The sequence below is a fragment of the Klebsiella sp. JN_Kp121 genome (genome assembly GCF_040062145.1).
GTDB classification, from domain to species: domain Bacteria; phylum Pseudomonadota; class Gammaproteobacteria; order Enterobacterales; family Enterobacteriaceae; genus Klebsiella; species Klebsiella aerogenes.
On record NZ_JBEAHX010000031.1, the window covers coordinates 1 to 57,671 of the forward strand.

Genomic DNA, 57,671 nt, shown 5'->3' on the forward strand with positions numbered 1-57,671 from the left:
CTGCCTGTCACGCAGGGGGTCGCGGGTTCGAGTCCCGTCCGTTCCGCCACTTATTTATATTAAGCCTGCTATATTAGCGGGCTTAATAGCGAGAAAGATTTAGGGGCGTAGCTCAGTTGGTAGAGCACCGGTCTCCAAAACCGGGTGTCGCGAGTTCGAGTCTCTCCGCCCCTGCCATATATAATCCTTTGCTTCGGCAAAGGATTTTTTTTGTCTTTAATTTCTCCCATCACTCTGCCTTTCCAGTTTTTTAGCCACTCCATCCATGGAGTCAGATCGCTATTCCAGGATGCTGCTTTTCAGGATCTCGCGAATATGTGCCTGCTTATCGCTATTTTGTAGCCAAATGGCATACAGAGGACGTGAAAGGGTCGCGCTATCGGTCACCGTGTGCAGGCCAGTTTTCTGCTGTGCCCAACTAACGGGTAACCAGGTACAACCATTCAAGGTAGTGAGCTGTTGATAAGCCAGTTCTGCGGAGCTCGTCGTCAGCAGCGGTACATCATCGCTGCCGATCAAACCCACTTCGTTTTGCTGGAAGTCCGGTCCCCATTCCAGCCGCAGGTAGTTCAAATCATTCTTATTTTTTCCCGGCGCGGCACAATAGAGCGCCAGGGTGAAATGACCCAATAACTGGCTGCTTAATTCATCCATCTTCGGTGATTCTGTGGTGATCAGGAGATCGAGCTGGCGTTCATGCAACTGCTTCACTAATGACTGGCGTTGAGCTATCCGCGCCTCAAATTGCAGATTATAGGGATCTTTGTAGAGCGTCCCCAGCCAACCGTTCAATAGGCATTCCCATAGCGACGCGCTGGCACCGATCGAAAACTCATTATGGCGAGAAGAGTGGGCGACCTCCTTACGCGCGGCCTGCCAGGTATTCATCAACGTTTCGGCATAGGGCAACAGTTTCTCACCGGCTGACGTCAGGCGAATATTGTTACGATGGCGGGTGAATAAATTTACGCCCAGCTGGTTCTCCAACTGACGAATGCGGAAGCTAACCGCTGATTGTGTTAAATAAAGCGCTTCCGCTGCCCGCCCAAAGTGGCGAGTTCTGCTCACTTCAAGGAAAGTTTTGAGCAATTCCGTGTCCACACTCTTCTCCGCAAAATTATTTGTCGTGATGATTTAAATGTTTTGTTTGACGCTCTGTCAAGCGTAACTAATACTCCGCGCCATAAATAGCTCGGCCAAAGAATCAGGAGCGTGTAGGATGGCGGAAAGCTTTACGACGACTAATCGTTTTTTCGACAATAAAAATTATCCACGCGGGTTCTCCCGTCACGGTGATTTCACCATCAAAGAGGCGCAACTGCTTGAACGTCATGGTTACGCCTTTAATGAGCTGGAATTGGGCAAACGCGAGCCTGTTACCGAAGATGAAAAACAATTCGTTGCGGTATGCCACGGCGAACGTGAGCCGGTGACCGAAGCGGAACGCGTTTGGATTAAGTATATGGCGCGAATCAAACGTCCGAAGCGTTTTCACACCTTATCTGGCGGTAAGCCGCAGGTTGAAGGCGCTGAAGACTACACTGAAAGCGACGATTAAAAAAAAGGGCGAAAGCCCTTTTTTTATGCCATCAGCGTCTGCAGGTGATTTAACATACGGTCGATAGCCCGGTAGCTTAGCGCCTCCTGCAAATGATGACGTTCGATATCCCTATCCTCATTAAGATCGGCGATAGTACGCGCAACTTTCAGTAAACGTTGCCATGCGCGGATTGAAAGCCCTAATAGTGAGAGCGTCTGTTCCAGCCATATCGCGTCGTCTTCTTTCAGCTTGCACCAGACTTTTATCTCCCCGCTGTCCAGTTGTGCATTAAGTTTATTCTGCCGTGCGAGCTGTCTGTCGCGCGCCGCGAATACCCGTAGACGAATGGTGGCGCTTCGCTCTTCGCCAACGCCACCCCGGCTTAATACGCCCGGTGGAGGGAGTGGAATCTCAAGCGAGAGATCGAAGCGGTCGAGAAATGGCCCTGACAATCGGCCCAGATAGCGCAGGGTCTGTTCCGGTGTGGCCCGATTATGCTGACCCTGGTAATGTCCTGTTGGGCTGGGATTCATGGCGGCAATCAACTGAAATCGCGCAGGATAGTCAATCTTAGCCCGAGTGCGGGAAAGATGAATTTTTCCTGATTCAATGGGCTCTCGTAGTGCATCCAGAACCCGACGCTCGAATTCAGGTAGTTCATCAAGAAACAGAATACCGTTATGCGCCAGGGAGATCTCCCCAGGGGCAGGGATTGAGCCGCCGCCGACCATCGCCGTTAGCGAAGCGCTGTGGTGAGGGGCACGAAAAGGCCGCCGACGCCACTGACGCGTAACGTAATGAGCATTGACGAGGCTGAGGATAGCAGCGCTTTCCAGCGCTTCCTGGTTGCTTAGTGGCGGTAAAAGCCCCGGCAAACGGCTGGCGAGCATCGTCTTCCCTGTACCCGGTGGACCCATCAAGAGTAAATTGTGACCGCCAGCTGCGACTATCTCCAGCGCGCGTTTTCCCTGCTGTTGGCCAATGACATCGCCGAGATCGTCATAATCGTCCTCTCCCGCAGTTATTTCACCAGTCGGCGGCTGCAGAGTATGTTTCCCTTCCAGAAACGCACAGACTTCCTGCAGGTGGCCTGCTATAAGGCACTCATTGCCGTTAATCAAGCCGACCTCTTCGGCGTTATCTCCAGCAACGACAATCTGCCTCCCGACTTTTATCGCTTCCATAGCGCTGGATATTGCCCCAGGAACGCCGCGTAACGCGCCTGTAAGCGCTAATTCGCCAATAAACTCATACTGATTAAGTTTCGGGGCGGCAAGCTGCTGCGAAGCGACCAGGAGCGCGAGAGCGATAGGTAAATCATATCTCCCGCCCTCTTTCGGCAGATCGGCTGGGGCAAGGTTTATGGTTATCTTCTTTGCCGGAAAGCTGTAGCCGCTGTTAATAATGGCGCTACGTACCCGATCGCGGGCTTCCTTTACCGTGGTTTCCGGCAGACCGACCATCGTCAAACCGGGTAGTCCGTTGCTGATATGGACTTCGACGGTAATTAGCGGCGCGCTGACCCCGAGCGCCGCGCGGGTATAGACAATTGCGAGTGACATAACGCCTCCTGAGCGGAATGATTATGTCTATTCATAGAGTTTCATGAACCTGGGAATATTTAACTTTACGACGCCTGTTCCAGACAATTGTCTGCAAAGTTTTGCATTTTTATTATTTGGGGAGGGCATACGCAAATCCGTCATGACGCCGTTTTAATGCCGTAAAACACGGATGCAAACGCGAGAATAAGCTGAATTTTTTTCATTTTATTTTTTTCTTTTTAAAAACAACTGGTTTAATAAAAATCGTTAGCAAGATCAGAAAATGGAACATAAAAAAATCTTGTGCTTAATGTGATGTCTGTGGTAACTCTTTAGGTATTCCTTCGAACAAGAAGCCAGAAAGAACAGAAAATGACAGCCCTTCTACGAGTGATTAGCCTGGTCGTGATTAGCGTGGTGGTGATTATTATCCCACCGTGCGGGGCTGCACTTGGACGAGGAAAGGCTTAGAAATCAAGCCTTAACGAACTAAGACCCCCGCACCGAAAGGTCCGGGGGTTTTTTTATAACTTAAAAAACATAAGCGAGGAGCAGAAGATGAGTTTTAGCATAAAATTCTGTTTCTCCCGATCTATGGCGGGGAAGTAACTATGAACGGGGCGCAGTGGGTGGTACATGCTTTGCGAACACAGGGGGTCGACACGGTATTTGGCTATCCGGGTGGCGCGATTATGCCGGTTTACGATGCTTTGTATGACGGCGGCGTGGAACACCTGCTGTGTCGGCACGAGCAAGGCGCCGCAATGGCCGCCATCGGTTATGCCCGCGCGACCGGCAAAACTGGTGTTTGCATCGCCACTTCCGGCCCTGGCGCCACCAACCTGATCACCGGTTTGGCTGACGCGTTACTTGATTCTGTACCTGTTGTCGCCATCACCGGTCAAGTGGCGGCGCCGTTTATCGGCACTGACGCTTTTCAGGAAGTGGACGTTCTCGGTTTGTCGCTGGCCTGCACCAAACACAGTTTCCTCGTGCAGTCGTTGGAAGAGCTGCCGCGCGTCATTGCGGAAGCTTTCCAGGTGGCAAACTCAGGCCGTCCTGGCCCGGTACTGGTTGATATTCCAAAAGATATCCAGTTGGCTAAAGGCGAATTAGATCCGCATTTCTCCACCGTTCCTGACGATGTTGAGTTCCCGCACACACAAGTCGAGCAGGCGTTAGCGATGCTTGCGCAGTCCCACAAGCCAATGCTGTACGTGGGCGGCGGTGTTGGAATGGCACAGGCGGTACCGGCCGTGCGCGAATTTCTGGCGGTGACGCAGATGCCGGTAACCTGCACCCTGAAAGGGTTGGGCGCCGTCGCCGCGGATTATCCGTATTACCTTGGCATGCTGGGTATGCACGGAACCAAGGCAGCAAACCTGGCGGTGCAGGAGTGCGATTTATTAATCGCCGTCGGCGCCCGTTTTGATGACCGGGTTACCGGCAAGCTGAATACCTTTGCCCCGCACGCCAAAGTAATCCATATGGATATTGACCCGGCCGAGCTGAACAAACTGCGCCAGGCGCACGTCGCCTTAACCGGAGATTTAAACGCCATGCTGCCGGCGTTGCAGCAGCCGTTGGCCATCGATGCGTGGCGCGAGCACAACGCGCAGCTGCGCGCGGAGCACGCCTGGCGTTACGATCATCCCGGCGAGGCAATCTACGCGCCGCTGTTGCTCAAGCAGCTTTCCGATCGCAAACCGGCGGATTGCGTCGTGACGACCGATGTCGGCCAGCACCAAATGTGGTCGGCCCAGCACATGACCTATACCCGCCCGGAAAACTTCATCACTTCCAGCGGCCTCGGCACCATGGGTTTTGGTCTGCCGGCAGCCGTTGGCGCGCAGGTGGCTCGCCCGGACGATACGGTTATCTGTATCTCCGGCGATGGCTCTTTCATGATGAACGTGCAGGAGCTGGGCACCGTTAAGCGCAAGCAATTACCGTTGAAAATCGTGCTGCTGGATAACCAACGTTTAGGCATGGTTCGCCAGTGGCAGCAGCTGTTTTTCCAGGAGCGTTACAGCGAAACCACGCTTACCGATAATCCTGATTTTCTTACGCTGGCCAGCGCTTTTGGCATTCCAGGCCAGCACATCACCCGTAAAGACCAGGTTGAAGCGGCACTCGACACCATGCTTTCGAGCCAGGGGCCATACCTGCTTCATGTCTCAATCGATGAACTTGAGAATGTCTGGCCGTTGGTGCCGCCCGGCGCCAGTAATGCAGAAATGCTGGAGAAATTATCATGATGCAACATCAGGTCGCTTTACAGGCTCGCTTCAACCCCGAAACCTTAGAACGCGTGCTGCGCGTGGTGCGCCATCGCGGTTTTCAAATTTGCTCAATGAATATGGAAACCGCGTCGGATGCGCAAAACATAAATATCGAGCTGACCGTTGCCAGCCAGCGGCCCGTCGAATTACTGTTTAGTCAGTTACGCAAACTGGTCGACGTCGCCTGCGTCGAGATCCAGCAACCCACATCACAACAAATCCGCGCCTGAGCGCAGAGGAATAAAAACAATGACGACGAAGAAAGCTGATTACATTTGGTTCAATGGCGAGATGACCCCATGGGGCGAGGCGAAAGTACACGTCATGTCCCACGCGTTGCACTACGGGACTTCGGTATTCGAAGGTATCCGCTGCTACGATTCTCACAAAGGGCCAGTGGTGTTCCGCCATCGTGAACACATGCAGCGTCTGCATGATTCAGCAAAAATCTACCGTTTCCCGGTTTCTCAGAGCGTTGACGAGCTGATGGAAGCCTGCCGCGAAGTTATCCGTACCAATAAACTGACCAGCGCTTATATCCGTCCGCTGGTGTTTGTTGGCGATGTTGGCATGGGCGTTAACCCGCCGGACGGCTATAAAACCGACGTTATCATCGCGGCGTTCCCGTGGGGTGCATACCTTGGCGCAGAAGCGCTGGAGCAGGGGATCGATGCGATGGTTTCTTCCTGGAACCGCGCGGCGCCAAACACCATCCCAACCGCAGCGAAAGCGGGCGGCAACTATCTCTCCTCTCTGCTGGTCGGCAGCGAAGCGCGTCGTCACGGTTATCAGGAAGGTATCGCGCTGGACGTTAACGGCTATATCTCCGAAGGCGCAGGCGAAAACCTGTTTGAGGTGAAAGATGGCGTGCTGTTTACTCCGCCGTTTACCTCTTCCGCGCTGCCGGGTATCACCCGCGACGCCATCATCAAACTGGCGAAAGATCTCGGTATCGAAGTCCGCGAGCAGGTGCTGTCCCGCGAATCTCTGTACCTGGCGGATGAAGTGTTCATGTCCGGTACCGCTGCGGAAATCACGCCGGTACGCAGCGTTGACGGTATCCAGGTTGGCGCAGGCCGCCGTGGCCCGGTGACCAAACGCATTCAGGAAGCCTTCTTTGGCCTCTTCACCGGTGAAACGGAAGATAAATGGGGCTGGCTGGATCCGGTAAGTAAGTGATTAAAAATGGGACGGCACGCACCGTCCCATTGCATAAACAGAGATGGGAGTAAAAAGAGCATGCCTAAGTACCGTTCCGCCACCACCACACATGGCCGCAATATGGCGGGCGCCCGCGCGCTGTGGCGCGCAACCGGGATGACCGATGCCGATTTCGGCAAACCGATCATCGCCGTTGTTAACTCCTTTACCCAGTTTGTACCAGGGCACGTGCATCTGCGCGATCTCGGCAAACTGGTTGCCGAGCAAATTGAAGCTGCTGGCGGCGTTGCTAAAGAATTCAACACCATCGCGGTGGATGATGGGATCGCCATGGGGCACGGGGGTATGCTCTATTCACTGCCATCCCGCGAGCTCATCGCCGATTCAGTCGAGTACATGGTTAACGCCCACTGCGCCGATGCTATGGTCTGTATCTCTAACTGCGACAAAATCACCCCGGGGATGCTGATGGCCTCCCTGCGTTTGAATATTCCGGTGATCTTTGTCTCCGGCGGTCCGATGGAAGCCGGGAAAACCAAGCTGTCTGACAAAATCATCAAGTTGGATCTGGTTGATGCCATGATCCAGGGGGCAGACCCGAAAGTCTCTGACGATCAGAGCGAACAGGTGGAGCGTTCCGCCTGTCCGACCTGCGGTTCGTGCTCGGGGATGTTCACCGCGAACTCAATGAACTGCCTGACCGAAGCATTAGGCCTGTCGCAGCCGGGTAATGGTTCTCTGCTGGCGACCCATGCCGACCGTAAAGCGCTGTTTCTCAACGCCGGTAAACGTATCGTTGAACTGACCAAACGCTACTACGAGCAGGACGACGCTTCCGCGCTACCGCGCAATATCGCCAGCAAGGCGGCATTTGAAAACGCCATGACTCTCGATATCGCAATGGGCGGCTCAACCAATACCGTACTGCACCTGCTGGCGGCGGCGCAGGAAGCCGAAATCGACTTCACCATGAGTGATATCGACAAGCTGTCCCGCAAAGTGCCGCAGCTGTGTAAGGTGGCGCCGAGTACGCAAAAATACCATATGGAAGACGTGCACCGCGCCGGTGGCGTGCTGGGTATCCTCGGCGAGCTGGATCGCGCGGGGTTACTCAACCGCGATGTTAAAAACGTCCTTGGCCTGACGCTGCCGCAGACCCTGGAACAGTACGATGTGATGGTGACCCAGGACGACGCGGTGAAAAAAATGTTCCGCGCCGGTCCGGCGGGGATCCGTACTACCCAGGCGTTCTCGCAGGATTGCCGCTGGGATACGCTGGATGACGATCGCGCTGAGGGATGTATCCGTTCTCTGGAACATGCCTACAGTAAAGACGGTGGCCTGGCAGTACTGTACGGTAACTTTGCCGAAAACGGCTGTATCGTCAAAACCGCTGGCGTCGACGATAGCATCCTGAAATTTACCGGCCCGGCGAAAGTTTATGAAAGCCAGGACGAAGCGGTTGAGGCTATCCTCGGCGGCAAAGTCGTGGAAGGCGACGTCGTGGTTATTCGCTATGAAGGGCCGAAAGGCGGGCCGGGAATGCAGGAGATGCTCTATCCGACCACTTTCCTGAAGTCCATGGGGCTTGGCAAAGCGTGCGCGTTGATCACCGATGGCCGCTTCTCCGGCGGCACCTCCGGGCTTTCCATCGGCCACGTATCGCCGGAAGCCGCGAGCGGCGGCAACATCGCTATCATCGAAGATGGCGACATGATTGCTATCGATATTCCGAACCGCGGTATTCAGCTGCAGCTCAGCGATGCCGAAATCGCTGCCCGTCGCGAAGCGCAAGAAGCGCGTGGCGATAAGGCGTGGACGCCGAAAGACCGCGAGCGCCAGGTCTCCTTCGCGCTGCGCGCTTACGCCAGCCTCGCGACCAGTGCCGACAAGGGCGCCGTGCGCGATAAATCAAAACTTGGGGGTTAATCATGGCCGAGTCGCAACCCCTATCCGCCGCCCCTGAGGGGGCGGAGTATCTCCGGGCGGTACTGCGCGCGCCGGTTTATGAAGCGGTGCAGAAAACCCCGCTGCAAAAAATGGACAAGCTCTCTTCGCGGCTGGATAACGTTATCCTGGTGAAACGCGAAGATCGCCAGCCGGTGCATAGCTTTAAGCTGCGCGGCGCCTACGCGATGATGTCCGGCCTGACGGCGGAACAAAAATCAAATGGCGTGATCACCGCTTCGGCGGGTAATCATGCGCAAGGCGTGGCGTTTTCTGCCTCCCGGCTGGGTGTTAAGGCGCTGATCGTGATGCCGGTAGCGACCGCCGATATCAAAGTCGATGCCGTTCGCGGCTTTGGCGGCGAAGTGCTACTGCACGGCGCCAACTTTGACGAAGCGAAAGCCCGCGCGATCGAGCTGGCGCAGCAGCAGGGGTTTACCTGGGTGCCGCCGTTCGATCACCCGATGGTCATCGCCGGTCAGGGAACGCTGGCGCTGGAGCTGCTGCAGCAGGATGCCCACATTGACCGCGTATTCGTCCCGGTTGGCGGTGGTGGTCTGGCGGCAGGCGTGGCGGTGCTTATCAAGCAGCTGATGCCGCAGATTAAAGTGATAGCGGTCGAAGCGGAAGATTCGGCGTGTCTGAAAGCGGCGCTGGATGCCGGTCACCCGGTGGATCTGCCGCGCGTCGGTTTGTTCGCTGAAGGCGTGGCGGTGAAGCGCATCGGCGATGAAACGTTCCGTGTATGCCAGGAGTATCTGGACGACATCATCACCGTCGATAGCGATGCTATCTGCGCGGCGATGAAAGATCTGTTCGAAGATGTGCGGGCGGTAGCGGAGCCCTCCGGCGCGCTGGCGCTGGCGGGGATGAAAAAGTATATCGCCCAGCATAACATCCGCGGCGAGCGTCTGGCTCACATCCTGTCCGGCGCCAACGTCAACTTCCACGGACTACGCTACGTTTCTGAGCGTTGCGAGCTCGGGGAGCAGCGCGAAGCGCTGCTGGCGGTGACGATACCGGAAGAGAAGGGTAGTTTTCTTAAGTTCTGCCAGCTACTGGGCGGCCGTTCGGTTACCGAGTTCAACTACCGTTTTGCCGATGCCAAAGATGCCTGTATTTTCGTTGGCGTGCGGCTGAGCCGCGGGCTGGATGAGCGTAAAGAGATCCTCGATTTACTGAGCGAAGGCGGCTACAGCGTGGTCGATCTTTCCGATGACGAAATGGCGAAACTACACGTGCGCTATATGGTCGGCGGACGGCCGTCTAAACCGCTGCAGGAGCGCCTGTTTAGCTTCGAGTTCCCGGAATCACCAGGCGCGCTGCTCAAGTTTCTGCACACGCTCGGCACCCACTGGAATATTTCGCTGTTCCACTATCGTAGCCACGGCACCGATTTTGGCCGCGTTCTGGCGGCGTTTGAGCTTGGCGAGCATGAGCCGGACTTCGAAACCCGTCTTAATGAACTGGGCTACGAGTGTCATGACGAAACCCATAACCCGGCGTTCCGCTTTTTCCTCGCGGGCTAGTGGTTAGGCAGGATTTTCCAGAACGCATCAATAAGCGGCTCGTACAGCCGCTTTTTTTGTGCGCAGACGCCCAGCTCAAATGGCGTCTTCTCATCGCTGCGATCGAGGATCATCACGCGATTGCGGACCGGCTCGGGGCTGTTTTCCAGCACCACTTCCGGCAGTAGCGCCACGCCGCAGCCGAGGGCGACCATAGATACCATGGCTTCATGGCCGCCGACGGTGGCGTAAATGGATGGATTGCTGATTTTATGGCGACGGAACCACAGCTCGATGCGGCGGCGCACCGGGCCCTGATCGGCCATGATAAACGGCACCGTTGCCCAGTCGGGATGCTCGACCGTGACCTGATTGCGCACCGGGCAGGGCAACGCCGGGGCAATCAGCACTACCGCAAGATTTTCCAGCATCGAAAACGCCACCGAGCCCGGCAGCGTCTCCGGCTTACCGGCAATGGCCAGATCGGCTTCTCCAGTGACCACTTTTTCCATCGCATCAGCGGCGTCGCCGGTCGATAACTTTATCTCTACTGAGGGATGCGCGGCGCGAAAGCGATCGAGAATCGGCGGCAAGTGACTGTAAGCGGCGGTCACGGAGCAGAAAATATGTAGCTCGCCGGAGAGCGACGGCCCCTGCTGGTCGATGGCGTGGCGCAGTTGCTGATACTGCAATAAAGTCTGCTGGGCAAAGGTGCGGAGTTCTTCGCCGGCCTCGGTTAGGGTTACGGTGCGATTATCGCGAACGAACAGCGGCTGGCCGAGGTCCTCTTCCAGGCGTTGAATCTGCCGCGAAAGCGTGGAGGGACTGACGTGCATAGCCCGCGCGCTGCGGCCAAAATGGCGGCTTTCCGCCAGATGCAGAAAGGTTTTCAGATCGCGTAAATCCATGGCTCAATCCCCTGAGAATAACGTTGCAGTTATTGCAATGTGATGTTGTGAATATATCAATTTTCGCAACGAAATTCCTGTCATATAGTGGGTTCATTCTCGCAAAACGCGAACCGAACAATAAGCACGACAACACAACATCACGAGGTATCACCATGGCTAACTACTTCAACACACTGAATCTGCGCCAGCAGCTGGCTCAGCTGGGCAAATGCCGCTTTATGGGGCGCGATGAATTTGCCGATGGCGCAAGCTATCTTCAGGGTAAAAAAGTAGTCATCGTCGGCTGTGGCGCGCAGGGCCTGAACCAGGGGCTGAACATGCGTGACTCCGGCCTGGATATCTCCTATGCGCTGCGTAAAGAAGCGATCGCCGAGAAGCGCGCATCCTGGCGTAAAGCGACCGAAAACGGCTTCAAAGTGGGTACCTATGAAGAGCTGATCCCGCAGGCTGACCTGGTCGTCAACCTGACTCCGGACAAACAGCACTCTGACGTTGTGCGTTCCGTACAGCCGCTGATGAAAGACGGCGCGGCGCTGGGTTACTCCCACGGCTTCAACATTGTTGAAGTGGGCGAGCAGATCCGCAAAGACATCACCGTGGTGATGGTGGCGCCGAAGTGCCCGGGTACCGAAGTTCGTGAAGAGTACAAACGCGGTTTCGGCGTGCCGACGCTTATCGCCGTACACCCGGAAAACGATCCGAAAGGCGAAGGTATGGCCATTGCTAAAGCGTGGGCAGCGGCGACCGGCGGCCATCGTGCGGGTGTTCTGGAATCCTCCTTCGTGGCGGAAGTGAAATCTGACCTGATGGGTGAGCAGACTATCCTCTGCGGCATGCTGCAGGCGGGTTCTCTGCTGTGCTTCGATAAGCTGGTGGCTGAAGGTACCGATCCGGCGTATGCGGAAAAACTGATTCAGTTCGGTTGGGAAACCATCACCGAAGCGCTGAAGCAAGGCGGCATCACCCTGATGATGGATCGCCTGTCTAATCCGGCGAAACTGCGTGCTTACGCGCTGTCAGAACAGCTGAAAGAGATCATGGCGCCGCTGTTCCAGAAACATATGGATGACATCATCTCCGGCGAATTCTCTTCCGGCATGATGGCTGACTGGGCGAACGACGACAAAAAACTGCTGACCTGGCGTGAAGAGACCGGTAAAACCGCGTTCGAAACCGCGCCACAGTATGAAGGTAAAATCGGCGAGCAGGAGTACTTCGATAAAGGCGTTCTGATGATTGCAATGGTGAAAGCGGGCGTTGAACTGGCCTTCGAAACCATGGTTGATTCCGGCATCATCGAAGAGTCCGCTTACTACGAATCGCTGCACGAGCTGCCGCTTATCGCCAACACAATCGCCCGTAAGCGCCTGTATGAAATGAACGTGGTTATCTCCGATACCGCGGAGTACGGTAACTACCTGTTCTCTTATGCTTGCGTACCGCTGCTGAAAGAGTTCATGACCACTCTGCAGACCGGCGACCTGGGCAAAGCGATTGCCGAAGGTGCGGTGGATAACGCTCAGCTGCGTGACGTGAACGAAGCGATTCGCAGCCACGCTATCGAAGCGGTGGGTAAAAAACTGCGCGGTTATATGACCGATATGAAGCGTATCGCGGTTGCCGGCTGATTCCTCGTCGTCTTTCGACTTGCCGCCTTCCGGCAAGCCGAAATCCATAGAGGAATGGATTTGTTTAGTAGGCCTGATAAGCGAAGCGCCATCAGGCAAAAACCCGGAGATTAAGATCCCCGGGTTTTTTATTATTTCCGGTACAGCACTTTGATGATGTGGTAACCGAACTGGGTATGCAGCGGGCCGGTTGGCTCCAGTTCCGGGCAGGAGAAAACCACTTTATCGAATGCCGGAACCATCTGGCCCTGGCGGAATTCGCCCAGATCGCCGCCGCGTTTTCCTGACGGGCAGATAGAGTGTTTTTTCGCCAGCTTGCCGAAGTCGGCGCCGTTTTTGAGCTGCTCAAGCAGATCGAGAGCCAGTTTCTCTTCTTTTACCAGGATATGCAGTGCTGCCGCTGTTTTAGCCATGATTGCGCCTTGATTGAGTTGGGATAAATCAGGGCGCCATAGTAACACGCGCTAGCGGCGATACAGCACCTTGATGATATGGTAGCCAAATTTGGTTTGTACCGGGCCATAGGGTTTGAGCAGCGGACAGCTGAACACGGCTTTATCAAACGGAGCGACCATTGCGCCCTGCTGGAACTCCCCCAGATCGCCGCCATGGCGTCCGGACGGGCATTTTGAGTAGCGCTTTGCCAGATGATCGAAGCTGACGCCCCGTTCCAGCTTGGCGAGGATCTCGTGTGCCAGTTTTTCTTCTTTGACCAGAATATGCAGGGCCGCTGCGCTTTTTGCCATTACCGGAGCCTCAGGATGAATTGCGTGGCTGACACTTTACCATCAGCCGGTAAATCTCGGCCTCGCTTTCTGCTACAATCCACACCCCGTTCGAAGATTGAGCAATATTCCCATGCGTTTAAACCCTGGCCAACAACAAGCCGTCGAATTCGTTACCGGACCGTGCCTGGTGCTGGCGGGCGCCGGTTCCGGTAAGACCCGCGTTATTACGAATAAAATCGCCCACCTGATCCGCGGCTGCGGTTATCAGGCGCGCCATATCGCGGCCGTCACCTTTACTAACAAGGCCGCCCGCGAAATGAAAGAGCGCGTCGGGCAAACGCTGGGGCGAAAAGAGGCGCGCGGGCTGATGATTTCCACCTTCCACACCCTGGGGCTGGATATCATCAAACGTGAATACGCCGCGCTGGGAATGAAATCCAACTTTTCCTTGTTCGATGATACCGACCAGGTCGCGCTGCTCAAAGAGCTCACCGAAGGGTTGATCGAAGATGACAAAGTGGTGTTGCAGCAGCTTATCTCGACGATCTCCAACTGGAAAAACGATCTGAAAACGCCGGCGCAGGCGGCGGCTGGCGCGAAAGGCGAACGGGACCGCATCTTCGCCCACTGCTATGGGCTCTATGATGCGCATATGAAGGCCTGCAACGTCCTCGATTTTGACGATCTTATTCTACTGCCGACGCTTCTGTTGCAGCGCAATGAAGAGGTGCGCGAACGTTGGCAGAACAAGATCCGTTACCTGCTGGTGGATGAGTATCAGGATACCAACACCAGCCAGTATGAGCTGGTGAAGCTGCTGGTGGGGCAGCGCGCGCGCTTTACCGTGGTGGGTGATGATGACCAGTCGATCTACTCGTGGCGCGGCGCGCGGCCGCAGAACCTGGTGCTGTTAAGCCAGGATTTTCCGGCGCTGCAGGTGATCAAACTTGAACAGAACTACCGTTCATCAGGGCGTATTCTGAAGGCTGCCAACATTTTGATCGCCAATAACCCGCACGTGTTTGAAAAGCGGCTGTTCTCAGAACTTGGCTACGGTACCGAGCTGAAAGTGCTCTCCGCCAATAACGAAGATCATGAAGCGGAGCGCGTCGCTGGCGAACTGATTGCCCACCACTTTATTAATAAAACAAACTACAAAGATTACGCCATCCTTTATCGCGGCAATCACCAGTCGCGGGTCTTTGAAAAGATGCTGATGCAGAACCGCATCCCGTACAAAATCTCGGGCGGCACCTCGTTCTTCTCGCGTCCGGAAATTAAAGATCTGCTGGCCTATCTGCGCGTACTCACCAACCCGGATGACGACAGCGCCTTCCTGCGTATCGTCAATACGCCGAAGCGAGAGATTGGTCCGGCGACCTTGCAAAAACTGGGCGAATGGGCGATGAGCCGCAATAAAGGCTTATTCACCGCCAGCTTTGATATGGGGTTAAGCCAGACGCTGACCGGGCGCGGGTATGAATCCCTCACTCGTTTCACCCACTGGCTGCGGGAAATTCAGCAACTGGCCGAGCGTGAACCAGTCAATGCCGTGCGGGATTTAATTCGCGGGATTGATTATGAGTCCTGGCTATATGAAACCTCGCCGAGCCCGAAAGCCGCGGAAATGCGGATGAAAAACGTCAACCAGCTGTTCACCTGGATGACCGAAATGCTGGAAGGCAGCGAGATAGATGAGCCGATGACGCTGACGCAGGTGGTTACCCGCTTTACCCTGCGCGATATGATGGAACGCGGCGAATCGGATGAAGAGCTGGATCAGGTGCAGTTGATGACCCTGCATGCCTCAAAAGGGCTGGAGTTCCCGTATGTTTACCTGGTGGGAATGGAAGAGGGATTGCTGCCGCATCAGAGCAGTATCGATGAAGATAATGTTGATGAAGAACGGCGTCTGGCCTATGTAGGTATCACGCGCGCGCAGAAAGAGTTGACCTTTACGCTCTGTAAGGAGCGTCGTCAGTATGGCGAGCTGGTACGCCCGGAGCCGAGCCGTTTTCTGCTTGAGCTCCCGCAAGACGATCTGATTTGGGAGCAGGAGCGGAAAGTCATCTCTGCGGAAGAACGTATGCATAAAGGCCAGGCCAACGTTGCGAATATCAAGGCGATGCTGGCGAAGGCGAAAAAGGGCTAACGTTTCAGGCGACAAACTGCTGCCAGGCGGTGGAAAATGGCATCACCAGCAGCAGTGACGGCAGCATGTTGGCGGTGGGGAAATGGCGAATACCGCAAAGCCGAAAACCGGTCGCCAGCATAATAATACCGCCGCAGGCAGTAAAATCAGCGATCATCGATGGGCTTATCAACGTCATAATAAACGTGGCGGCGAAGAACAGAATCACGAAGATGATCAGCTGGGGAATAAAAATCGCGGTGATAATGTAGCCCAGCGTCGAAGCGAAAATGGCGGCGGTGAAAAAGTCGAGTATCGACTTGGTCAGCAGAATGGTCGGGTCGCCGGTCATCCCTTCGGTTAGGGCGCCAAAAATACCGGTACCGCTGGCGCAGAACAGGATCAGCACCGCGATAAACTGGTTCATAAAATCCTCCGCTTCTACGCCTGCGTTGTTTTGGCCTGGAAAAATGCGCTCGATGGGCGTTCGCAGCTGTGTTCCCGCCCGCTCAATCCACTTCTCAATATTCAACAGGCCGCCAATAATCGTGCCGATGATAACGGCCAGCGCAATGGGTGGCAGATTGATGAGTTTGTTAAGGAAGAACACGCCCATACTGATAGAGATTAACCCGGAAATAAGCGGTAGCGTTTTCTTAAAGTGATCCGGGATAAATCGGTTGAGTGAGGCGCCTGCAATCGCGCCGACGAGTAATGAACCGCTGCAAACAAAAATACCTACCGGCATAGTATATTCTCCCTGTAATAAAACCAGGGCCTGAGAACAGGCCCTGTCGATTTATTTTTTATTATTTGATATTAAATACGCGGCTGGCATTGCCCCAGGCTATTTTTTCTTTCAGCCCTTCATCCATTTCTAACGGATCAAACCAGTCGCAGGCCTGATGAATATCTTCATAAGGGTAATCAACGGAGAACATCACGCGATCGGCACCCATTACTTCAATCGCATTATTTAGCGAGTGAGTATTAAAATGACCGCTGGTGGTGACAATAAAGTTATTTTGCAGATAGTGCATTAACGGTTTTTCCGCCTTGCCCAAACCGCAGCCGAAACGCTGACGATAGAGGCGATGTTGAGTGCGCGGCAGCATGTGTACCAGCCCTTCACCGAGGTGTCCCAGCACCAGGTTAAGATTCGGATAACGGTCGAACAGGCCGCTCATCATCAGGCGAATAGCGTGAACGGCGGTTTCCTGCGCAAAGCCCCAGGCGGAACCGATTAGGCTTTCGTAACCGGTATAAATCCCGCGCGCCGGGCCTTCCAGCGGTTCACGCGGATGCAGGTACACCGGCACGTTTAGCTCGTTGACTTTATCCCAGAATACCAGCATGGATTCATCATCAAGATACAGGCCATGTTCGCTGTCTTTGACGTTGGTGTAGCCGTTAATCAGCGCGCCTTTCATGCCCAGTTTTTTCACCGCGCGCTCCAGCTCTTCCGCCGCAGCTTCCGGGTTTTGTAACGCCAGCGTGGCGAACGCGCTAAATTTATCCGGATTCGGTTTTACATAATTATCAACGATAAAGTCGTTAGTGTCGCGAGCGAAAGAGACCGCTTTGGCTTTATCTAAAATAGATTGCGCGCCGGGTGAAGTCAGAGAAAGAATAACGTGGTCAATATTACGTTGCGCCATTTCTTCGAGTTGAATGCTGCGGTCAAGCAGGCGGCGCTCTACGTCTTGCATATATTCGCTACCGTTACGGTTAGCTTCGCCGGTCGAATCCCATAAACGGTTATTTTCAGGAGTAGATACATGTTCTTCTAAAGCGATTTTTCCGCGCATGATAGGTTCCTTTATTTATTCGGTCGATATGAACTGATGCGGGGAGATTAAAATGTTTGACGTATTGACAGCAATAAACCAAATAGAATATAGCGTATCAGAAATCCTAATACAGCCGCTTATTTTATGATTTAAATGCTAATAGAACCGCCTGAGGCGGCAAGATCTACAATCTGCTTGCGCAGCCAGATATGCCCAGGATCGCGGTGCAGACGCTGGTGCCAGACCTGGCGAATCGCGATGTTAGCCAGTGAGAAAGGTAGCGGCCAGCTGCGGCAGGAGTAACGCCTGGTGATGTGGCGCGCCAGCTGCTCCGGCACCACCGCGATCATCTCGCTGCCGGCAACCAGCTCGCCCGCGCCTAAAAAGCTGGGCAGCGTCAATGCGATACGCCGCGGCATACTGTGTTCCGCCAGCAGTTTATCAATGTCGCCGTGGGCGGTGCCGTTGACGCGAACCGCAAGGTGCTTTTCCTGACGCCAGTCTTCGGCGCTGAACCGATGACGAATGCGCGGGTGATTGTCCGCTGCCAGACAAACATACGACTGATCGAACAGATGCTGCTGATAGACGCTCTCCGGCAGTTGGGTAAGATAGCCGATCGCCAAATCACATTTCCCTGATTCCAGCGCGCTAAGCGTCTGATCGTCAATATTCAGCACCGTAAAGGTGATGCCGCTGGCGTCCAGCCGCTGGAGCTGGCTTTGCAGCAAAGGAAGAAGCGTCATCTGGCTGATATCGGTCATGCCGATGGTGAAGTTACGGTTGCTCTCCTGCGGGATAAATTCCGGCTTAGCCGCCAGATCGGTATCGGCCAGTTGCAAAAGAGTAAAAATGGTGGGGGCGATAGCGTCCGCGCGCGGCGTTGGCGCCATGCGTTGTCCAACGCGCACAAACAGCGGGTCGTCAAAGTGCTCGCGTAGCTTTTTTAGCAGCAGGCTACCGGTTGGCTGACTGATATCGAGTGCTTCCGCCGCCGGAGAAACATTCCCCAAACGGTAGAGCGCGGAGAAAAAGCGTAGTGATTTGAAATCCAGTTCTTCCCGCATGCGCCCTCCTGGCTGGAAATTACCTCGCCGTGTCGTCGTTGATCAACAGCGCCCAGTGGACATAGCTTTGCCACTGACACTCTTGCTCGACCATTTCCCGGCCCAGCGGATGTTCCTTCAGCCAGTCATCCGGCAGCGTCAGCGTCAGTTTTTCGTCGTCGGCGGCAAGTTGAATGGCTGGCAGGAGATCGTCGCGCCGGCGGCTGGCAAACAGAATCGCCAGTCGCAGCAGGCGACACAAATGTTCGGCAACGCGCGGCGGTACCGCGTTTTGCTGATGGAGCGAAGAAAGATCGATGGCGTTAGTCTGGTTGAGCAGCAGCGTGGCGATGAGCTTCTTCTGCGCCGGGGTAAAACCGGGCAGGTCGAGGTTATTGACCAGATAGGCGGCGTGCTGCGGCGCGCGTTTGAAATCGACGCTCAGGCCAATTTCATGAAGCGCGCAGGCGCTGACGAGCAAATCACGGCTTAGCGGATCCAGTTCCCAGCCGCTGTCCAGTTGATCAACCAGATGGGTGGCCAGATTAGCCACCCGTTGCGCCTGTTCAGTATCGATCATAAAGCGCCGCTGAATATTACGCAGCGTGCGGCTACGAATATCCTGATCGACAGAAAGGTGCAACATGCCGTAGACCAGGCCTTCGCGTAATGCGCCGCCAGCCAGCGTCATGCACTGAATATTCAGTTCGCTAAAGATAGCAATCAGAATGGCAAGGCCGCTCGGAAAAACCAGTGCGCGTTCGAGCGTCAGCCCTTCGATTTCCAGCTCTTCGAGTCGGCCGCACTGGATGGCGCGCTGCTTAAGCTGCTGTAGCTTGCTGAGGGTGATGCGCTCATCCATTCCCTGCGCCATCATAATTTCCTGCAGCGCCTGCACGGTGCCTGAAGCGCCGACGCACACTTTCCAGCCGTGGTAACGCAGGACATCAGCGATTGGAAGCAGCACATCGCGCGCCGCCGCTTCCGCGAGATCGAAGTTTTCTTTCGTCAGGCTACGGTCGGCAAAGTAGCGTTCAAGCCAGGTGACGCAGCCCATCGACAGGCTGAACAGCGAGGTCGTTTGCGCGCCGGTGCCGGTCACCAGTTCAGTGCTGGCGCCGCCGATATCCACCACCAGACGCTGATCGGCGCCGCCGGTGGTATGGGCTACGCCCTGGTAGATCAGGCGGGCTTCTTCCTCACCGCTAATCACCTGGACGGGGCAACCGAGGATTTCCTGCGCTTTCGCCAGAAATTCGCCGGCGTTGACCGCCAGACGCAGGGTGGCGGTGGCGACGACGCGAATTTGTGCCGAAGGAATATCCTGCAGACGTTCGGCAAACAGGCGTAAGCACTGCCAGCCGCGCTCCATCGCTTCTGCGGAGAGCGCATTGTCGCTATTCAGGCCGGCAGCCAGACGCACCTTGCGCTTAATGCGGCTCAGGGTCTGAATACTGCCCGCCACCTCGCGCACCACCAACATATGAAAACTATTGGAGCCAAGGTCGATGGCGGCATACAGCGAGGTGGAACTCATACTCTTCATCTTTCAGGCAGCTCCTGTGTCGACTGGGCTTCGTTGCCCGGGATAATCTCCGTGGCGCATCCTGAAAAATTTCGTGTATGGCATAGATATTAACCTGAGCGACGACGATTACGAGGCGGGCCATTACGGCGCGGGCCATTACCGGGGCGGGTGCGCGTTAAACGCAGCGGCTTCGGTAAATCGGTCATCAGCGCGTCCGGATTGTACTTGCTGACCGGGATCGAATGGCCGATATAGGTTTCGATTGCCGGCAGGTTCAGCGCGTATTCTTCACAGGCCAGGCTGATGGAGTGCCCGCTGGCGCCCGCGCGGCCGGTACGGCCGATACGGTGGACATAGTCTTCGCAGTCATCCGGCAGGTCATAGTTAAAGACATGGGTGACGGCTGGGATATGCAGGCCGCGAGCGGCTACGTCTGTCGCAACCAGAATATCGAGATCGCCGCGGGTGAACTCTTCGAGAATACGCAGGCGTTTTTTCTGTGCCACGTCGCCGGTCAGCAGGCCGACGCGATGTCCATCTGCCGCCAGATGGCCCCAGATATCTTCACAACGATGCTTGGTGTTGGCGAAAACAATAGCGCGGTCGGGCCACTCTTCTTCCAGCAGCGTCTGCAGCAGGCGCATTTTTTCGTCGTTGGAAGGATAGAACAACTCTTCTTTAATGCGGTGGCCGGTTTTCTGTTCCGGTTCGACTTCAACGTACTCGGCGTTGTTCATCTGTTCGAATGCCAGTTCGCGTACGCGATAAGACAGCGTGGCGGAGAACAGCATGTTCAGGCGCTGAGTGGCCGGCGGCATGCGGCGGAATAGCCAGCGGATATCTTTAATAAAGCCGAGATCGTACATGCGATCGGCTTCGTCGAGCACGACAACCTGAATGGCGCCGAGATTAATGTGGTTTTGTTTGGCGTAATCGATCAGACGACCGGTGGTGCCGATCAGAATATCAACGCCGCTTTCCAGTACTTTCAGCTGCTTATCGTAGCCGTCGCCGCCGTAAGCCAGACCGAGCTTCAGACCGGTGGCCTGCGCCAGCGGTTCGGCGTCAGCGTGAATCTGTACCGCCAGCTCGCGCGTTGGCGCCATGATCAGCGCGCGCGGTTGGTTAACCTGGCGGTCTGCGATGGCCGGGTGAGAGAGAAGATAATGAAACGTTGACGTCAGAAACGCCATCGTTTTACCGGTACCGGTTTGCGCCTGCCCGGCGACATCGCGGCCTTCCAGCGTGAGCGGAAGGGCGAGAGCCTGAATGGGTGTGCAATTATGAAACCCTTTTTTTTCAAGGGCTTCGACAACTGCCGGGTGCAGGGCGAAGTCGGAAAACTTCTGTTCTGTCAAATGTGTTTTGCTCATAGTGTGGTAGAATATCAGCTAACTATTGCATTAAGAAAGCGTATCCGGTGAAATAACGTCAACCTTTCGTTGGCGATATACGAAATTATTCAAGGTGCGTCTCCGGCTACTGAATGGATCCCGGAAAGCTTAGACTACTAAGCGCAACGGGGGCGGTAAATCTGCCGCAGGTAGATTTGCAGACAGTGCGCTTAAGCATCGGCGGTGGTGGTCCATGGTGGATCCATTCCCGCAGGTAGCTTATAAAAGAGGCATCCTGAAGAATAGCGTGCATAACGTAGCATCAACACGTCGTTGATGACTGCGACACCAACACACCAGGCTTATTCCTGTGGAGTTATATATGAGCGATAAAATTATTCACCTGACTGACGACAGTTTTGACACGGACGTACTCAAGGCTGACGGGCTGACCCTCGTCGATTTCTGGGCAGAGTGGTGTGGTCCGTGCAAAATGATCGCCCCGATTCTGGATGAGATCGCTGAAGAGTATCAAGGCAAACTGACCGTGGCTAAACTGAACATCGATCAGAACCCGGGCACGGCGCCGAAGTACGGCATCCGCGGCATCCCGACGCTGCTGCTGTTCAAAAACGGCGAAGTCGCGGCGACTAAAGTCGGCGCGCTGTCCAAAGGCCAACTGAAAGAGTTCCTCGACGCCAACCTGGCGTAATCGGTTTGCCATTCCGGCGTCCGGATTCCTATTTTTTGTGGAACTCTGGACGCCCGGCCTGAGTCGTGCTAAGTTAATTCCAGACTTCGTTTTAAACATACCTATTGTTTGAATCTTGTTTTACCCAAAGCGTCCCGCAGACTATGCGCGTGAGGCTAATAATTCCGGGCTTATCACTCATTCCGTCTTGTCGTTTCAGTTCTGCGTTCTTTCCTGTGACCAGGCAACGTACAGACACGAGATGAAGCCGCTAACAGGCATGGATGTTCCTGCCATACCATTCACAACATTAAGTTCGAGATTTACCCCGAGTTTAAGAACCCACACCACTATGAATCTTACCGAATTAAAGAATACGCCGGTTTCTGAGCTGATTACTCTCGGCGAAAATATGGGGCTGGAAAACCTGGCTCGTATGCGTAAGCAGGATATTATTTTTGCCATCCTCAAGCAGCATTCAAAGAGTGGCGAAGATATCTTTGGCGATGGCGTACTGGAGATACTGCAGGATGGATTTGGATTCCTCCGCTCAGCAGACAGCTCCTACCTCGCCGGTCCAGACGACATCTACGTATCCCCCAGCCAAATCCGCCGCTTCAACCTCCGCACTGGTGACACCATTTCCGGTAAGATTCGTCCTCCTAAAGAGGGTGAACGTTACTTCGCGCTGCTGAAAGTTAACGAAGTTAACTACGACAAGCCGGAAAACGCGCGTAACAAGATTCTGTTCGAGAACTTAACGCCGCTGCACGCGAATTCACGCCTGCGTATGGAGCGTGGTAATGGTTCTACCGAAGACTTAACCGCTCGCGTACTGGATCTGGCATCGCCGATTGGCCGCGGCCAGCGTGGTCTGATCGTCGCGCCGCCGAAAGCCGGTAAAACCATGCTGCTGCAGAACATCGCGCAGAGCATCGCGTACAACCATCCTGACTGCGTGCTGATGGTGTTGCTTATCGACGAACGTCCGGAAGAAGTGACCGAGATGCAGCGTTTGGTTAAAGGTGAAGTTGTCGCTTCTACCTTCGACGAACCGGCATCTCGTCACGTGCAAGTTGCCGAAATGGTTATCGAGAAAGCGAAACGTCTGGTTGAGCATAAAAAAGACGTTATTATCCTGCTCGACTCCATCACCCGTCTGGCCCGTGCCTACAACACCGTGGTTCCGGCTTCCGGTAAAGTGCTGACCGGCGGTGTGGACGCTAACGCCCTGCATCGTCCGAAGCGTTTCTTCGGTGCGGCACGTAACGTGGAAGAGGGCGGCAGCCTGACCATCATCGCTACCGCGCTTATCGATACCGGCTCTAAAATGGATGAAGTTATCTACGAAGAGTTTAAAGGCACCGGTAACATGGAACTGCACCTCTCCCGTAAGATTGCGGAAAAACGCGTCTTCCCGGCTATCGACTACAACCGTTCCGGTACCCGTAAAGAAGAGCTGCTGACCACCCAGGAAGAACTGCAGAAAATGTGGATCCTGCGCAAAATCATCCATCCAATGGGTGAAATCGACGCAATGGAGTTCCTCATTAACAAGCTGGCGATGACCAAAACTAACGACGACTTCTTCGATATGATGAAGCGTTCGTAGGACGGAATACGCCGAAAAAACGCCACGCGATTGCGTGGCGTTTTGTTTTGTAGCTTTGTATGATCCAGGCGGGAAAAGCACCGCCAGCGTTGACGTATGATATGCGCGGCGGGTTAAGCAGAAAGGACTTTAACAGTCTAAAATATATACAATAAATTTGTAATGTTCTGCTTTTCCCCTTCAGGAGTGGAGACATCATCGTTATACTCCCCGGATTAACTATGCTGAGAGCACATGTGTTGTGAATTTACTCACTGCTATTACTGAATTAATCAGTGTTTTCTTATTCACGACCCTGTTTATATTTGTTGCCCGTAAAGCAGCGAAAAAAATTGGGTTAGTGGATAAGCCAAACTATCGGAAACGGCATCAAGGTTTGATTCCGTTAGTTGGTGGTATCTCAGTTTATGCCGGTATTTGTTTTACCTTTGCGATTGCCGATTATTATATCCCTCATGCCACGCTGTATCTGGCCTGCGCGGGGGTGCTGGTGTTGGTCGGCGCGTTGGATGACCGATTTGATATCAGCGTAAAAATTCGTGCGGTTATTCAGGCCGCGATAGCCGTTATCATGATGACGGCGGGTAATCTGCATCTCAGCAGCCTCGGCTATATTTTCGGTTCGTGGGAGTTAGTCCTCGGCCCCTTTGGTTTTTTCCTCACGCTTTTCGCCGTTTGGGCGGCAATCAACGCCTTCAATATGGTGGATGGCATTGACGGGTTGCTCGGCGGGCTTTCGTCCGTCTCCTTCGCGGCAACCGGCATCATCTTATGGTTTGATGGCCAGTACAGCCTGGCGATGTGGTGTTTTGCGATGATCGCCGCCATTCTGCCCTATATTTTACTTAATCTTGGCGCGCTTGGACGTCGCTATAAAGTGTTTATGGGTGATGCCGGCAGTACCATGATTGGCTTCACCATTATCTGGATCCTGCTGGAGACGACGCAGGGCAAAACGCATCCCATCAGCCCGGTGACGGCGCTGTGGATTATTGCGATTCCACTGATGGATATGGTGGCGATTATGTATCGCCGCCTGCGAAAGGGGATGAGCCCGTTCTCGCCAGATCGTCAGCATATTCATCATTTGATCATGCGTGCCGGGTTTACTTCCCGGCAGGCCTTTGTCCTGATTACGCTGGCTGCCGCTTTACTGGCGCTGGTCGGCGTAGTGGCGGAATACACCCGTATTGTTCCTGAATGGGTGATGTTAATACTCTTTTTGTTTGCTTTTTTACTTTATGGCTACTGCATTAAGCGCGCATGGAAAGTGGCGCGTCTGGTTAAGCGCATTAGACGCAGAATTCGGCGACACAGCGGCAATAATCCAAATTTAACAAAGTAAAACTGGGGAAGTGATGACTCAACCATTACCGGGAGCACAAGCAGTGAACGTTGAGAACGAACTGGATATTCGCGGGCTGTTTCGCGCCTTATGGGCAGGAAAAGGCTGGATAGTCGGCATCGCCGTGCTGTTCGCGCTGATCGTTCTTATTTATTCCTTTTTTGCTCGCCAGGAGTGGAGCGCGACGGCAATTACCGACCGGCCGACCGTCAATATGCTGGGCGGATACTATTCGCAACAGCAGTTCTTACGTAACCTGGATATCAAAGCCGATCTGGCTTCGGTAGACCAACCTTCCGCCATGGATGAGGCATACAAAGAGTTTATTATGCAACAGGCGTCATGGGATACCCGCCGTGACTTCTGGCTGCAGACCGATTACTACAAGCAGCGCCAGTCAGGCAACTCACGCGCGGATGCCGCGATGCTTGACGATCTGATTAACGATATTCAGTTTATCCCCGGCGACCCGCTGAAAAGCGTCAATGACAGCATCAAGCTGACGGCGGAGACCGCGCCAGATGCCAATAATCTGCTGCGTCAGTATGTCGCTTTCGCCAGCCAACGCGCCGCTGGTCATCTTAATGATGAGCTGAAGGGCGCCTGGGCGGCGCGTACGGTACAGATGAAAGCGCAGGTGAAGCGTCAGGAAGAGGTGGCAAGCGAGATCTACAACCGCCGCGTGCAGAGCGTCGAGCAGGCGTTGAAAATCGCCCAGCAACATAACATTTCCCGCAGCGAGACCGATGTTCCGGCGGAACAGCTGCCGGCCTCCGAACTCTTCTTACTTGGCCGGCCGATGCTGCAGGCGCGCCTCGAAAATCTGCAGGCCGTAGGGCCGGAATACGATCTCGACTATGACCAGAACCGCGCCATGCTGAACACGCTAAACGTTGGCCCGACGCTGGATCCACGTTTTCAGACTTACAGATATTTGCGTACGCCGGAAGAACCTGTAAAACGCGATAGCCCGCGGCGTGTATTTCTGATGATCATGTGGGGGATTGTGGGCGCGCTCATCGGCGCAGGCGTGGCGTTAGCACGTCGTCGTGTCCAGTGAATGGGGCCTGTGATGAAGGCTCCTCGCCATCATCACCTAATCGAAGAGAATCGATGTGAAAGTACTAACTGTATTTGGCACGAGACCAGAAGCCATCAAGATGGCGCCGCTGGTCCATGCGCTGGCAAAGGATCCTCATTTTGAGGCAAAGGTTTGCGTAACCGCGCAGCATCGGGAGATGCTCGATCAGGTGTTGAAACTGTTTTCGATTACGCCGGACTACGATCTGAACATTATGCAGCCGGGTCAGGGATTAACCGAGATCACCTGCCGCATTCTGCAAGGTTTAAAGCCGGTACTGGAGTCGTTTAAGCCGGACGTGGTGCTGGTACATGGCGATACCACGACGACGATGGCGGCCAGCCTGGCGGCGTTTTATCAGCGCATCCCGGTGGGCCACGTGGAAGCGGGCCTGCGTACCGGCGACCTGAACTCGCCGTGGCCGGAAGAGGGTAACCGCACGCTGACCGGGCGTCTGGCAATGTACCATTTCGCCCCGACCGCCACCTCGCGCGATAACCTGCTGCGGGAAAATATTAACGAAGAACGCATTACCGTCACCGGCAATACGGTGATCGATGCGTTGTTCTGGGTTCGCGATCGTGTCCTTGGTGACGAGGCGCTGCGCAATGAACTGATGCAGCGCTACCCGTTCCTCGAAGAGGATAAGAAATTAATTCTGGTGACCGGCCACCGCCGCGAGAGCTTTGGTCTCGGCTTTGAGCACATTTGCCATGCGCTGGCGGATATCGCCAGCCATCACCCTGATGTACAGATTGTTTATCCGGTTCACCTGAACCCGAACGTCAGCGAGCCGGTTAACCGTATTCTCGGCCATGTCGCTAACGTGAAATTAATTGATCCGCAGGATTACCTGCCGTTCGTCTGGCTGATGAATCGCGCGTGGCTGATTCTGACCGATTCCGGCGGGATTCAGGAAGAAGCGCCGTCGCTTGGGAAACCGGTACTGGTGATGCGCGAAATGACGGAGCGCCCGGAGGCGGTCGCCGCAGGCACCGTACGTCTGGTCGGCACCGACAGGCAGCGTATCGTCGATGAAGTCACCCGTCTGCTGCAGGATGATGCCGCCTGGCAGGCAATGAGTCGGGCCCATAACCCTTACGGCGATGGTCAGGCATGCGATCGTATTTTATCCGCTCTTAAAAATAATCAGGTAACGCTATGAGTTTTTCTACCATTTCAGTGATTGGCCTTGGGTACATTGGTCTGCCAACCGCTGCCGCATTTGCTTCCCGGCAACGGCGGGTGGTTGGCGTGGACATCAATCAACACGCCGTTGAGACCATTAACCGTGGTGAGATTCATATCGTCGAGCCGGATTTAGCGAGCGTCGTAAAAACGGCGGTTGAACAGGGATATTTAAGCGCCACCACCGTGCCGGTGGAGTCTGACGCCTACCTGATTGCCGTCCCGACGCCGTTTAAAGGCGGGCATGAGCCAGATATGGCCTTTGTTGAATCCGCCGCTAAATCTATTGCCCCGACCCTGAAGAAAGGGGCGTTAGTGATCCTGGAATCCACCTCGCCGGTCGGTTCGACTGAACAGATGGCCGAGTGGCTGGCGGCGATGCGCCCCGATCTCAGCTTCCCACAGCAGGTGGGCGAGGCGGCTGACGTTAATGTCGCCTACTGTCCGGAGCGCGTACTGCCGGGGCAGGTGATGGTCGAGCTCATCAAAAATGACCGCGTTATTGGTGGTATGTCGCCGGTCTGCTCGGCGCGTGCCAGTGAGCTGTATAAAATTTTCCTTGAAGGCGAATGCGTAGTGACTAACTCGCGCACTGCGGAAATGTGCAAGCTGACGGAAAACAGCTTCCGCGACGTCAACATCGCCTTTGCTAACGAACTATCGCTGATTTGCGCCGACCAGGGGATCAACGTCTGGGAACTGATCCGCCTGGCGAACCGCCATCCGCGCGTCAATATTCTGCAGCCGGGTCCGGGCGTCGGTGGCCACTGTATCGCCGTCGACCCGTGGTTTATCGTGGCGCAAAACCCGCAACAGGCGCGTCTGATTCGCACCGCGCGCGAGGTTAACGACCACAAGCCGGAATGGGTTATCGAACGGGTGAAAGCACAGGTTGCCGAGTGCCTGAATGCCAGCAATAAACGCGCCAGTGAACTGACTATTGCCTGCTTCGGCCTGGCCTTTAAGCCTAACATTGATGATCTACGTGAAAGCCCGGCGATGGAAATTGCCGCGCAGATCGCCCGCTGGCACAGCGGCGTGACGCAGGTGGTTGAGCCCAACATTCACACGCTGCCGAAGAAGCTTGATGGCCTGTGTACGCTGGCGACCCTTGATAATGCGCTGGCGAGCGCCGATGTGCTGGTGATGCTGGTCGATCACAACGAGTTTAAAGCCGTTAGCGGCGATAGCGTTACCCAGGCCTATATCATCGACACCAAAGGAGTGTGGCGGTGAGAACGATTCTGGTCACCGGCGGTGCGGGCTTTATTGGCTCCGCGGTAGTGCGTGAAATCATCCAGCACACCGCCGATCGCATCGTGGTCGTGGATAAGCTGACCTATGCCGGCAATTTGATGTCGCTGGCGCCGGTGGCGCAGGATGCGCGTTTTGCCTTTGAACAGGTGGATATCTGTAACCGAGCCGAGCTGGATCGCATCTTCCAACAGCATCAACCCGATACGGTGATGCATCTGGCGGCGGAAAGCCATGTCGATCGTTCTATTGATGGCCCGGCGGCGTTCATTGAGACCAATATCGTCGGTACCTATACGCTGCTGGAAGCCGCGCGCAGCTGGTGGAATACGCTGGCGGTGGAGCAAAAATCGGCGTTTCGCTTTCATCATATCTCGACGGACGAAGTGTATGGCGATCTGCATGGCAGCGATGATTTCTTTACCGAGACCACGCCTTATGCCCCAAGCAGCCCTTATTCGGCCTCGAAAGCCAGCAGCGACCATCTGGTGCGCGCCTGGCAGCGTACCTACGGCCTGCCGACGCTTATCACTAATTGCTCGAATAACTACGGCCCGTATCACTTCCCGGAGAAGCTGATCCCGTTGATTATTCTCAACGCGCTGGCGGGAAAACCGCTACCGGTTTACGGTAATGGCCAACAAATTCGCGACTGGCTGTACGTCGAGGATCACGCCAGAGCGCTGTATCTGGTAGCGACCCGCGGCGAGCCGGGCGAAACTTACAATATCGGCGGTCATAACGAGCGTAAAAACATCGAGGTGGTGGAAACCATTTGCGAACTGCTCGAAGAGCTGGCGCCGCATAAGCCGCAGGGCGTGGCGCATTATCGCGATCTGATTACCTTCGTCGCTGACCGGCCAGGCCACGATCTGCGTTATGCGATTGACGCGGCGAAGATTGCACGCGAGCTGGGCTGGGCGCCGGATGAGACCTTTACTTCCGGCATGCGCAAAACCGTCCAGTGGTATCTGGCAAATGAGGCATGGTGGCGACAGGTTCAGGACGGTAGCTATCAGGGCGAGCGTCTTGGGCTGCACGGCTAACTGGCCCAGGGGGGCATGATGAAAGGTATTATTCTGGCAGGCGGTTCCGGTACGCGCCTGCATCCCATCACGCGCGGCGTGTCGAAACAGCTATTGCCGATTTACGACAAGCCGATGATTTACTACCCGCTGTCGGTCCTAATGCTGGCCGGGATCCGTGAAATCCTTATCATCACCACGCCGGAAGATCAGCGCGATTTCCAACGCCTGCTCGGCGATGGTTCCGAGTTTGGTATCCAATTGCACTATGCCGTTCAGCCGACGCCGGATGGTTTAGCCCAGGCGTTTATCATCGGGGAAGCGTTTCTCAACGGCGAACCGGCGTGCCTGGTGTTGGGCGATAATATCTTCTTTGGCCAGAGCTTTAGCCCTAAGCTGCGTAGCGTCGCAACCCGCACCGAAGGGGCGACGGTATTTGGCTATCAGGTGATGGATCCTGAGCGCTTCGGCGTGGTGGAGTTTGATGACAACTTCCGCGCCTTGTCGCTGGAGGAAAAGCCGAAACAACCGAAGTCGAACTGGGCGGTCACCGGGCTTTATTTCTACGATGGAAAAGTGGCCGAGTACGCTAAACGGGTCAAACCGTCCGAGCGCGGCGAGCTGGAAATTACCTCCATCAACCAGATGTATCTTGAGGATGGCGCGTTAACCGTCGAGCTGCTTGGGCGCGGCTTTGCGTGGCTGGATACCGGCACGCACGATAGTCTGATTGAAGCCAGCATGTTTGTGCAGACGGTAGAAAAGCGGCAGGGCTTTAAAATCGCCTGTCTGGAAGAAATTGCCTGGCGTAACGGCTGGCTTGACGATGACGGCGTCAAACGCGCCGCGAAGCGGCTGGAAAAAACCGGCTATGGCCAATACTTGCTGGATCTCCTCCGTGCCCGCCCGCGCCAGTATTGAAGCGCTGGAGTGGGAAAACCGCTTCTTCGCCGTTAATAGCGGTATCGTTCGCTTTGACGAGCGCGCGCCGCAGCTCACCGCTGAAACCCTGGCGGGATGGTCGCGAGTGCAGGCGAAAGTCGCTGCCAGCGACACCGCCCGGCTGGATGCGCTACAGGAGATCGGTTTTCAACTGGTGGAAGGCGAGGTCGATCTGGCGTTGCCGGTAGGCGAGCCGGCTGATGCCGGCGCCGAATGGGCCGTTGAAGGCGATATTGCGCGACTGCGCGAACTGGCGGCGCAGGCCTTTGCTATGAGCCGTTTTCGCGCTCCCTGGTACGCCGCTGATGCCAGCGGCCGATTCTACGCGCAATGGATTGAAAACGCGGTGCTGGGGACCTTTGACCACCAGTGTCTGCTATTTCGCGCGTCCGATGGCGACATCCGCGCATTTGTTTCTTTGCGTCAGCTCAACGACACCGACGCGCGTATCGGCCTGCTGGCCGGGCGCGGCGCTGGCGCCGAGCTTATGCAGGCGGCGCGCCACTGGGCGGCGCAACGCGGGCTTTCTACACTGCGGGTGGCGACCCAGATGGGCAACACCGCCGCGCTTAAACGTTATATTCTCAGCGGTGCGAATGTGGAAAGCACCGCGTACTGGTTATACAGGTGACACGATGATTCCATTTAACGCACCGCCGGTGGTGGGGACTGAGCTCGATTACATGCAATCGGCGATGAACAGCGGCAAGCTTTGCGGTGACGGCGGTTTTACCCGTCGCTGCCAGCAGTGGTTTGAACAGCGCTTCGGCACCGCCAAAGCGCTGCTGACGCCATCCTGCACCGCGTCGCTGGAGATGGCGGCGCTGCTGCTGGATATTCAGCCTGGCGATGAAGTCATCATGCCCAGCTATACCTTTGTTTCCACCGCCAATGCCTTTGTGCTGCGCGGGGCGAAAATCGTCTTCGTCGATATCCGTCGCGATACGATGAATATTGATGAATCGCTGATAGAAGCCGCAATCACTGATAAAACCCGGGCGATCGTGCCGGTGCATTATGCGGGCGTGGCCTGTGAAATGGACACCATCATGGCGCTCGCCGCCAAATATAATCTGTACGTGGTGGAAGACGCCGCGCAGGGCGTGATGTCCACCTATAAGGGGCGCGCGCTGGGCACCATCGGCCATATTGGCTGCTTTAGCTTCCATGAGACGAAAAACTACACCGCCGGTGGTGAAGGCGGTGCAACGCTTATCAACGATCGTAAACTGGTGGAACGCGCGGAAATCATTCGCGAAAAGGGCACTAACCGTAGCCAGTTCTTCCGCGGTCTGGTGGATAAGTACACCTGGCGCGATATCGGTTCCAGCTATTTGATGTCCGATCTGCAGGCCGCCTATCTTTGGGCGCAGCTGGAAGCCGCTGAGCGGATTAACCAACAGCGCCTGACGCTGTGGCAAACTTATTATGACGCGCTGCTGCCGCTGGCGCGCGCGGGCCGGATCGATCTGCCGGCGGTGCCGGCGGATTGCGGGCAAAACGCGCATATGTTTTACATTAAGCTGCGGGATAACGATGACCGCGCGGCGCTGATTAACTGGCTGAAAGAGGCAGAAATTCTGGCGGTGTTCCACTATATTCCGCTCCATAGCTGCCCGGCTGGCGAACAGTTCGGCGAGTTCTGCGGCGAAGATCGTTATACCACCCAGGAGAGCGAACGCCTGCTGCGTTTGCCGCTGTTCTACAACCTGTCTGCGGTAAACCAACGGACGGTGATTAATTCACTGCTGAGCTACTTCTCCTGATATGTCGTTGGCAAAAGCATCACTGTGGACCGCGGCGTCCACCTTAGTCAAAATAGGCGCCGGTCTGCTGGTGGTAAAGCTGCTGGCGGTCTCATTTGGCCCGGCGGGCGTAGGCCAGGCCGGTAACTTCCGGCAACTGGTCACCGTTCTGGGCGTCCTGGCGGGCGCCGGGATTTTTAATGGTGTCACTAAGCTGGTTGCCCAACATCACGACGATCCGCTACGCCTGAAGCAGGTGGTTGGAACCTCGTCATCAATGGTGCTCGGTTTTTCCACCCTGCTGGCGCTGGTCTTTTTGCTGGCGGCGGCGCCCATAAGCCAGGCGCTGTTCGGCCATTCGCACTATCAGAATCTGGTACGTCTGGTGGCGCTGGTGCAGATGGGAATTGCGTGGGCCAACTATCTGCTGGCGCTGATGAAAGGTTTTCGTGATGCGGCGGGTAACGCTTTTTCGCTGATTGCCGGGAGTCTGATTGGCGTGGCGGCCTACTACGCCTGTTACTACTTCGGTGGTTATCAGGGGGCGCTGTTAGGGCTGGCCTTAGTTCCCGCGCTGGTGGTGGTTCCGGCCGCCATTATGCTTTGGCGGCGCGGCGCGATCCCGCTGAACGCGCTACGTCCGCGTTGGGATAACGGGCTTGCGGGGCAGCTATCGAAATTTACCCTGATGGCGTTGATTACCTCGGTGACGCTGCCGGTGGCCTATGTGATGATGCGTAATCTGCTGGCGGCGCATTACGGCTGGGAGGCGGTCGGCATCTGGCAGGGGGTGAGCAGTATCTCGGATGCCTACCTGCAGTTTATTACCGCTTCCTTTAGCGTGTATCTGCTGCCGACGTTGTCGCGGTTGAGCGCCAAAACGGACATCACGCGTGAGATAGTGAAGTCGTTGAAATTCGTCCTGCCGGCGGTGGCGGCGGCAAGCCTGACGGTCTGGCTGCTGCGCGATTTTGCTATCTGGTTACTGTTTTCCGCGCGCTTCACCGCGATGCGCGACCTGTTCGCCTGGCAGTTGGTGGGCGATGTTTTAAAAGTTGGCGCTTACGTCTACGGCTATCTGGTGATCGCCAAAGCGTCATTGCGCTTTTATATTCTGACGGAAATCAGCCAGTTCACGCTGCTGACCGCATTTTCACACTGGCTTATTCCGGCGCACGGCGCACTTGGCGCGGCGCAGGCGTATATGGCCACTTATATTGTTTATTTCGCCCTTTGTAGTGGCGTGTTTTTACTCTGGCGTAAACGGGCATGACAGCACTGATACACGTACTGGGATCGGATATCCCGCACCACAACCAGACCGTATTGCGGTTCTTTAACGACGAACTGGCCGCCGACGCGCGGGCCAGGACGTTTATGGTCGTGGGTGATGCGACAGGTATGCGCGAGGCGTATCCGGCGCTGGAAATTACCTGCTATCCGGGTAAGAAATCGCTGGCGCAGGCGGTGATTGCCAAAGCGAAAGCCGATCGCCAGCAGCGCTTTTTTTTCCACGGCCAGTTTAATACCGGTCTGTGGCTGGCGTTGTTGAGCGGCGGGATCCGCCCGTCGCAATTTAACTGGCATATCTGGGGCGCGGATCTGTATGAAAACTCAGCCAGCCTGAAATTCCGTCTGTTTTATCCTCTGCGCCGCATGGCGCAAGGGCGGGTAGGACGCGTTTTCGCCACCCGCGGCGATCTCAGCTGGTTTGCTAACCGCCATCCGCGAGTGCCGGGCGAACTGCTGTACTTCCCGACGCGTATGGATCCGTCGCTAAATTCCCTTGCCGATACCGCCCCGCGCGGTGACACGCTGACCATACTGGTGGGGAACTCCGGCGATCGTAGTAATGAGCATATTGCGGCGCTAAGGGCGATTCATCAGCAATTTGGCGATACGGTGAATGTCATCGTGCCGATGGGTTATCCGGCCAACAATGAAGCCTACATTGATGAAGTGCGTCAGACGGGAGCGGCACTGTTTAGTCGCGAGCATCTGCAGATCCTTAGCGAGAAGCTTGAGTTTGATGATTATCTGGCGCTGCTGCGCCGCTGCGATCTGGGTTATTTCCTGTTTGCGCGCCAGCAGGGTATCGGCACGCTGTGCCTGCTGATTCAGGCGGGTATTCCCTGCGTGCTCAATCGCGAAAATCCGTTCTGGCAGGATATGACCGAACAACAGATCCCGGTGCTGTTTACCACCGATACCCTGGACGCCAACGTGGTGCGCGAAGCACAGCGTCAGTTAGCGAGCGTTGATAAAACGCAAATCGCCTTCTTCCGCCCGAACTATCTGGCGGGCTGGCAGCGGGCGCTACAGCTGGCAGCGGAGGCGCGGGTATGACGTTAATGCAATTTAGCGGGCTGTTGGTGGTCTGGCTGCTGTCGACGCTGTTTATCGCCACCGCCACCTGGTTTGAGTTCCGCCGCGTGCGCTTTAACTTCAACGTCTTTTTCTCGTTGTTGTTCCTGCTCACCTTTTTCTTCGGCTTCCCGTTAACCAGTATCCTGGTATTCCGCTTTGACGTCAGCGTGGCGCCGCCGGAGATTTTGCTGCAGACGCTGCTGGTTGCGGTGTGCTTCTATGCCATCTACTACGTGACCTACAAAACGCGATTGCGTCCGGCATCGCGCGATGTTCCACGTCGTCCGCTGTTTACCATGAACCGGGTTGAAACCCATCTGGCCTGGGGGATTTTGATGGGGCTGGCGCTGCTGTGCGTCGGTATCTTCTTCGCCCACAACGGTTTCCTGCTATTTAAGCTCAATTCATACAGCCAGATATTCTCCGCGGAAGTGTCCGGTGTGGCGTTGAAGCGCTTCTTCTACTTCTTTATTCCGGCGATGCTGGTGATCTATTTCCTGCGTCAGGATTACAAGGCGTGGATTTTCTTCCTGGTGAGCACCGTCGCCTTTGGTCTGCTGACCTACGCGATCGTCGGCGGTACCCGCGCCAACATCATTATCGCTTTCGCTATCTTCCTGTTTATCGGCATTATTCGCGGCTGGATCAGCCTGTGGATGCTGGCGGCGGCGGGCGTGCTGGGTATTGTCGGCATGTTCTGGCTGGCGTTGAAGCGCTATGGGATGAACGTTAGCGGCGATGAAGCGTTTTATACATTCCTCTATCTCACGCGCGATACCTTCTCGCCGTGGGAGAACCTGGCGCTGCTGCTGCAGAACTACGACAAGATTGAGTTCCAGGGGCTGGCACCGATGATCCGCGACTTCTACGTCTTTATCCCCAGCTGGATGTGGCACGGTCGCCCGACAATGGTGCTGAATACCGCCAATTACTTCACCTGGGAAGTGTTAAATAACCATTCGGGGCTGGCGATATCGCCGACGCTGATTGGTTCGCTGGTGGTGATGGGCGGCGTATGGTTCGTACCGCTGGGCGCCGTCGCGGTAGGGCTCATCATTAAATGGTTCGACTGGCTGTACGAACTGGGCAACCGGGAGAGCAATCGCTACAAAGCGGCTATCCTGCACAGTTTCTGTTTCGGCGCTATCTTCAACATGATAGTGCTGGCGCGCGAAGGGTTGGATTCGTTCGGCTCCCGCGTGGTGTTTTTCCTCGTGATCTTTGGTATCTGCTTGTTAGCGGCGAAACTGCTGTACTGGCTCCTGGACAGCGCAGGATTGATTCATAAGCGGGTGAAGCCGCTTTCGCAACCGCAGGTCTGATAAGGATGAACATGACTGATAACACTTCCGCGCCGCAGTATGCGCTGCGAGGGCTGCAGCTGATTGGCTGGCGCGACATGCAGCATGCGCTCAACTATCTCTTCGCCGACGGCGAGCTGCGTCAGGGTACGTTGGTTGCGATCAACGCCGAAAAGATGCTGGCGGTAGAAGATAACCCGGAAGTGCGTGCGCTGATTGAGGCCGCCGAGTTTAAATATGCCGACGGCATCAGCGTCGTGCGCTCATTACGTAAAAAATATCCGCAGGCTGAGGTGTCGCGCGTTGCCGGTGCCGATCTGTGGGAAGCGCTGATGGAGCGGGCTGGCGCTCAGGGAACGCCGGTGTTCCTGATCGGCGGCAAGCCCGAGGTGCTGGCGGAGACGCAAGCGAAGCTGCGTGAGCGCTGGAAGGTCAATATCGTCGGCAGTCAGGACGGCTATTTTTCCGCCGATCAGCGTCAGCAGCTGTTTGAGCGGGTGCGCGACAGCGGGGCGAAAATTGTCACCGTCGCGATGGGATCGCCGCGCCAGGAAATTCTAATGCGCGACTGTCGGCTGGTGTATCCCGCCGCGCTGTATATGGGCGTTGGCGGCACTTATGACGTCTTTACCGGCCACGTTCACCGGGCGCCAAAATTCTGGCAGAACCTGGGGCTGGAGTGGTTCTATCGCCTGCTCCTGCAACCGAGCCGCATCAAAAGACAGTTCCGTTTACTGCGCTATTTACGTTGGCATTATTCCGGCAAGCTCTGATATTCCACTGCAACCAGGCGAGATTGCATACATATTCTGTGTAATCTCTTCACTCGCCTGATACTTTATTTGCCATTTCCGTAAAATTAATTAACCATTCGCATGCTTCAAACGCGTGGGGGAGACCTGCGCGCCGGCAAGGCTATGGTTTCAATTAATAACAATAACCGGGAGTACCCGGAGTACAGCAAACACAAGAGGCTTTATGACTGAGAAAAAAGCGGAACTCCAGCGTGGACTGGAGGCCCGGCATATTGAGCTAATCGCGCTAGGCGGGACGATTGGCGTAGGGTTATTCATGGGCGCGGCAAGTACGCTGAAGTGGGCCGGTCCATCCGTCCTGCTGGCGTATATTATCGCCGGTTTATTTGTCTTCTTTATCATGCGTTCGATGGGCGAAATGTTGTTCCTCGAACCGGTAACCGGCTCATTCGCCGTTTACGCGCACCGTTATATGAGCCCGTTCTTCGGCTATCTCACAGCCTGGTCATACTGGTTTATGTGGATGGCGGTGGGAATATCAGAGATCACCGCCATCGGGGTATACGTCCAGTTCTGGTTCCCGGAGATGGCGCAGTGGATCCCGGCGCTAATTGCCGTTGGGTTGGTAGCACTAGCGAATCTGGCGGCAGTGCGTCTGTACGGCGAGATCGAGTTCTGGTTTGCGATGATTAAAGTCACCACCATTATCGTGATGATAGTCATTGGCCTGGGCGTCATCTTCTTTGGCTTCGGCAACGGCGGACAGTCGATCGGTTTTGGCAACCTGACCGAGCACGGTGGCTTCTTCGCCGGCGGCTGGAAAGGCTTCCTGACGGCGCTGTGTATTGTCGTCGCCTCTTATCAGGGCGTTGAACTTATCGGTATCACCGCCGGGGAAGCGAAAAACCCGCAGGTCACGTTGCGTAGCGCGGTAGGCAAGGTACTGTGGCGTATCCTGATTTTCTACGTGGGGGCGATTTTCGTTATCGTGACTATCTTCCCGTGGAACCAGATTGGATCGACCGGTAGCCCATTCGTTCTCACTTTCGCCAAAATCGGCATTACCGCGGCGGCGGGGATTATCAACTTCGTGGTGCTGACCGCAGCGCTGTCGGGCTGTAACAGCGGGATGTATAGCTGTGGGCGTATGCTGTACGCACTGGCGCGCAACCGTCAGCTACCGGCGGCAATGGCCAAAGTATCGCGTCAGGGCGTGCCGGTGGCGGGCGTCGCGCTGTCGATCGTGATTCTGCTAATCGGTTCGTGCCTGAACTACATTATTCCTAACCCGCAGCGCGTGTTTGTCTATGTCTATAGCGCCAGCGTGTTGCCGGGGATGGTGCCGTGGTTTGTGATCCTGATTAGCCAGCTGCGTTTTCGCCGCGAGCATCAGCAGGCGATGGCCAGCCATCCGTTCCGTTCATTGTTGTTCCCGTGGGCAAACTATTTGACGATGGCTTTCCTCGTTTGTGTGCTGATCGGCATGGGAATTAACGATGAAACCCGGATGTCGCTCTTTGTCGGAATGATTTTCCTCGCCGCGGTGACCCTTATTTATAAGGTTTTCGGCCTCGGCAAGCGGGGAAATCTCGATAAAACGGCGGAATAAGCGCCAAAGCGCACAAACTGTGAGCAAATAGAAATTTTATTTAAAAAGGCACTAGACAGGGGGGGGGGAAGTCCGTATTATCCACCCCCGCAACGGCGCTAAGCGCCCGTAGCTCAGCTGGATAGAGCGCTGCCCTCCGGAGGCAGAGGTCTCAGGTTCGAATCCTGTCGGGCGCACCATTTACCCGGTGCTGGAGCTGCGGTGGTTTTAATACCGCGTAAAAGAATTGTTGTGGTGGCTATAGCTCAGTTGGTAGAGCCCTGGATTGTGATTCCAGTTGTCGTGGGTTCGAATCCCATTAGCCACCCCATTATTTGATAGAGTTGTGAATTGCGAAGGTGGCGGAATTGGTAGACGCGCTAGCTTCAGGTGTTAGTGTTCTTACGGACGTGGGGGTTCAAGTCCCCCCCCTCGCACCACGACTTTAAAGAATTGAACTAAAAATTCAAAAAGCAGTATTTCGGCGAGTAGCGCAGCTTGGTAGCGCAACTGGTTTGGGACCAGTGGGTCGGAGGTTCGAATCCTCTCTCGCCGACCAATTTTGAACCCCGCTACGGCGGGGTTTTTTGTTTTCCGATTTTCTTCAGGCGCCTTTTATCCCGCTGATCTTCCTCGTAAAAAATCGTTTCTATCTCTGCGAATTATTGTCCCGGAATTGTCCCAAATGATTGCTGCGATAGATGCAATCTCCCAGGATCCTGTGCGATAATAACCGGGTAGATGCTCATTCCATCTCTTATGTTCGCCTTCGTGCCTCATAAACTCGGGAATGATGCAGAGCCGTACTTACGGTGCTTATCGTCCACTGATAGATGTCGCATTTTATGTCTCATCAAACACCATGGACATAACGTTGAGTGAAGCACCCAATTTGTTGTCAAACAGACCTGTTTTAACGCCTGCCCTGATTTCAGCGCAGGCGTTTTTTTCTTTCAGGGGTAGGCTATTTTTTCGCGAGAGAAGGGCGCTATCGCCCCATACGAGGCGATAGCGTTATCGTGAATTACTGCTGAGGGTTATTGTGTAGCGTCAACAGCAGGCCGTCACGACGCATGGTCGCCGCTTCTTCCGGCTGGTGCAAGCGGTCCAGCGCATCGGCAAGCCACGCGTAATCAAAGGCATCCGGGCGCTGCTTAAGCGCGGCGCGGAAGGCGATACTGGCCTCCTGCCATTCACCGTGACGCATCAGCGACTGGCCCAGAGTGCTCCACAGCAGCGGACGGTCGCCGACGGCTTTGATCTGCTGGCGTAGCACTTTCTCCAGTTGCTCCGGATTATTGGTCTTCAGCCGTGGGATCGGCATGACCAGGCGGTCGTCGTACTGTTTCTTCAGACCATCGATAATAATCTGCTGTGCGGTATCGTGATCGTCGCTTTCGATCAGGCGTTCGGCCATTGCCACCTGCAGCGGTATCAGCGCGCGCGTTTTACGGCTCTGGTTGCGCCACCATTCGCGTAGCCCTTCGCTACCGCCGTCGGCCAGCGCTTTATCCATCAGTCCAATCCACGCCAGCTGTTCCAACGCGGCGCGGTGCTCTTCATCCACCACGTTGGCTTTCGCCATAGACGGAATGATGTCCAGCAGCGAATTCCACGCGCCGGTGCGGGTATAGGCCTGCTCGGCGAGACGCAGTACCTCCGGATGACGCGGGGTCACTTCCAGCAGCTTATCGATACCGTGACGGGCGGCGTGGTTTTCATTCCGCGCCAACTGTAGGCGCACGCGGGTGATTTCGACCGGGATCAGATCGTCGCCAGCCAGTTCGGCGGCACGCTCAAGATGCTGATTGGCGCGAGCTTCATCGCCGCGCTGTTGGGCAGCTTCCGCCGCTAACAGATAGTTCACGACCGGTTGTTCGGCGTGATCGGCATTTTTCGCCATCAGCTTTTCAACCTGTTGGTAATCGCCTTCCGCCAGTTTCAGCAGCGCTTGCTCGGTTTGCTTACGCGCGCGGCGGCGCTTACGCCCGACGAACCAGCCGCGAGTGTGCGCGCCGGTACGGAAAATGCGGCGCAGAAGCCACTCGATAGCAAACAGCACCACCATTGCGAGGATCAGGATGATCACAAGACCTGTCACGCTGGTTTCGATATTGTAGTTATCGGTCTGGATCAGAACATAGCCCTGATGGCCCGCGATCATCGGCCCAACGACGATCCCGGCGATCAGCAGTGCGAAAAGCAGGAGAATTTTCAGCATCGGTTATTCTCCTTGCGGCGCAGGGGCTGGCGCGGTCGCTGCTGGCGCTGGCGTCGGAGCGGCTGCCGCAGGCTGGGCCATTAAATTACGCACCCGGGTTTGCATCAGCTTTTCCAGCAGGCTCTGGCTCTGCAGCGTTTCCGGTACGCTCATGGTAATACTCTGCTGACTGAGCTTATCCACTTCTTCAAGGAAAGCCTTGGTGGTGGCGTCTTCAGTATCGTAATAAGCGCGTACCCAGGTGGAGACGTTTTCCAGCGCCTGCTTATAGGTTTCTTCCTGATGACGCGGCACCGCTTGCGCGGCGACCAGCAGGCGAGAACGGATATTTTCGCGCAGATAGACATCCTGATTCGGCGCTAACAGCGGCACCGCCGTTTCGTCGCGGCGGCGTATGGTAATGAAGCTATCCATAAAGTTCTGCCAGCTTTTCTGCAGGTTAACCCGCCATTCGCCGATGGAGCTGGAGAGCTCGTCGCTGTCGGCATCCATCGGGGAATCATCGTCGTTATTATCGGCCAGACGCAGATTGTCGATTTGATTCGCCAGCTGGTTAACCTTGAGGATAATGCCGTCGTAATCGACCTGGCTTACCGCCGACAGCGAAGCGATGTCGTCGGTGATGGCGCGGCGCGCGCCGATAAGGCTTGGGTCGTTCATGTCGGCGAGGCTGGCATCGGCGCTTTTCAGCAGCGCGGCAGCGGTCGTCACATCCTGATCGCTCCACAGTTTACGTCCCGCCAGCTTAACCAGGAAATCAGCCTGCGCCAGCAGCCAGGTTTTGGCGTCGCTGCCGGAAATCACGGCAACTTTTTGCTGTAGCTCATCAAGCTGTTTCGTCAGGGTTTCCTGTTCACGTTTGGCTTCGCTCAACTGGTCGGCCTGCTGTTTGATGACGCTTTCCAGCTCGCTCTTCTGGCTGTCCTGCGCTTTTTGCAGCGCCGCGAGCTGGCTTGCTAATTCAGAGCTGGTTTCGTTTTGCCGCGTAACCTGCTGCTTATTCAAGCCATACAGGCCAATACCGGCGGCGAGGGCGATAGCGATAGCAATCGCGCTGAGCGCCAGGCTGGTTTTGTTGCCGGCCTTTTTCTTCTCGTTGTTTTCTGGCTGTGGCGTGGTTTCCACGGCCTCCCTGGTCTCTTCAACCACGGCGGATTGATTTTGTTGTTCCGTCATTATGGCTTCCAATGTTGAGAGTTATTGTAATGCGCGTAGCAGCGCATCGTTGTCGGCGTTATCGGCAACCTGAATATCCTGCCAGCCCAATTCCCGGGCCTGAAGGGCCAGACGTTCGCTGACAACGATAAGGCTACAGTGCAGCAGCCACTGTTCGCGATACCACTGGGGTATTAACGACCACAGCTGCTGCAGCATCTCGCCGCTGGTGACCACCAGCGTTGTGACTCCACGAGATTGCCAGCGCATAGCCTCTTCCGCACCATCATAGTACTTCGCACAACGTTGATAACATTCACAAAATGTTACTTCGGCGCCGCGATCTCGCAGCGTGTCGCCGAGTAATTCCCGCCCGCCGTTGCCGCGCAGAATCAGGGCTTTCTTGCCCGCAATGTTTTGTAATTCAGGTAATTGTAGCAAGACTTCGCTGATTTCCCGATCTAACGGGTAACGGATATTTTTACCACTGACCGTATGCAGGGCCAGCGCGGTGGTGCGGCCTATCGAGAAATAGGCCGGGTCGGAGGGCCAGCGTTGGCTCTCCTGCAGCAGACGGGCATGGGCGAATTCCACCGCATGCTGCGACAGCGCAAACAACAAATCGTCCGCGCCTAATGCCGCCAGTTGATGCGGGAGCGCTGCCAGTTCTCTCCCCGGCGTGAATTCAATCAGCGGAAAGCTCCAGGCCACGCGTCCCAGCGCGCGCAGGCGGCTGACTAACTCTTCACCTTGCGGTAGCGGACGGGTGACCAGGATGCTCATCGTGGGGCTTCTCCATCATAGACCGCCGCGAGGATGTCGCGGGCGCCGTTATCCAGTAGCTCTTCCGCCAGCGAGACGCCGAGCGCCTCTGCCTCTTCCGGCCGCCCGCGGCGTTCACCGCGCACGACTCGCGAACCATCCGGGGCGCCCACCAGCGCTCGTAGCCACAGCTCACCATCGCGCAGTTCGGCATAGCTGCCAATCGGCACCTGACAACCGCCTTCGAGACGGGTGTTCATCGCCCGCTCGGCACGTACGCGCACGGCGGTCTCTGTATGGTTAAGCGGCGCTAACAGCGCTTTGGTCCATTCATCGTCAAGGCGGCATTCGATACCCACCGCGCCTTGGCCGACGGCCGGCAGAGATTGTTCAGGCGAGAGCGGCTGGCGAATACGCGATTCCAGTTTCAGGCGCTTCAGCCCGGCGGCAGCAAGGATAATAGCGTCATACTCGCCGTTATCGAGTTTGCCTAATCGCGTGCCAACGTTGCCGCGTAGCGAGCGGATCACCAGATCGGGGCGCTCTGCCGCCAACTGGCACTGGCGACGTAAACTTGACGTGCCAACGATGCTGCCAGCCGGCAGCGCGTCAATTGAGGCATAGTGATTGGAAACAAATGCGTCGCGCGGATCTTCACGTTCGCAGATGGTGACCAATCCCAGGCCTTCAGGGAATTCGACCGGGACATCTTTCATCGAATGGACGGCGATATCGGCGCGCCCCTCAATCATGGCGAGCTCTAACTCTTTCACAAATAAGCCCTTGCCGCCTACTTTCGCCAGCGGGGTATCAAGGAGCACGTCGCCGCGGGTGACCATTGGCACCAGCTCAACGGAAAGCCCCGGATGACAGGACTCCAGGCGCTCTTTCACATAATGTGCCTGCCATAGCGCAAGCGGGCTTTGCCGTGTGGCAATTCTCAAAACTTTGTCTAACATGCTTGTTACCGTCATTGTCGACCATGAGCCATCCTAACATTGTTGCTTTAGGGATGTTAGTTTCACGGTTAATGTGGGATGCTGGCATGATGACCTTTAGCGTTTCATGCGCGTGCGGTTGCCGCAAGCGTAGTGGGGAATTTACACCCGGCAAACGGTGCTACACTTGTATGTAGCGCATCTTTCTTTACGGTCAATCAGCAAGGTGTTAAATTGATCACGTTTTAAACCATTTGTCAGCCAGCAGTTCATCACAACCACACCGATGACGAATGGTGACGGTTCTTGTTGAAATACTGAAATCCTCCGTACTATTGTACGTCGGATTTTTGAACATCAGGCGATATGTCTTGTACCTCTATATTGAGACACTGAAACAGAGACTGGATGCCATCAACCAACTGCGCGTGGATCGCGCGCTTGCTGCCATGGGACCCGCTTTCCAGCAGGTTTACAGTCTTCTGCCGACATTACTACATTATCATCACCCGCTGATGCCGGGTTACCTTGACGGTAACGTTCCCCGCGGCATTTGCCTCTACACGCCTGATGAAACCCAACGCCACTATCTTGACGAACTCGAACTGCATCGCGGCCTGCTAACGCAGGAGCCGCCGAAAGGCGAACTGCCGATTACCGGCGTCTATTCGATGGGCAGTACCTCTTCCGTCGGGCAAAGCTGTTCTTCCGATCTGGATATCTGGGTATGCCATCAGGCCTGGCTGGATAACGAAGAACGCCAACTGCTGCAGCGTAAATGCAGCCTGCTTGAAAGCTGGGCGGCATCGCTTGGCGTCGAGGTCAGTTTCTTCCTGATCGACGAAAACCGCTTCCGCCACAACGAAAGCGGCAGCCTCGGCGGCGAAGACTGTGGTTCGACCCAGCATATTTTGTTGCTCGATGAATTTTACCGCACCGCCGTGCGTCTCGCCGGGAAACGTATTCTGTGGAATATGGTGCCGGGCGATGAAGAAGACCATTACGATGATTACGTGATGGGGCTGTATGCGCAGGGCGTGCTGACGCCAAACGAATGGCTCGATCTCGGTGGCCTCAGTTCGCTGTCGGCGGAAGAGTACTTCGGCGCCAGCCTGTGGCAGCTGTATAAGAGCATCGACTCCCCGTATAAAGCGGTGCTGAAAACGCTGCTGCTGGAAGCCTACTCGTGGGAATACCCCAACAACCGCCTGTTGGCGAAAGATATTAAACAGCGCCTGCACGATGGCGAGATTGTCTCATTCGGTCTCGACCCCTACTGCATGATGCTGGAGCGCGTAACCGCCTATCTGCAGGCTATCGAAGACGACACCCGTCTCGATCTGGTACGCCGCTGCTTCTATCTGAAAGTCTGTGAAAAACTCAGCCGCGAGCGCGCCTGTGTGGGCTGGCGTCGTGAAGTGGTCAGCCAACTGGTGAAAGAGTGGGGCTGGGATGAAAAGCGTCTGATGATGCTCGATAACCGCGCTAACTGGAAAATCGATGAAGTGCGCAAAGCGCACAACGAACTGCTCGACGCGATGATGCAGAGCTATCGTAATCTGATCCGCTTCGCGCGTCGCAATAACCTCAGCGTCTCCGCCAGCCCGCAGGATATCGGCGTGCTGACGCGTAAGCTGTATGCGGCCTTTGAAGCCTTGCCGGGCAAGGTTACCCTGGTAAACCCGCAAATTTCACCGGACCTGTCGGAACCGAATCTGACCTTTATCCACGTGCCGCCGGGCCGCGCCAACCGTACCGGTTGGTATCTGTATAACCGCGCGCCGGATATGGAATCGATCATCAGCCATCAGCCGCTGGAATATAACCGTTATCTTAATAAGCTGGTGGCCTGGGCCTGGTTTAACGGCCTGCTGACCTCACGCACCCGTCTGTTTATTAAGGGCAACGGTATCGTCGACTTGCCGAAGCTGCAGGAGATGGTGGCCGACGTGTCGCACCACTTCCCGCTGCGCCTGCCGGCGCCGACGCCAAAAGCGCTGTACAGCCCGTGTGAAATTCGCCACCTGGCGATTATTGTTAACCTCGAATATGACCCGACGGCGGCTTTCCGCAATCAGGTGGTGCATTTCGACTTCCGTAAGCTCGACGTTTTCAGCTTCGGCGAAGAGCAAAAATGCCTGATTGGCAGTGTCGACCTGCTGTATCGCAACTCGTGGAACGAAGTACGTACGCTGCACTTTAACGGCGAGCAGGCGATGATCGAAGCACTGAAAACTATCCTTGGCAAAATGCATCAGGACGCCGCGCCGCCGGATAGCGTGGAGGTTTTCTGCTACAGCCAGCATCTGCGCGGCCTTATTCGCACCCGCGTGCAGCAGATGGTCTCCGAGTGCATCGAACTGCGTCTCTCCAGTACCCGTCAGGATACCGGGCGCTTCAAAGCGCTGCGCGTCTCCGGCCAGACCTGGGGCCTGTTCTTTGAACGCCTGAACGTTTCGGTGCAGAAGCTGGAAAACGCCATTGAGTTCTACGGCGCTATCTCGCACAACAAGCTCCACGGCCTGTCGGTACAGGTAGAAACCAATCACGTTAAGCTGCCGGCGGTGGTGGATGGTTTCGCCAGCGAAGGGATAATTCAATTCTTCTTTGAAGATGCGGATAACAATGATAGCGGCTTTAACATCTACATTCTCGATGAAAGCAACCGCGCAGAGGTCTATCACCACTGCGAAGGCAGCAAAGAAGAGCTGGTCCGCGACGTCAGCCGCTTCTACTCGTCATCGCACGATCGCTTCACCTACGGCTCCAGCTTCATTAACTTCAACCTGCCGCAGTTCTATCAGATAGTCGAAGTTGACGGACGCACGCAGGTGATCCCGTTCCGCAGTCAGGCGATTGCCGCCGCGGTGCCGCCGGGCCAGGAAGCGGTCGCCTCACCGGTGCTGCAGCAGCGCTACTCGTAGATTTGCCCCGGATAAGGCGCGAGCCGCTATCCGGAGATATTCCCTGCTGGCGCTGCGCTTAGCAGGGCTACGGTTGTATGTCGTCGGGTAGCCCGGATAAGGCGCGATGCGCCGCCATCCGGGAAACACCTCATTAACGGAAGCTCACCGTCTCGCCGGCCTGATTGCTTGCCGCCTGCTCCAGCAGATCCCAGAAGCGTTCGCCGCTGCGATCGCAGATCCACTCATCGCCTTGCAGATCGAAGTGATAGCCGCCTTGCTTGGTCGCCAGCCAGACCTGATGCAGTGGCTCCTGACGGTTAATAATGATTTTACTGCCATTTTCGAAGCTGATGGTCAGCACGCCGCCGTTGATTTCGCAGTCGATATCGCTGTCGCCGTCCCAGTCGTCCAGACGTTCTTCGATGGTCATCCACAGGCTATCGGCCAGGCGATGGAATTCACTGTCGTTCATGGTTCTATCCTGCTTTTTTGAAGATGGCCGCAGTATAGCGCGAAACAAAAGCGCGTGCAGTCAGATGCTAAACGCTTGCTTTTACGTCTTCTCCTGCGATGATAGAAAGCAGTAACGAATGAATCATGGGCAACTATCAATGAAAAACGTTTTACCCACGCTTGCCGTTCTGTTTGCAATCTTCAGCCTGACCGGCTGCGGTTTGAAAGGGCCGCTGTATTTCCCGCCGGCGGACAAAACCGCGCCGCCGCCGACCAAGCCGGTTAATCCAGGCATTCAGAGCGCGACGCCGGATCGTAACGATCGCGGCGATAATGGCGGTCCGACCCAGGTTAACTATTAACGATAACGTTCTGTTCCGCGCAATTGGAGTAGATAATGCAGTTCTCTAAAATGCATGGCCTCGGCAACGACTTCATGGTTGTTGATGCGGTAACGCAGAATGTTTTCTTCTCACCGGAGCTGATTCGTCGCCTTGCGGATCGGCATCTTGGCGTCGGCTTCGACCAACTGCTGGTTGTCGAGCCGCCGTACGATCCCGATCTGGACTTCCACTACCGTATCTTCAATGCTGACGGTAGCGAAGTCTCGCAGTGCGGCAACGGCGCGCGCTGCTTCGCCCGCTTTGTCCGTTTAAAAGGCCTGACCAATAAACGTGATATCCGTGTGAGCACCGCCAATGGGCGTATGGTATTAAGCGTAACGGAAGATGATCTGGTGCGCGTTAACATGGGCGAGCCAAATTTCGAGCCGTCTCAGGTCCCGTTCCGCGCCAACAAAGCGGAAAAGACCTATATTATGCGTGCGGCTGAACAGACAGTATTGTGCGGCGTCGTCTCAATGGGCAACCCGCACTGCGTGATTCAGGTCGATAACGTGGACACCGCCGCGGTTGAAACCCTCGGTCCGGTGATGGAAAGCCACGAACGCTTTCCGGAACGCGCCAATATCGGCTTTATGCAGGTAGTGGAACGCTCTCATATTCGTCTGCGCGTCTATGAACGCGGCGCAGGTGAAACGCAGGCCTGCGGCAGCGGCGCCTGTGCGGCGGTGGCGGTCGGTATCCAACAGGGATTACTCGGCGAAGAGGTACGCGTGGAATTGCCAGGCGGGCGTCTCGACATCGCCTGGAAAGGTCCGGGTCAACCGTTGTATATGACTGGCCCGGCGGCACACGTCTACGACGGATTTATTCATCTATGAAACAGATCGGGGAAGAACAGCAGGAACTCGCCACAGCGCTCGACGACAGCGCGGTAGTAGATTATCTGCTGCAAAATCCTGAGTTCTTTATTCGTAATGCAGCGCAGGTAGAGCATATCCGCGTCCCGCATCCGGTGCGCGGCACCATTTCGCTGGTCGAGTGGCATATGCTGCGGGCGCGTAACCATATCAACGTGCTGGAAGAAAATATGACGCTGCTGATGGAACAGGCGACGGCCAATCAAAGCCTGTTTCAGCGCCTGTTCCATCTGCAGACGCGCCTGGCGTCCGCCGATAGCCTGGATGAAATGCTCAACCGCTTTCATCGTTGGGCGCGCGAGCTGGGCCTGGCGGGCGCGACGGTGCGCCTGTTTCCGGACAGCTGGCATCTCGGCGCGCCGTCTAAATTCACCCATCTGGCGTTGAGCCGGCAGGCGTTCGAACCCATTCGTATCCAACGGTTGGGCCAGGCACGTCACTATCTTGGTCCGCTGAACGGGCCAGAGCTGTTGGTGGTGCTGCCGGATGCGAAAGCTATTGGCTCGGTGGCGATGTCGCTACTGGGCGATGACGACGCGCCGGGGGTGATGTTCTTCAGCAGCCGCGATCCGCAGCATTATCAGCAAGGTCAGGGAACGCAGCTACTGCAGGAGATCGCCCGTATGCTGCCCGGCCTGCTGGAGCGCTGGATTGAACGCGCATGAGCCACTCCCCGCTATTCGCCTGCGTCGACCGCTTCCTGCGCTATCTCGGCGTTGAGCGCCAGCTTAGCCCCATTACGCTCACGAATTACCAGCGCCAGCTGGAAGCGCTAATCGCGCTGGCGGAGGATGCCGGGATGACAAGCTGGCAGCAGTGCGACGCCGCTCAGGTACGTAGCTTTGCCGTGCGCAGCCGCCGCGCGGGCTTAGGCCCGGCGAGCCTGGCGCTGCGGCTTTCCGCCTTGCGCAGTTTCTTCGACTGGATGGTCAGCCAGGGCGAGTTAGCGGCTAACCCGGCGAAGGGAATTGCGGCGCCAAAAATTCCCCGCCACTTACCGAAAAATATCGACGTTGATGATGTGAATCGGCTTCTGGATATCGACCTTAACGACCCGCTCGCCGTGCGCGACCGGGCGATGCTGGAAGTGATGTACGGCGCGGGGCTGCGTCTTTCTGAGTTAGTTAACCTTGATATTCAGCACCTTGATCTTGAGTCAGGGGAAGTGTGGGTGATGGGTAAAGGCAGCAAAGAGCGCCGCCTGCCAATTGGACGCAACGCGGTGGCGTGGATCGAACACTGGCTGGATTTGCGCGGCCTGTTCGGCGGCGATGACGACGCGCTGTTTTTGTCGAAGCTGGGTAAGCGAATTTCAGCGCGCAACGTGCAGAAGCGGTTTGCCGAATGGGGGATCAAGCAGGGGCTCAATAGCCACGTGCATCCGCATAAGCTGCGGCACTCCTTCGCGACGCATATGCTGGAGTCGAGCGGCGATCTGCGCGGCGTGCAGGAGCTGCTGGGGCATGCCAATCTCTCCACCACCCAAATCTATACCCATCTCGATTTTCAACACCTTGCCTCGGTGTACGATGCCGCGCATCCGCGCGCTAAACGGGGGAAATAATGCGTTTTTACCGACCTCTGGGCCCGATCTCCGCGCTGACGTTCGACCTGGATGACACCCTTTATGATAACCGCCCGGTGATTGACCGGACGATGCAGGAATCGCTGACGTTTGTGCGCAATTACCATCCGGCGCTGAGCCAGTTTGATGCCCATGCGCTTAATCAACTGCGACAAACGCTATTGTCCTCAGAACCTGAGATTTATCACGATGTCACCGTCTGGCGCCACCGCGCGCTGGAGTTAGGGATGCGTAATGCCGGGCTCTCCGCCGCCGAGGCGAAAGCCGGCGCCGATGCGGCGATGGAAAACTTCGCCCACTGGCGCAGTCGCGTCGACGTGCCGCAGGAGACGCACGATACGCTGGCGAAGCTGGCGCAGAAATGGCCGCTGGTGGCTATCACCAACGGTAACGCCCAGCCAGAACTGTTCGGGCTGAATGACTATTTCCGTTTCGTGCTGCGCGCGGGCCCGGATGGTCGCTCCAAGCCGTTTGCCGATATGTACCATCTGGCGGCGGAGCGCCTGGATTTACCCCTCGGGCAGATTCTGCACGTCGGCGATGATCTGACCACCGACGTGGCTGGCGCTATTCGCTGTGGAATGCAGGCCTGCTGGATCAAGCCGCAGGACGCGTCGTTGATGAAAACCGCCGATAGCCGCCTGCTGCCGCATATTGAAATTTCACGGTTGGCATCTCTGACCTCGCTGATATAATCACCAGTAACTCTGTATATATTAACAGGGGTTCGTGGAACCCCTTCTCTTCCGGCGGTGCCAATGGACGTTTCTTACCTGCTCGACAGCCTTAATGACAAACAGCGTGAAGCCGTAGCGGCCTCGCGCACCAATATGCTGGTTCTGGCAGGGGCGGGCAGTGGTAAGACGCGCGTACTGGTGCACCGTATCGCCTGGCTGCTGAGCGTGGAGAACTGCTCGCCGTATTCCATTATGGCGGTGACCTTTACCAACAAAGCGGCGGCGGAGATGCGCCACCGTATCGGCCAACTGATGGGCACCACCCAGGGCGGTATGTGGGTCGGCACCTTCCATGGCCTGGCCCATCGCCTGCTACGCGCCCATCATCTGGATGCCAACCTGCCGCAGGATTTCCAAATCCTCGATAGCGAAGACCAGCTGCGCCTGCTGAAGCGCCTGATTAAGGCGATGAACCTGGATGAGAAGCAATGGCCGCCGCGTCAGGCGATGTGGTACATCAACAGCCAAAAAGATGAAGGGCTGCGCCCGCACCATATTCAGAGCTACGGCAACCCGGTCGAACAGACATGGCAGAAGGTGTATCAGGCCTATCAGGAAGCCTGCGATCGCGCCGGGCTGGTGGACTTCGCCGAGCTGCTGCTGCGCGCGCACGAGCTGTGGCTGAACAAACCGCACATCCTGCAGCACTACCGCGAGCGCTTCACCAATATTCTCGTCGACGAATTCCAGGACACCAATAACATTCAATATGCCTGGATCCGCCTGCTGGCGGGCGATACCGGCAAAGTGATGATTGTCGGCGATGATGACCAGTCGATTTACGGCTGGCGCGGCGCGCAGGTTGAAAACATTCAGCGCTTCCTGAATGACTTCCCGGGGGCGGAAACTATTCGTCTGGAGCAGAACTATCGTTCGACCAGCAATATTCTCAGCGCCGCCAACGCCCTGATTGAAAACAACAACGGGCGGTTGGGCAAAAAACTGTGGACCGACGGCGCCGACGGCGAGCCCATTTCGCTGTACTGCGCCTTCAACGATCTCGATGAAGCGCGTTTCGTGGTTAACCGAATTAAAACCTGGCAGGAGAACGGCGGAGCGCTGGAGCAGTGCGCCATTCTCTATCGTAGCAACGCCCAGTCGCGCGTGCTGGAAGAGGCGCTGCTACAGGCCAGCATGCCTTACCGTATCTACGGCGGCATGCGCTTCTTCGAACGTCAGGAAATCAAAGATGCGCTCTCTTATCTGCGCCTGATTGCCAACCGCAACGATGACGCGGCGTTTGAGCGCGTGGTCAATACGCCTACCCGCGGCATCGGCGATCGTACCCTGGATGTGGTGCGCCAGACCTCGCGCGATCGTCAGCTGACGCTGTGGCAGGCCTGCCGCGAGCTGCTCAAAGAGAAAGTGCTGGCAGGCCGCGCGGCCAGCGCTCTGCAGCGCTTTATGGAGCTTATCGACGCGCTGGCGCAGGAAACTGCCGATATGCCGCTGCATGTCCAGACTGACCGGGTCATTAAAGATTCCGGCCTGCGTATGATGTACGAGCAGGAAAAAGGCGAGAAGGGCCAGACCCGTATCGAAAACTTAGAGGAACTGGTGACGGCGACGCGCCAGTTCAGCTACAACGAAGAAGATGAAGATCTGATGCCGCTACAGGCGTTCCTCTCCCACGCCGCGCTGGAAGCCGGCGAAGGGCAGGCGGATACCTGGCAGGATGCGGTACAGCTGATGACTCTGCACTCGGCAAAAGGGCTGGAGTTCCCGCAGGTGTTTATCGTCGGCGTTGAAGAGGGGATGTTCCCGAGCCAGATGGCGCTTGATGAGGGCGGTCGTCTGGAGGAAGAGCGTCGTCTGGCCTACGTCGGCGTGACGCGCGCGATGCAGAAACTGACGCTGACCTACGCCGAAACCCGTCGTTTGTACGGCAAAGAGGTTTACCATCGCCCATCGCGCTTTATCGGCGAGCTGCCGGAAGAGTGCGTGGAAGAGGTGCGGCTGCGGGCTACGGTGAGCCGCCCGGTTAACCATCAGCGCCTCGGTACTCCGGTGGCGGAGAACGATACCGGCTATAAGCTGGGCCAGCGGGTCCGGCATCCGAAGTTCGGCGAAGGCACCATCGTAAACCTTGAGGGCAGCGGTGAACATAGCCGGCTGCAGGTGGCATTCCAGGGGCAGGGAATTAAATGGCTGGTTGCCGCCTATGCCCGGCTGGAAACGGTGTAACTTTAAGAAAAATATAATTTTTTTGTAATAATCTGCTAGCCTTATATGCTAAAGGGCAGGATTTGCTCTTTAGCGTTCCCTTGCGTGTTGACGCCGTTTTGGCGCTGGCGTAACATGCGCGCACGATTACGCTAAGAGGACATTCGCCTTGGACACACCCAGTAGATGCTGGCTCAACTTCCTGTCATTCAGGAACAACTCCTAAGGCTATCCCCTTATGCCGATAGCCTTAGCGGTTGTCGGCGACTCGTCCTATCCCCGTCGCTCTGAGTCAGGCTTAATGGTCTGAAACCCAAATAGTTTCTGTGTGCCCATCGAACTGTCCGATAAATTTTTTGTATTGGGAGTCCCGGTCATGCTGAGCGCATTTCAACTGGAAAATAATCGTTTAACGCGCCTTGAGGCCGATGAGATCAAGCATCTCGCCAGCTCGGTGTGGGTCGATCTGGTCGAGCCAGACGATGACGAACGTAGCCGTGTGCAAACGGAGTTAGGCCAGAACCTGGCGACGCGCCCGGAACTGGAAGACATCGAAGCGTCAGCGCGTTTCTTTGAAGACGAAGATGGTTTACACATCCACTCCTTTTTCTTTTTCGAAGATGCCGACGATCACGCCGGTAACTCAACCGTGGCGTTTACCATCCGCGAAGGCCGCCTGTTTACATTGCGCGAGCGTGAACTGCCCGCTTTTCGCCTGTACCGCATGCGCGTGCGTAACCAGACGCTGGTCGACGGCAACGCCTATGAGCTGCTGTTAGATCTGTTCGAGACCAAAATCGAACAGCTGGCGGATGAGATAGAAAACATCTACAGCGACCTGGAAAAGCTGAGCCGCGTGATTATGGAAGGCCACCAGGGCGACGAGTACGACGAAGCGCTGTCGACGCTGGCGGAACTGGAAGATATCGGCTGGAAGGTTCGCCTCTGTCTGATGGATACCCAGCGCGCGCTAAACTTCCTCGTGCGCAAGGCGCGCCTGCCGGCAGGCCAGCTGGAACAGGCGCGAGAGATCCTGCGAGATATCGAATCCCTGCTGCCGCACAACGAATCGCTGTTCCAGAAGGTGAACTTCCTGATGCAGGCGGCGATGGGCTTTATCAACATCGAGCAGAACCGCATTATCAAGATCTTCTCGGTGGTTTCGGTCGTGTTCCTGCCGCCGACGCTGGTGGCGTCCAGCTACGGGATGAACTTTGAGTTTATGCCGGAACTCCACTGGAGCTTTGGTTATCCGGGAGCCATCGTGTTTATGATGTTGGCCGGCCTGGCGCCGTATCTCTACTTCAAGCGTAAAAACTGGCTGTAGTTGTTGTGCCGGATGCGCTTCGCTTATCCGGGCCTACGTGTTGTGCTTTTGTAGGCCGGATAAGGCGTAGCCGACATCGGGTAATATCCTATCCCCGACGCCCCCGTCTTTGCGTATATACCGCATCCATCACGAATATCGCCAGCGCCACCCAGATAAAGGCGAAGGTTACCATCTTATCCGTGCCCGGCACTTCACCGTAGAACGTTACCGCCAGCAGGAACATCAGCGTCGGGCCAATGTACTGGAAAAAGCCCAACGTTGACAGGCGCAGGCGGGTCGCCGCACCGGTAAAGCACAGCAGGGGGATGGTAGTTACCACGCCCGCGGCCATCAGCAGCAAATTGAGCGACCAGGGGTTGTCTCCCATATGGCTGGTTGGGCTATCGGTGATGCCGAAAAGCCAGATCGCCGCCACTGGCAGCAGCCATAGCGTTTCCACCAACATGCCGGTCTGCGCATCGACGGCGATTTTCTTACGTACCAGTCCGTAGAAGGCAAAGCTGAAGGCTAGCCCCAGACCGATGATCGGCAGCGAACCGAAGGTCCATAGTTGCACCAGCACGCCACAGGCAGCCAGCACAACCGCCAGCCACTGCATGCGGCGGAAGCGCTCGCCGAGGAAAATCATCCCGAGCACGATATTAACCAGCGGGTTAATAAAGTAGCCGAGGCTTGCTTCCAGCATATGGTGGTTATTGACCGCCCAGATAAAGAGCAGCCAGTTGCCGCCGACCAGCACTGCAGAGAGCGCGAGCAGGAAGATCTTGCGCGGGGTTTTTAGCAGTTTTTTTACCTGCGGCCACTGGCGGCTGACGCTGATGAGCGCCACCATGAAAAAGAAAGACCAGATCACGCGATGCGTCAGGATTTCATCGGCGGGAACGTAGTAAATAAGTTTGAAGTACGCCGGCGCGATACCCCAGATAAAATAGGCGGCCAGCGCCAGCATAACGCCCAGCCGCGTTTGTTTTGCGTCCATTGGTAGAATCCATTGCCAAAGAGAGTGATGTTACTCGATCTGCGGCAATCAACCCACCATATAGGTGGCCGTGGCGCTGGCGATATAAACCTGCTCTTCGTTATGCAGCTCGACGCGAGCCACGGCGACTTTGTTTCCGGCACGCAGCAGGCTGCTGGTCGCGGTGAAGCGTTCGCCGCGGCCAGGGCGTAAATAATCGACGCGCAAATCGATAGTTCCCATCCGCGAGAGGCGCTGGCGCAGCTCTTCTTCGTTGATGGTGTCATGGCGAGTCAGGGTGCTGCCGACGCAGACCAACCCCGCGGCGACATCCAGCGCAGACGCAATAACGCCGCCGTGCAGAATACTCTGCGCCCAGTTGCCAACCATCATCGGCTGATTATTAAAGCTGAGCTGGGCAAACTCTTTTTCATACCGTTCCAGTTCCAGCCCAAGGGCACGGTTAAAAGGCATATGATAAACAAAAATCTCGCCCACCAGCTTTAGCGCGGCGGCGGCGGTCAGTTCAGACATAGCAGAGGTCCATTCGTTAATTAAATGTTGATTTTATGCTTCAAAAATATTGATTTCCACTTTCGGAGGCGATAACGCAGCGGGAGGTGGATAAATAGGTAGAATGGCAGCAGGACAAAACATTAATAAGAACCATTCTTCAGGAGAACAGTAATGCGTATCTCTTTAGCCTGGCTGCTGGCGCTTAGCGCGTTACCAGCAGGCGTTCTGGCGCAGGACGCGCCGATTGAACAAACCGTTCATGACAAACCCGCGGTACGGGGCAGTATTATCGCCAACCTGCTGCAGGATCATGATAATCCGTTCCTGCTTTATCCTTATGAGAGCAACTATCTGCTCTATACATGGACCAGCGATCTCAATAAAGAGGCAATTCGTAGTTACGACTGGGCCGATGACGCGCGTAAGGATGAGGTGAAGTTCCAGCTCAGCCTGGCGTTCCCGTTATGGCGCGGTATTCTCGGCGATAATTCGCTGCTTGGCGCTTCCTATACGCAAAAATCCTGGTGGCAGCTCTCTAACAGTAAAGGCTCGGCGCCGTTTCGCGAAACCAACTACGAGCCTCAGCTCTTCCTTGGCTTCGCGACGGATTATGAGTTTGCCGGCTGGACCTTGCGCGATATCGAAGTCGGCTATAACCACGACTCTAACGGCCGTTCCGATCCAACGTCACGTAGCTGGAACCGCCTGTATACTCGCCTGATGGCGCAAAACGGTAATTGGCTGGTTGAAGTGAAGCCGTGGTATGTGGTCGGCAGTACCGATGATAACCCCGATATCACCAAATACATGGGTTACTACCGCCTGAAGATTGGCTACCAACTGGGGGAGGCTATTTTTAGCGCTCAGGGGCAATATAACTGGAATACCGGCTACGGCGGCGCGGAAATCGGGGTCAGTTACCCTATTACCAAGCACGTGCGCGCCTATACTCAGGTGTACAGCGGTTATGGCGAGTCGCTCATCGACTATAACTTCAATCAGACGCGCGTCGGCGTCGGCGTGATGCTCAACGATCTGTTTTAATCGTTGCACTCTGGCTCGCAGGCGCTGAAAATAGCGCCTGTTTTCTTTTCAGGCGAATGGGGTCAACGTGGCACAGGCGGAAGTATTAAACCAGGAATCGCTGGCTAAGCAGGTTTTACAAGAGACCTTCGGCTACCAGCAGTTCCGCCCGGGCCAGGAATCGATCATCGCCACGGCGCTGGAAGGCCGCGATTGCCTTGTAGTGATGCCGACCGGCGGCGGTAAGTCGCTGTGCTACCAGGTACCTGCATTGGTCCTCGGCGGCCTGACGGTTGTCGTGTCGCCGCTGATTTCGCTGATGAAAGACCAGGTCGATCAGCTGCTGGCGAACGGCGTCGCCGCGGCCTGTCTTAATTCAACGCAAAGCCGCGAGCAGCAGCAAGAAGTGATGGCGGGCTGCCGCAGCGGGCAGATTCGTCTGCTGTATATCGCGCCGGAACGCCTGATGCTGGACAACTTTCTCGAGCATCTGAGCCACTGGAACTTAGCGATGCTGGCGGTAGATGAGGCGCACTGTATCTCGCAGTGGGGCCATGATTTCCGCCCGGAATATGCCGCGTTGGGCCAGCTGCGCCAGCGGATGCCGCATATTCCGTTTATGGCGCTCACCGCCACCGCGGATGACACCACCCGCCGCGATATTGTTCGCCTGCTGGGGCTCAACGATCCGCTGATTCAGGTCAGTAGCTTCGATCGCCCCAATATCCGCTATATGCTGATGGAGAAATTTAAGCCCCTCGATCAGCTGATGCGTTACGTCCAGGATCAGCGCGGTAAATCAGGGATTATCTACTGTAACAGCCGTTCTAAAGTTGAAGACACCGCCGCCAGGCTGCAAAGCCGTGGCATCAGCGCGGCGGCCTACCATGCTGGTCTGGAAAATGATATTCGTGCCGACGTGCAGGAGAAATTCCAGCGCGACGATCTGCAGATCGTGGTGGCGACGGTGGCCTTCGGTATGGGCATTAACAAGCCGAACGTCCGTTTTGTGGTGCACTTTGATATCCCGCGCAACATTGAATCCTATTATCAGGAAACCGGCCGCGCCGGGCGTGACGGGCTGCCGGCGGAAGCGATGCTGTTTTACGATCCGGCGGATATGGCGTGGCTGCGCCGCTGCCTGGAGGAGAAGCCCGCCGGGCCGCTGCAGGATATTGAACGTCATAAGCTGAATGCGATGGGCGCCTTTGCCGAAGCGCAGACCTGTCGCCGTCTGGTGCTGCTGAACTATTTTGGCGAAGGGCGTCAGGAGCCGTGCGGCAACTGTGATATCTGTCTTGATCCGCCAAAGCAGTACGATGGCTTAATGGACGCGCGTAAGGCGCTTTCAACTATTTATCGGGTGAATCAGCGCTTCGGGATGGGCTATGTGGTTGAAGTACTCCGCGGCGCCAACAATCAGCGTATCCGTGACCTGAACCACGATAAACTGCCGGTGTACGGTATTGGTCGCGAGCAGAGCCACGAGCATTGGGTGAGCGTGATTCGTCAGTTAATTCACCTCGGACTGGTTACGCAAAATATTGCCCAGCACTCCGCACTGCAGCTCACCGAGGCCGCGCGTCCGGTACTGCGCGGTGAAGTCCCGCTGCAGCTCGCCGTGCCGCGTATCGTGGCGCTAAAACCGAAAGCGATGCAGAAATCCTTCGGCGGCAATTATGACCGCAAGC

51 protein-coding genes and 5 tRNA genes (1 of these 56 running past the window's edge) are annotated in these 57,671 nt (G+C 55.9%); 39 read left to right on the top strand and 17 right to left on the bottom strand.

Translation table 11 applies throughout. From position 1 onward, the window contains the following. Nucleotides 1–101: 101 nt before the first annotated feature. A tRNA-Trp gene (locus ABLU86_RS20625) sits at nt 102–177 on the top strand. Between the two features lie 102 nt (nt 178–279). Here ABLU86_RS20625 and hdfR read toward each other — a convergent pair. Next, a complete protein-coding gene (gene hdfR, locus ABLU86_RS20630; RefSeq protein ID WP_015703960.1) occupies nt 280–1,101 on the bottom strand; it encodes an HTH-type transcriptional regulator HdfR in 822 nt (273 codons plus the stop codon). A gap of 118 nt (nt 1,102–1,219) precedes the next feature. Between hdfR and ABLU86_RS20635 the strand changes: the two genes are divergently transcribed. Then, a complete protein-coding gene (locus ABLU86_RS20635) occupies nt 1,220–1,558 on the top strand; it encodes a DUF413 domain-containing protein (RefSeq protein ID WP_015368901.1) in 339 nt (112 codons plus the stop codon). A 23-nt stretch (nt 1,559–1,581) separates the two neighbouring features. On the opposite strand, the gene ABLU86_RS20640 is transcribed toward ABLU86_RS20635, so the two are convergent. Then, nucleotides 1,582–3,102 carry a YifB family Mg chelatase-like AAA ATPase gene (locus ABLU86_RS20640; RefSeq protein WP_020077608.1) on the bottom strand — a complete coding sequence of 507 codons (1,521 nt, stop codon included), beginning with the start codon at nt 3,100–3,102 and terminating at the stop codon, nt 1,582–1,584. 354 nt (nt 3,103–3,456) lie between these two features. Here ABLU86_RS20640 and ilvL point away from each other — a divergent pair, with 354 nt between their 5' ends. From ilvL to ilvA, 6 genes are all read left to right on the top strand, one after another. Then, nucleotides 3,457–3,555, top strand: a complete 99-nt coding sequence (ilvL, locus tag ABLU86_RS20645) for an ilv operon leader peptide (RefSeq protein WP_001311244.1) — start codon at nt 3,457–3,459, stop codon at nt 3,553–3,555. Nucleotides 3,556–3,695: 140 nt separating this feature from the next. Next, nucleotides 3,696–5,342, top strand: a complete 1,647-nt coding sequence (gene ilvG, locus ABLU86_RS20650) for an acetolactate synthase 2 catalytic subunit (protein ID WP_015368898.1) — start codon at nt 3,696–3,698, stop codon at nt 5,340–5,342. Then, on the top strand, nt 5,339–5,596 hold the full coding sequence (ilvM, locus tag ABLU86_RS20655) for an acetolactate synthase 2 small subunit (protein ID WP_015368897.1): 258 nt from the start codon (nt 5,339–5,341) through the stop codon (nt 5,594–5,596). The genes ilvG and ilvM overlap by 4 nt, the downstream gene beginning before the upstream one ends. 19 nt (nt 5,597–5,615) lie before the next feature. After that, nucleotides 5,616–6,545: a branched-chain amino acid transaminase gene (locus tag ABLU86_RS20660; protein ID WP_008807980.1), complete on the top strand. Its 930-nt coding sequence runs from the start codon at nt 5,616–5,618 to the stop codon at nt 6,543–6,545. Between the two features lie 60 nt (nt 6,546–6,605). Further along, nucleotides 6,606–8,456: a dihydroxy-acid dehydratase gene (ilvD, locus tag ABLU86_RS20665; RefSeq protein WP_015368896.1), complete on the top strand. Its 1,851-nt coding sequence runs from the start codon at nt 6,606–6,608 to the stop codon at nt 8,454–8,456. Nucleotides 8,457–8,458: 2 nt separating this feature from the next. Then, nucleotides 8,459–10,003, top strand: a complete 1,545-nt coding sequence (ilvA, locus tag ABLU86_RS20670) for a threonine ammonia-lyase, biosynthetic (RefSeq protein ID WP_015368895.1) — start codon at nt 8,459–8,461, stop codon at nt 10,001–10,003. Here the strand turns inward: ilvA and ilvY are convergent. After that, nucleotides 10,000–10,890: an HTH-type transcriptional activator IlvY gene (ilvY, locus tag ABLU86_RS20675; RefSeq protein ID WP_015703964.1), complete on the bottom strand. Its 891-nt coding sequence runs from the start codon at nt 10,888–10,890 to the stop codon at nt 10,000–10,002. The genes ilvA and ilvY overlap by 4 nt on opposite strands. 155 nt (nt 10,891–11,045) lie before the next feature. Here ilvY and ilvC point away from each other — a divergent pair, with 155 nt between their 5' ends. Continuing rightward, nucleotides 11,046–12,521 carry a ketol-acid reductoisomerase gene (gene ilvC, locus ABLU86_RS20680; RefSeq protein ID WP_015703965.1) on the top strand — a complete coding sequence of 492 codons (1,476 nt, stop codon included), beginning with the start codon at nt 11,046–11,048 and terminating at the stop codon, nt 12,519–12,521. 131 nt (nt 12,522–12,652) lie between these two features. Here ilvC and ppiC (ABLU86_RS20685) read toward each other — a convergent pair whose 3' ends face one another. Both ppiC (ABLU86_RS20685) and ppiC (ABLU86_RS20690) read right to left on the bottom strand, forming a co-directional pair. Then, on the bottom strand, nt 12,653–12,934 hold the full coding sequence (ppiC, locus tag ABLU86_RS20685) for a peptidylprolyl isomerase PpiC (protein WP_002883180.1): 282 nt from the start codon (nt 12,932–12,934) through the stop codon (nt 12,653–12,655). Nucleotides 12,935–12,985: 51 nt separating this feature from the next. Beyond that, complete coding sequence (ppiC, locus tag ABLU86_RS20690) at nt 12,986–13,267, bottom strand: peptidylprolyl isomerase PpiC (protein ID WP_032709514.1); 282 nt, start codon at nt 13,265–13,267, stop codon at nt 12,986–12,988. 112 nt (nt 13,268–13,379) lie between these two features. Between ppiC (ABLU86_RS20690) and rep the strand changes: the two genes are divergently transcribed. Next, a complete protein-coding gene (gene rep, locus ABLU86_RS20695) occupies nt 13,380–15,401 on the top strand; it encodes a DNA helicase Rep (protein ID WP_015368891.1) in 2,022 nt (673 codons plus the stop codon). Between the two features lie 4 nt (nt 15,402–15,405). Here the strand turns inward: rep and ABLU86_RS20700 are convergent, their stop codons facing one another. The 5 genes from ABLU86_RS20700 to rhlB form a co-directional block, all read right to left on the bottom strand. Beyond that, entirely contained in the window at nt 15,406–16,128 is a 723-nt protein-coding gene (locus tag ABLU86_RS20700; RefSeq protein WP_015368890.1) for a DUF554 domain-containing protein, read from the bottom strand. Nucleotides 16,129–16,189: 61 nt separating this feature from the next. Beyond that, a complete protein-coding gene (locus tag ABLU86_RS20705; RefSeq protein ID WP_015368889.1) occupies nt 16,190–17,188 on the bottom strand; it encodes an amidohydrolase family protein in 999 nt (332 codons plus the stop codon). Between the two features lie 131 nt (nt 17,189–17,319). Next, the gene (locus tag ABLU86_RS20710) at nt 17,320–18,237 is read right to left on the bottom strand and encodes a LysR family transcriptional regulator (RefSeq protein WP_108683974.1); all 918 of its coding nucleotides are present in this window, start codon (nt 18,235–18,237) and stop codon (nt 17,320–17,322) included. A gap of 19 nt (nt 18,238–18,256) precedes the next feature. Continuing rightward, on the bottom strand, nt 18,257–19,762 hold the full coding sequence (gene gppA / locus ABLU86_RS20715; RefSeq protein WP_015368887.1) for a guanosine-5'-triphosphate,3'-diphosphate diphosphatase: 1,506 nt from the start codon (nt 19,760–19,762) through the stop codon (nt 18,257–18,259). 89 nt (nt 19,763–19,851) lie between these two features. Beyond that, nucleotides 19,852–21,117, bottom strand: coding sequence for an ATP-dependent RNA helicase RhlB (rhlB, locus tag ABLU86_RS20720; RefSeq protein WP_015368886.1), 1,266 nt, complete (start codon nt 21,115–21,117; stop codon nt 19,852–19,854). Between the two features lie 343 nt (nt 21,118–21,460). Here rhlB and trxA point away from each other — a divergent pair, with 343 nt between their 5' ends. The 19 genes from trxA (at nt 21,461) to ABLU86_RS20815 (ending at nt 38,531) form a co-directional block, all read left to right on the top strand. Next, nucleotides 21,461–21,790, top strand: coding sequence for a thioredoxin TrxA (trxA, locus tag ABLU86_RS20725; protein ID WP_002883224.1), 330 nt, complete (start codon nt 21,461–21,463; stop codon nt 21,788–21,790). Between the two features lie 331 nt (nt 21,791–22,121). Then, nucleotides 22,122–23,381, top strand: a complete 1,260-nt coding sequence (rho, locus tag ABLU86_RS20730) for a transcription termination factor Rho (RefSeq protein WP_002883293.1) — start codon at nt 22,122–22,124, stop codon at nt 23,379–23,381. A 241-nt stretch (nt 23,382–23,622) separates the two neighbouring features. Next, a complete protein-coding gene (gene wecA / locus ABLU86_RS20735; protein WP_015368885.1) occupies nt 23,623–24,726 on the top strand; it encodes a UDP-N-acetylglucosamine--undecaprenyl-phosphate N-acetylglucosaminephosphotransferase in 1,104 nt (367 codons plus the stop codon). A 13-nt stretch (nt 24,727–24,739) separates the two neighbouring features. Continuing rightward, nucleotides 24,740–25,786, top strand: a complete 1,047-nt coding sequence (gene wzzE, locus ABLU86_RS20740; protein ID WP_032715380.1) for an ECA polysaccharide chain length modulation protein — start codon at nt 24,740–24,742, stop codon at nt 25,784–25,786. Between the two features lie 55 nt (nt 25,787–25,841). Next, nucleotides 25,842–26,972, top strand: coding sequence for a UDP-N-acetylglucosamine 2-epimerase (non-hydrolyzing) (gene wecB / locus ABLU86_RS20745; protein WP_015703970.1), 1,131 nt, complete (start codon nt 25,842–25,844; stop codon nt 26,970–26,972). Beyond that, nucleotides 26,969–28,231, top strand: coding sequence for a UDP-N-acetyl-D-mannosamine dehydrogenase (gene wecC / locus ABLU86_RS20750; RefSeq protein WP_015368882.1), 1,263 nt, complete (start codon nt 26,969–26,971; stop codon nt 28,229–28,231). The genes wecB and wecC overlap by 4 nt, the downstream gene beginning before the upstream one ends. Further along, nucleotides 28,228–29,295 (top strand): dTDP-glucose 4,6-dehydratase, encoded by a 1,068-nt coding sequence (gene rffG, locus ABLU86_RS20755; RefSeq protein WP_126027878.1) that lies wholly within the window; start codon nt 28,228–28,230, stop codon nt 29,293–29,295. The genes wecC and rffG overlap by 4 nt, the downstream gene beginning before the upstream one ends. Nucleotides 29,296–29,313: 18 nt before the next feature. Beyond that, entirely contained in the window at nt 29,314–30,195 is an 882-nt protein-coding gene (gene rfbA, locus ABLU86_RS20760; protein ID WP_015368880.1) for a glucose-1-phosphate thymidylyltransferase RfbA, read from the top strand. Beyond that, nucleotides 30,173–30,847: a dTDP-4-amino-4,6-dideoxy-D-galactose acyltransferase gene (gene rffC, locus ABLU86_RS20765; RefSeq protein WP_042894670.1), complete on the top strand. Its 675-nt coding sequence runs from the start codon at nt 30,173–30,175 to the stop codon at nt 30,845–30,847. The genes rfbA and rffC overlap by 23 nt, the downstream gene beginning before the upstream one ends. Before the next feature lie 4 nt (nt 30,848–30,851). Beyond that, entirely contained in the window at nt 30,852–31,982 is a 1,131-nt protein-coding gene (gene rffA, locus ABLU86_RS20770; RefSeq protein WP_015368878.1) for a dTDP-4-amino-4,6-dideoxygalactose transaminase, read from the top strand. Between the two features lies 1 nt (nt 31,983). After that, entirely contained in the window at nt 31,984–33,234 is a 1,251-nt protein-coding gene (gene wzxE / locus ABLU86_RS20775) for a lipid III flippase WzxE (protein ID WP_015703974.1), read from the top strand. Continuing rightward, complete coding sequence (locus ABLU86_RS20780; protein ID WP_015368876.1) at nt 33,231–34,307, top strand: TDP-N-acetylfucosamine:lipid II N-acetylfucosaminyltransferase; 1,077 nt, start codon at nt 33,231–33,233, stop codon at nt 34,305–34,307. The genes wzxE and ABLU86_RS20780 overlap by 4 nt, the downstream gene beginning before the upstream one ends. Continuing rightward, complete coding sequence (gene wzyE / locus ABLU86_RS20785) at nt 34,304–35,650, top strand: ECA oligosaccharide polymerase (protein ID WP_015368875.1); 1,347 nt, start codon at nt 34,304–34,306, stop codon at nt 35,648–35,650. Before ABLU86_RS20780 ends, wzyE begins: the two co-directional genes overlap by 4 nt. Before the next feature lie 11 nt (nt 35,651–35,661). Further along, complete coding sequence (gene wecG / locus ABLU86_RS20790; RefSeq protein ID WP_015368874.1) at nt 35,662–36,402, top strand: lipopolysaccharide N-acetylmannosaminouronosyltransferase; 741 nt, start codon at nt 35,662–35,664, stop codon at nt 36,400–36,402. Between the two features lie 205 nt (nt 36,403–36,607). Further along, nucleotides 36,608–37,993, top strand: a complete 1,386-nt coding sequence (locus tag ABLU86_RS20795) for an amino acid permease (protein WP_015368873.1) — start codon at nt 36,608–36,610, stop codon at nt 37,991–37,993. A 102-nt stretch (nt 37,994–38,095) separates the two neighbouring features. After that, a tRNA-Arg gene (locus tag ABLU86_RS20800) sits at nt 38,096–38,172 on the top strand. Between the two features lie 55 nt (nt 38,173–38,227). Continuing rightward, nucleotides 38,228–38,303 (top strand) — tRNA-His (locus ABLU86_RS20805). A gap of 22 nt (nt 38,304–38,325) precedes the next feature. Then, nucleotides 38,326–38,412, top strand: a tRNA-Leu gene (locus ABLU86_RS20810). A gap of 42 nt (nt 38,413–38,454) precedes the next feature. Beyond that, nucleotides 38,455–38,531, top strand: a tRNA-Pro gene (locus ABLU86_RS20815). Nucleotides 38,532–38,996: 465 nt separating this feature from the next. On the opposite strand, the gene hemY is transcribed toward ABLU86_RS20815, so the two are convergent. The 4 genes from hemY to hemC are packed head-to-tail and all read right to left on the bottom strand — an operon-like array spanning nt 38,997 to nt 43,069. Beyond that, nucleotides 38,997–40,193: a protoheme IX biogenesis protein HemY gene (gene hemY, locus ABLU86_RS20820; protein WP_348796380.1), complete on the bottom strand. Its 1,197-nt coding sequence runs from the start codon at nt 40,191–40,193 to the stop codon at nt 38,997–38,999. 3 nt (nt 40,194–40,196) lie between these two features. Continuing rightward, nucleotides 40,197–41,369, bottom strand: a complete 1,173-nt coding sequence (gene hemX, locus ABLU86_RS20825) for a uroporphyrinogen-III C-methyltransferase (protein ID WP_015703977.1) — start codon at nt 41,367–41,369, stop codon at nt 40,197–40,199. A 21-nt stretch (nt 41,370–41,390) separates the two neighbouring features. Further along, the gene (gene hemD / locus ABLU86_RS20830) at nt 41,391–42,131 is read right to left on the bottom strand and encodes a uroporphyrinogen-III synthase (RefSeq protein WP_020077597.1); all 741 of its coding nucleotides are present in this window, start codon (nt 42,129–42,131) and stop codon (nt 41,391–41,393) included. Next, the gene (hemC, locus tag ABLU86_RS20835) at nt 42,128–43,069 is read right to left on the bottom strand and encodes a hydroxymethylbilane synthase (protein WP_045362363.1); all 942 of its coding nucleotides are present in this window, start codon (nt 43,067–43,069) and stop codon (nt 42,128–42,130) included. The genes hemD and hemC overlap by 4 nt, the downstream gene beginning before the upstream one ends. Before the next feature lie 350 nt (nt 43,070–43,419). Between hemC and cyaA the strand changes: the two genes are divergently transcribed. Next, a complete protein-coding gene (cyaA, locus tag ABLU86_RS20840) occupies nt 43,420–45,972 on the top strand; it encodes a class I adenylate cyclase (protein ID WP_015368868.1) in 2,553 nt (850 codons plus the stop codon). Between the two features lie 133 nt (nt 45,973–46,105). Here the strand turns inward: cyaA and cyaY are convergent, their stop codons facing one another. Continuing rightward, on the bottom strand, nt 46,106–46,426 hold the full coding sequence (gene cyaY / locus ABLU86_RS20845) for an iron donor protein CyaY (protein WP_015368867.1): 321 nt from the start codon (nt 46,424–46,426) through the stop codon (nt 46,106–46,108). A 139-nt stretch (nt 46,427–46,565) separates the two neighbouring features. On the opposite strand from cyaY, the gene ABLU86_RS20850 reads away from it, so the two are divergent. The 7 genes from ABLU86_RS20850 (at nt 46,566) to corA (ending at nt 53,480) form a co-directional block, all read left to right on the top strand. Continuing rightward, nucleotides 46,566–46,769, top strand: a complete 204-nt coding sequence (locus ABLU86_RS20850; protein ID WP_020077593.1) for a lipoprotein — start codon at nt 46,566–46,568, stop codon at nt 46,767–46,769. Nucleotides 46,770–46,804: 35 nt separating this feature from the next. Then, the gene (gene dapF, locus ABLU86_RS20855; protein WP_015368865.1) at nt 46,805–47,629 is read left to right on the top strand and encodes a diaminopimelate epimerase; all 825 of its coding nucleotides are present in this window, start codon (nt 46,805–46,807) and stop codon (nt 47,627–47,629) included. Further along, a complete protein-coding gene (locus ABLU86_RS20860) occupies nt 47,626–48,333 on the top strand; it encodes a DUF484 domain-containing protein (protein WP_015368864.1) in 708 nt (235 codons plus the stop codon). The genes dapF and ABLU86_RS20860 overlap by 4 nt, the downstream gene beginning before the upstream one ends. Continuing rightward, nucleotides 48,330–49,232 (top strand): tyrosine recombinase XerC, encoded by a 903-nt coding sequence (gene xerC, locus ABLU86_RS20865; RefSeq protein ID WP_042894680.1) that lies wholly within the window; start codon nt 48,330–48,332, stop codon nt 49,230–49,232. Before ABLU86_RS20860 ends, xerC begins: the two co-directional genes overlap by 4 nt. Further along, nucleotides 49,232–49,948: a 5-amino-6-(5-phospho-D-ribitylamino)uracil phosphatase YigB gene (yigB, locus tag ABLU86_RS20870; RefSeq protein ID WP_015368862.1), complete on the top strand. Its 717-nt coding sequence runs from the start codon at nt 49,232–49,234 to the stop codon at nt 49,946–49,948. Before xerC ends, yigB begins: the two co-directional genes overlap by 1 nt. A 63-nt stretch (nt 49,949–50,011) precedes the next feature. Continuing rightward, nucleotides 50,012–52,174 (top strand): DNA helicase II, encoded by a 2,163-nt coding sequence (gene uvrD / locus ABLU86_RS20875; protein ID WP_032709535.1) that lies wholly within the window; start codon nt 50,012–50,014, stop codon nt 52,172–52,174. Nucleotides 52,175–52,529: 355 nt separating this feature from the next. Continuing rightward, nucleotides 52,530–53,480, top strand: a complete 951-nt coding sequence (gene corA, locus ABLU86_RS20880; protein WP_002883400.1) for a magnesium/cobalt transporter CorA — start codon at nt 52,530–52,532, stop codon at nt 53,478–53,480. An 88-nt stretch (nt 53,481–53,568) separates the two neighbouring features. On the opposite strand, the gene rarD is transcribed toward corA, so the two are convergent. After that, nucleotides 53,569–54,462 (bottom strand): EamA family transporter RarD, encoded by an 894-nt coding sequence (gene rarD / locus ABLU86_RS20885; RefSeq protein ID WP_047036941.1) that lies wholly within the window; start codon nt 54,460–54,462, stop codon nt 53,569–53,571. 48 nt (nt 54,463–54,510) lie between these two features. Further along, on the bottom strand, nt 54,511–54,975 hold the full coding sequence (yigI, locus tag ABLU86_RS20890) for an acyl-CoA thioesterase YigI (RefSeq protein ID WP_004097567.1): 465 nt from the start codon (nt 54,973–54,975) through the stop codon (nt 54,511–54,513). A gap of 153 nt (nt 54,976–55,128) precedes the next feature. Here yigI and pldA point away from each other — a divergent pair, with 153 nt between their 5' ends. Beyond that, nucleotides 55,129–56,001, top strand: a complete 873-nt coding sequence (gene pldA, locus ABLU86_RS20895) for a phospholipase A (protein WP_032709537.1) — start codon at nt 55,129–55,131, stop codon at nt 55,999–56,001. 67 nt (nt 56,002–56,068) lie between these two features. Further along, nucleotides 56,069–57,671, top strand: the 5' portion of a protein-coding gene (gene recQ / locus ABLU86_RS20900) for an ATP-dependent DNA helicase RecQ (RefSeq protein ID WP_015368858.1). It continues 224 nt past the right edge of the window; only the first 1,603 of its 1,827 coding nucleotides appear in the window; it begins with the start codon at nt 56,069–56,071; its stop codon lies beyond the right edge, outside the window.

Bases quoted from the DNA above. Each gene is read 5' to 3' on its own strand.
- ABLU86_RS20635 (WP_015368901.1), top strand. From the start codon at position 1,220: ATGGCGGAAAGCTTTACGACGACTAATCGTTTTTTCGACAATAAAAAT.
- ABLU86_RS20640 (WP_020077608.1), bottom strand. From the start codon at position 3,102: ATGTCACTCGCAATTGTCTATACCCGCGCGGCGCTCGGGGTCAGCGCG.
- ilvL (WP_001311244.1), top strand. From the start codon at position 3,457: ATGACAGCCCTTCTACGAGTGATTAGCCTGGTCGTGATTAGCGTGGTG.
- ilvG (WP_015368898.1), top strand. From the start codon at position 3,696: ATGAACGGGGCGCAGTGGGTGGTACATGCTTTGCGAACACAGGGGGTC.
- ilvM (WP_015368897.1), top strand. From the start codon at position 5,339: ATGATGCAACATCAGGTCGCTTTACAGGCTCGCTTCAACCCCGAAACC.
- ABLU86_RS20660 (WP_008807980.1), top strand. From the start codon at position 5,616: ATGACGACGAAGAAAGCTGATTACATTTGGTTCAATGGCGAGATGACC.
- ilvD (WP_015368896.1), top strand. From the start codon at position 6,606: ATGCCTAAGTACCGTTCCGCCACCACCACACATGGCCGCAATATGGCG.
- ilvA (WP_015368895.1), top strand. From the start codon at position 8,459: ATGGCCGAGTCGCAACCCCTATCCGCCGCCCCTGAGGGGGCGGAGTAT.
- ilvY (WP_015703964.1), bottom strand. From the start codon at position 10,890: ATGGATTTACGCGATCTGAAAACCTTTCTGCATCTGGCGGAAAGCCGC.
- ilvC (WP_015703965.1), top strand. From the start codon at position 11,046: ATGGCTAACTACTTCAACACACTGAATCTGCGCCAGCAGCTGGCTCAG.
- ppiC (WP_002883180.1), bottom strand. From the start codon at position 12,934: ATGGCTAAAACAGCGGCAGCACTGCATATCCTGGTAAAAGAAGAGAAA.
- ppiC (WP_032709514.1), bottom strand. From the start codon at position 13,267: ATGGCAAAAAGCGCAGCGGCCCTGCATATTCTGGTCAAAGAAGAAAAA.
- rep (WP_015368891.1), top strand. From the start codon at position 13,380: ATGCGTTTAAACCCTGGCCAACAACAAGCCGTCGAATTCGTTACCGGA.
- ABLU86_RS20700 (WP_015368890.1), bottom strand. From the start codon at position 16,128: ATGCCGGTAGGTATTTTTGTTTGCAGCGGTTCATTACTCGTCGGCGCG.
- ABLU86_RS20705 (WP_015368889.1), bottom strand. From the start codon at position 17,188: ATGCGCGGAAAAATCGCTTTAGAAGAACATGTATCTACTCCTGAAAAT.
- ABLU86_RS20710 (WP_108683974.1), bottom strand. From the start codon at position 18,237: ATGCGGGAAGAACTGGATTTCAAATCACTACGCTTTTTCTCCGCGCTC.
- gppA (WP_015368887.1), bottom strand. From the start codon at position 19,762: ATGAAGAGTATGAGTTCCACCTCGCTGTATGCCGCCATCGACCTTGGC.
- rhlB (WP_015368886.1), bottom strand. From the start codon at position 21,117: ATGAGCAAAACACATTTGACAGAACAGAAGTTTTCCGACTTCGCCCTG.
- trxA (WP_002883224.1), top strand. From the start codon at position 21,461: ATGAGCGATAAAATTATTCACCTGACTGACGACAGTTTTGACACGGAC.
- rho (WP_002883293.1), top strand. From the start codon at position 22,122: ATGAATCTTACCGAATTAAAGAATACGCCGGTTTCTGAGCTGATTACT.
- wzzE (WP_032715380.1), top strand. From the start codon at position 24,740: ATGACTCAACCATTACCGGGAGCACAAGCAGTGAACGTTGAGAACGAA.
- wecC (WP_015368882.1), top strand. From the start codon at position 26,969: ATGAGTTTTTCTACCATTTCAGTGATTGGCCTTGGGTACATTGGTCTG.
- rfbA (WP_015368880.1), top strand. From the start codon at position 29,314: ATGAAAGGTATTATTCTGGCAGGCGGTTCCGGTACGCGCCTGCATCCC.
- rffA (WP_015368878.1), top strand. From the start codon at position 30,852: ATGATTCCATTTAACGCACCGCCGGTGGTGGGGACTGAGCTCGATTAC.
- wzxE (WP_015703974.1), top strand. From the start codon at position 31,984: ATGTCGTTGGCAAAAGCATCACTGTGGACCGCGGCGTCCACCTTAGTC.
- ABLU86_RS20780 (WP_015368876.1), top strand. From the start codon at position 33,231: ATGACAGCACTGATACACGTACTGGGATCGGATATCCCGCACCACAAC.
- wzyE (WP_015368875.1), top strand. From the start codon at position 34,304: ATGACGTTAATGCAATTTAGCGGGCTGTTGGTGGTCTGGCTGCTGTCG.
- wecG (WP_015368874.1), top strand. From the start codon at position 35,662: ATGACTGATAACACTTCCGCGCCGCAGTATGCGCTGCGAGGGCTGCAG.
- ABLU86_RS20795 (WP_015368873.1), top strand. From the start codon at position 36,608: ATGACTGAGAAAAAAGCGGAACTCCAGCGTGGACTGGAGGCCCGGCAT.
- hemY (WP_348796380.1), bottom strand. From the start codon at position 40,193: ATGCTGAAAATTCTCCTGCTTTTCGCACTGCTGATCGCCGGGATCGTC.
- hemX (WP_015703977.1), bottom strand. From the start codon at position 41,369: ATGACGGAACAACAAAATCAATCCGCCGTGGTTGAAGAGACCAGGGAG.
- hemD (WP_020077597.1), bottom strand. From the start codon at position 42,131: ATGAGCATCCTGGTCACCCGTCCGCTACCGCAAGGTGAAGAGTTAGTC.
- hemC (WP_045362363.1), bottom strand. From the start codon at position 43,069: ATGTTAGACAAAGTTTTGAGAATTGCCACACGGCAAAGCCCGCTTGCG.
- cyaY (WP_015368867.1), bottom strand. From the start codon at position 46,426: ATGAACGACAGTGAATTCCATCGCCTGGCCGATAGCCTGTGGATGACC.
- ABLU86_RS20850 (WP_020077593.1), top strand. From the start codon at position 46,566: ATGAAAAACGTTTTACCCACGCTTGCCGTTCTGTTTGCAATCTTCAGC.
- dapF (WP_015368865.1), top strand. From the start codon at position 46,805: ATGCAGTTCTCTAAAATGCATGGCCTCGGCAACGACTTCATGGTTGTT.
- ABLU86_RS20860 (WP_015368864.1), top strand. From the start codon at position 47,626: ATGAAACAGATCGGGGAAGAACAGCAGGAACTCGCCACAGCGCTCGAC.
- xerC (WP_042894680.1), top strand. From the start codon at position 48,330: ATGAGCCACTCCCCGCTATTCGCCTGCGTCGACCGCTTCCTGCGCTAT.
- yigB (WP_015368862.1), top strand. From the start codon at position 49,232: ATGCGTTTTTACCGACCTCTGGGCCCGATCTCCGCGCTGACGTTCGAC.
- uvrD (WP_032709535.1), top strand. From the start codon at position 50,012: ATGGACGTTTCTTACCTGCTCGACAGCCTTAATGACAAACAGCGTGAA.
- corA (WP_002883400.1), top strand. From the start codon at position 52,530: ATGCTGAGCGCATTTCAACTGGAAAATAATCGTTTAACGCGCCTTGAG.
- rarD (WP_047036941.1), bottom strand. From the start codon at position 54,462: ATGGACGCAAAACAAACGCGGCTGGGCGTTATGCTGGCGCTGGCCGCC.
- yigI (WP_004097567.1), bottom strand. From the start codon at position 54,975: ATGTCTGAACTGACCGCCGCCGCCGCGCTAAAGCTGGTGGGCGAGATT.
- pldA (WP_032709537.1), top strand. From the start codon at position 55,129: ATGCGTATCTCTTTAGCCTGGCTGCTGGCGCTTAGCGCGTTACCAGCA.